This is a genomic window from Pseudomonas gebzensis, assembly GCF_034427815.1.
In the GTDB taxonomy this organism is placed as follows: Bacteria; Pseudomonadota; Gammaproteobacteria; order Pseudomonadales; family Pseudomonadaceae; genus Aquipseudomonas.
On record NZ_JAXQNS010000012.1, the window covers coordinates 112427 to 169384 of the forward strand.

Genomic DNA, 56958 nt, shown 5'->3' on the forward strand with positions numbered 1-56958 from the left:
GAGGGTTCCTTTAATGCGTGTTTTTCTGCTGCTTCTACTGATTTTCCCGGTGCTTGAGTTGTTCGTCTTCGTCAAGGTGGCCGGGGCCATCGGATTTCTGCCGGCGCTGCTACTGATCCTGGCAGGCTCCGGCCTGGGCCTGTTGGTCATGCGCGTGGCCGGGCTCGCCACGGCATTGCGCGCCCGCGAAAGCCTGCAGCGTGGCGAACTGCCCGCTCAGGAGATGTTCCAGGGCCTGACCTTGGCCATCGGCGGCGGTCTGTTGCTGATCCCAGGCTTCATCAGTGACGTACTGGGCCTGATTTGCCTGCTGCCGGTCACCCGTCATTTCGCTGCGCGCAAACTGCGCGCCCGTGCCGAAGCCCAGGCCGCGCGCCAGCGTGCGTTTCGCGATGATCCGGCCAGCGCGCAGCCCCGCGAAGGGCTGCAACGTCCCAACGTGATCGAAGGCGAATACCAGCGCCGCGACCAGTAAAGATCACCCCACTTGCAACGGCCCCATGACGGGGCCGTTCGCGTTTATATGCCGCGCAGAAGAAAAAATATTTTCCTACAGCCTTGTAATTGTTTCTGGCGACCTCATGTATGGGTCACCGCAAGGTTTCTGGCTTGTAACGCCAGACATGACAACGATGGTTCGCCCGCTGCGGGCCATCTCCGGCCACGCCGGAATGCCTCAACATGCCGGTGTCGACACCGGCCGATGAAAACCACAATTTGGGAGAGATCGACAATGAAGCTTCGTCCTCTGCATGACCGCGTAGTCATTCGTCGCAGCGAAGAAGAATCGAAAACCGCTGGCGGTATCGTTCTGCCAGGCTCGGCGGCTGAAAAGCCTAACCGTGGTGAAATTGTTGCCGTCGGCACCGGTCGCGTCCTGGACAGCGGTGAAGTGCGTGCACTGGCCGTCAAAGTGGGTGACAAAGTGGTGTTTGGCCCTTACTCGGGTAGCAACACCGTGAAAGTCGATGGCGAAGATCTGCTGGTGATGAGCGAGAACGAGATTCTCGCCGTTGTCGAAGGCTGATATCCCCGGTTTCAGTTACCCCAAAGCATTTCCAAGGATTAAACGAACATGGCTGCTAAAGACGTAAAATTCGGCGACTCCGCCCGTAAGAAAATGCTCGTTGGTGTCAACGTTCTGGCTGACGCCGTCAAAGCGACCCTCGGCCCGAAAGGCCGTAACGTGGTCCTGGCCAAGAGCTTCGGCGCACCGACCATCACCAAAGACGGCGTTTCCGTCGCCAAAGAAATCGAGCTGAAGTGCGCGTTCGAAAACATGGGCGCTCAGCTGGTCAAGGAAGTCGCTTCCAAGGCCAACGACGCTGCCGGTGACGGCACCACCACCGCCACCGTGCTGGCTCAGGCCATCGTCAACGAAGGCCTGAAAGCCGTCGCTGCCGGCATGAACCCAATGGACCTCAAGCGCGGCATCGACAAGGCCACCATCGCCGTTGTCGCCGAGCTGAAGAACCTGTCCAAGCCGTGCTCCGATTCCAAGGCGATCGCTCAGGTCGGCACCATCTCGGCCAACTCCGACGCCTCCATCGGCCAGATCATCGCTGAAGCGATGGAAAAGGTCGGTAAAGAAGGCGTGATCACCGTCGAGGAAGGTTCGGGTCTGGAAAACGAGCTGTCGGTCGTTGAAGGCATGCAGTTCGACCGTGGCTACCTGTCCCCGTACTTCGTCAACAAGCCGGACACCATGGTCGCCGAGCTGGAAGGCCCGCTGCTGCTGCTGGTCGACAAGAAAATCTCCAACATCCGTGAACTGCTGCCAGTTCTGGAAGCCGTTGCCAAAGCCGGCCGTCCGCTGCTGATCGTGGCTGAAGACGTCGAAGGCGAAGCGCTGGCGACCCTGGTCGTCAACAACATGCGCGGCATCGTCAAGGTTGCAGCGGTCAAGGCCCCTGGCTTCGGCGACCGTCGCAAGGCCATGCTGCAGGACATCGCTGTCCTGACCGGCGCTACCGTGATCTCCGAAGAAATCGGTCTGTCCCTGGAAACCGCCACCCTGGAACACCTGGGCAACGCCAAGCGCGTAGTGCTCACCAAGGAAAACACCACCATCATCGACGGTTCCGGCGTTGAAGGCGACATCCAGGCGCGCGTGACCCAGATCCGCGCCCAGGTTGCCGATACCTCGTCCGACTACGACCGTGAGAAGCTGCAAGAGCGTCTGGCCAAGCTGTCCGGCGGTGTTGCTCTGATCAAGGTCGGTGCTGGCACCGAAGTTGAGATGAAAGAGAAGAAAGCCCGCGTTGAAGACGCCCTGCACGCCACCCGTGCAGCCGTTGAAGAAGGCGTGGTGCCTGGCGGCGGTGTTGCCCTGGTACGTGCCCTGACTGCACTGGCCGACCTCAAAGGCGACAACGAAGACCAGAACGTCGGTATCGCACTGCTGCGCCGTGCTGTCGAAGCGCCACTGCGTCAGATCACTGCCAACGCCGGCGACGAGCCAAGCGTTGTGGCCGACAAGGTCAAGCAGGGTTCGGGCAACTACGGCTACAACGCTGCTACCGGCGAATACGGCGACATGATCGAGATGGGCATCCTGGACCCAGCCAAGGTCACCCGTTCGGCGCTGCAAGCTGCTGCTTCGATCGGTGGTCTGATGATCACCACCGAAGCCATGGTCGCAGAGCTGCCGGAAGAGAAAGGCGCTGGCGGCATGCCTGATATGGGCGGCATGGGTGGCATGGGCGGCATGATGTAACCCAGCCTTACCCGTAGTCGAAAGTTGTAGGAAAAGCCCCGCCTTGTGCGGGGTTTTTTCGTTGTGGCTGGACATCCGTTTAGCTGCAGGCGTAGCGCTAAATACCCGCAACGCTGGCGCCACCATGGCCGAAGGCCTTAAGCTGCGCCAGCCGCGCAGCCCCCCAGCCCCGCACAGGAGACCTTGATGCGCATTCTTTTGGTGGAAGACAACCGCGATATTCTCGCCAACCTTGCCGATTACCTCGGGATGAAAGGCTATACCGTGGACTGCGCCCAGGATGGGCTGTCCGGGCTGCACCTCGCGGCGACCGAACATTACGACCTGATCGTTCTCGACATCATGCTGCCTGGCATCGATGGCTATACCCTGTGCAAGCGTCTGCGCGAAGACGCGCGCCGCGACACGCCGGTGATCATGCTCACCGCCCGCGATCAGTTGGATGACCGTTTGCAAGGTTTCCGCTCCGGGGCCGATGACTACCTGCTCAAACCTTTCGCGTTGTCAGAGCTGGCCGCGCGCATCGAGGCGATCCTGCGCCGCGCTCAGGGCGGGGGGCGCCGTGCGTTGCAGGTGGCGGACCTCAACTATGACCTCGATACGCTGGAGGTCACCCGCCAGGGTCGCCTGCTCAAGCTCAACCCGGTCGGCCTCAAGCTGCTGGCCGTGCTGATGCAGAAAAGCCCCCACGTGCTGCGCCGCGAGGTCCTCGAAGAGGCGTTGTGGGGCGATGACTGCCCTGACAGCGACAGCTTGCGCAGCCACGTCCATCAGTTGCGCCAAGTGATCGACAAACCCTTCGACAAACCGTTGTTGCATACCGTGCATGGCGTGGGCTATCGCCTCGCCGAGGGTCGTGATGGAGTTTAAGCAGAGCCTCGCTCAACGCATCATCATCGCTTTCGCCGTGATGAGCGCGCTGGTTGCCGGCGCGTTCGGCGTCGGCATCGTGTCTACCGTGCACCTGGTGGAAGAGCGTCTGATTTCCTCCGTGCTCGGCGGTGACCTGCAGCGCCTGTTGCGCATGGACAGCGTCAGCGACTGGAGCCACAGGCCTCGCCCGGACCAGCTGTTCTACTTCAGCGGCGGCCGGGATGATTTCGAAATGCCCAAGGACCTGCGCCACCTCGAAGCGGGCTTTCATGAAGTGTTTCGTGACCAGCTGTCGTACCACGCAATGGTCGAAGTGGTGGACGGCCGGCACTACGTGCTGCTGCAGGATCAGAGCGATTTCGAAGAGCGCGAACGGCTGCTCTTTGCCGTGGTGCTGGTGGGCTTTGTGCTCAGCCTTGCGCTGGCCGGGGTGCTGGGCTGGCTGCTGGCCCGACGCGTGATGGCGCCGGTCATCCGCCTGGCGCGGCAGGTGCGCCACCGTGATCAGTTGCTGGGACTGGCGCCGCCGCTGGCGCCAGACTACGCCGCCGATGAGGTTGGGCAGCTTGCAGTGGCCTTCGACGACACCCTCGGACGCTTGCGCGATGCCCTGACTCGCGAGCGGCTGTTCACCAGCGATGTCAGCCACGAACTGCGCACGCCGCTCATGGTGCTGGCCACTTCCTGCGAACTGCTGATGGTCAACCCCAATCTCGACACCCGTGCGCGTAGCCAGGTAGAGCGCATCGCGCGGGCTACCGAGGAAATGCGCGAGCTGGTCAAGACCTTCCTCATGCTCGCTCGCGCCCAGCACGACGAAGGCGCGATCGCGTCCAGAGCAACCGTGCGGGAAGTGGCGGACGACCTGATCGGTGTCTGGCGCGACACCATCGAGCAGAAGGGCCTGACGCTCTATTACGACGGCCGCGTCAGCGCCAGCCCGGTGCAGTACAACGCCACCTTCCTGCAGTCGGTGATGGGCAACCTGTTGCGCAATGCGGCGCATTACACCGACAGCGGCTACATCCGCCTGAGCCTGAATCCCGAGGGTTTCAGCGTGGAGGACAGTGGCGTGGGAATTCCCGAGGAGCAGCGTGAAGCCATGTTCCGTCCGTTCGTGCGGGGTGATGAGCGTCGTGGAGAGGGCCTGGGTCTGGGGCTGTCGCTGGTGCAGCGCATCTGTGATGACCAGGGCTGGCACGTCAAGCTGACGGCCACCTTGCCTCACGGCTGCTGCTTCCAGGTGGACCTGAGTGGTTTGCGGGGTGGTTCCACGGTTGAAATCCAGGTGCAAAGCGCTTCGCCATCAGGCGAACAGGCGTAGGAAAACTTGGTTTTTCCGACAGGATTTTCACAGTGGCGTGACGTTGCGAGCACATCTGCGCCCCTACAGTGTGCGGCCTGAAGCTGCTGGCAAGCATGCCCGCTGCGCGAGGCGAGCGCCTCCTGTGCAGCGCCGATGGCATTTGCCCAGGCAGCGCACGGCGGCGTTGGTCCGCGACAGAGCGGGTGGCCGAGCGCAGGCGGTTATTCGGTACGCCCTTTGCAAACCTTGGGTCGCGGCGCCAGGTTGCAGTGGCTGTCCATTCAGCGGCCGCTGCGCACGCATTGCTCGGATGGCTTACCGTTGATCAGGCAATGTCGGAAAACGTACCTGATTCAATAGCTTGGCGGCACATCTCGGATTTCCTGTTGTCAGTTGCGAGCCTTTGAGTGGGCTCGCTGGCCAAGGTGCCCGTGCACCGATCACTGGCAAGAGGGCAGCAACTGTGTAGTTTTGTGTTACCTGCGGCCACAGCCGTAGCACAATTCGTTTCAACCGGTTTCGGAATTCAACAGCATCTGAGGGTGTTGCCGAGCTACGCCACGTGGCGAATTACCCTAATGACGCAAGAGGTCGGTAACGATGGCAGTCGCCTTGAACCAAGAGTCGGAGTTCGACTTTTACTGGCAGCAACAAGGGGAATGGGTCGAGGAGCCCAACCACCGGCGCGGTGGCGAGAGTGGCGTGCAGCGCCTGGACGATGGTCGTGGGCACGTGTTGTACGCCAAGCGTCAGGTTGGCCATCTGTATCGCGGCTGGCTGCATCCCTTTGGCCGGCCCACGGTACTGCGAGAGCAGGATGCCTTGAGCAACTGCGCCCGGCTGGGTGTGCGCGTGCCACGCATTGTCTTCTGCGGCGCGCAGCGCGACGCCGATCACCAGTGGCGGGCGTTGTTGGTCAGTGAAGCGCTCGAGGGCTTCGTCGACCTGGAAAGCTGGTACGCCGCAGGCGCCTTGACCCGCTACCCCGAGGCGCTGCATCAACGCATGCTCAAGGAACTGGCCGAAAACATGGCGCGCATGCACCGCGGTCACTGGCAGCACAGCTGCCTGTATGGCAAGCACGTGTTCGTCAAGGTCACCGGCGAGGGCGAGGCAGCCGAGGTCGAGGTGGCGCTGCTGGATCTGGAGAAAGCCCGTCGACGGCTGAGCTGCCAGAACGCAGCGCGTAAGGACCTCAGCCAACTTCAGCGCCACTCGTCCATTCACGACGCGCATTTCCGCTCATTGCTCTACTTTTACCAAACAGCGTTTGGCAGCGCAGTCAAAGGGTTAGGGTAATGAAACTAGAAATAGCACGAGCTTTGTTCCTTATCGCTGCGCTGGCTGTCACCACAGCCGCGGCAGCCGCCTGGGAGCAACCGCGGCCAGTGGTGTTCAGCAAGGCTGAGCTGGCAGGCCAGTGCCCGTTGCCCAGGGCGGGCAAGCCGCTCGCACAGGCGCAGAGCAAGCCTGACCAGGACCTGCTGCTGTTCCTGTTTGGCATGCGCCAGGGCCTCAAGCCTTTCGGCTGAGAGCGAGGCGTGTCGCAGGTGGCCTGCCTGACCCGGGCAGGTCAGGCCGGGCAGGAGTGGCTCAGTCTGCCGCGTTCAGCAGCCGGTCCATGCGCGCCGCCAGGCGACGCTTGATTTCCGTTTCGATGTGCGGGGTAAAGTCGTTGATCACGTCTTGCATGATCGATTGCGCCGCAGCACGCAATTCACTGTCCAGGTGCAACAGGGTGTCCTGACGACGCGCTTGCGCATCACTGCCATCAGTAGCCACTGCATCCGACGAGTCAACGGCATTCAGCGCAGGCGTTGGCGCGACGGGTGCGTGCTCGACGGTTTCGGTCAGCAGCGGCGGTTGCAGGTTGGCATCGCCCAGCAACTCACGAATCGATTCGAGGTCATCGAGCAGGTGCGTGGAGTGGTTGAGGGTGTTGATCGGCTTGTCCATGGTCATCAAAGTCGCTGTAAGCGGTGATCGGTAAGAGCATAGCCCCGTTCCCGATAGAAACGGAACCGCTCGCGTGCGGCTTGGCGTATAGCGGGCGCTTCGACCACGATTTCGGCGACCCGCTGAAACTGGCCGACGAAAGCTGGCACATCAGCGGCCAGATTGATCAACAAGTCGGCATGATCGTACGCCGATGCGCCGATGCCCAGCACCACTTGGCCCGCCGGGTCGGTTTCCGTCAGGTCGTGGGGCACGAATGCCTCGCCCTTGAACTGCCACAGGCACAGGTTCAATTCGCTGCGCTGGGCGTCGTCCTGACAATGCAGGTAAACCCGGTGCCCCAGGCGCCAGGCTTTCTCGCACAGCTTGCAGGCGAAATCCAGACGCGCGCGCAGCGAGTCGGTGGGCAGAATATAGAAGTCGACTTTATTCATGCGCGGTAGGCCGGCCAGTGACGCGCAGGCGCCCCTGGCCAATCGGCATCAGGCCCCGGCGCGGTCGAGCAGGTATTGGGTGAGCAGCGGAACGGGCCGGCCGGTCGCGCCTTTTTCCTTGCCGCCACTGATCCAGGCGGTGCCGGCGATGTCCATGTGCGCCCAGTGGTACTGCTTGGCGAAGCGCGACAGGAAGCATGCGGCGGTGATGGTGCCGGCCTTGGGCCCGCCGATGTTGGCGATGTCGGCGAACGGGCTGTCGAGCTGCTCCTGATACTCCTCGAACAGCGGCAACTGCCAGGCGCGGTCGTCGGCGCGCTTGCCGGCGTCGAGCAACTGGCTCAGCAGCGCATCGTCGTTGCCCAGCAGGCCGGTGGTGTGGCTGCCCAGAGCAACGATGCAGGCGCCGGTCAGGGTGGCGATGTCGATGACCGCCTGCGGCTTGAAACGCTCGGCGTAGGTGAGGGTGTCGCACAGCACCAGCCGACCTTCGGCGTCGGTGTTGAGGATTTCCACGGTCTGCCCGCTCATGGTGGTGACGATGTCGCCCGGACGGGTGGCGCCGCCGCTGGGCATGTTCTCGGCGCAGGCCAGCAGGCATACCAGGTTGATCGGCAGTTGCAATGCCAGTACGGCCTGCAAGGTGCCGAACACGCTGGCTGCGCCGCACATGTCGTATTTCATTTCATCCATGCCGGCACCGGGCTTGAGACTGATACCGCCGGTGTCGAAGGTGATGCCCTTGCCCACCAGTACATAGGGCTTTTCGCTTTTCTTCGCACCTTGGTAGTTCATCACGATCAGCCGTGGCGGCTGGTCGCTGCCCTGGCCGACCGCGTAGAACGCGCCCATGCCCAGATCTTTGATTTTCTTCTCGTCCAGCACCTCGACCTTGAGGTTCTTGTGCGCCTTGCCCATGTCCTTGGCCTGCTCGGCGAGGAAGCTTGGGTGGCACAGGTTCGGCGGCAGGTTGCCGAGGTCGCGGGTCAGGGCCATGCCGGCGCTGATCGCGGTGGCGTGTTTGACACCGCGCTCGACCTCGGCCTGGCCAGCCTGGCTGGTCAGCAGGGTGATTTTCTTCAGGGCGCGTGGCTCGGCCTTCTGGCTCTTGAAACGGTCAAAGACATAAGCGCCCGACAGCAGGGTTTCGGCCAGCAGGCGGTACTTGCCGTAGTGGCCGTCGCGGCCTTCGACGGCGATGTCCTCAAGCACCAGGGTCGCGTCGGTGCCGCCCAGGCCCTTCAGCACACCGGCGACGCCATTGACCACCTTGCGCCAGTTACGGTCGTTGAGGGCTTGGTCGTTGCCGGTGCCGACCAACAGCACGCGTTCGGCCTTGAGGCCGGGCAATGCCTGCAGCAGCAGGGTCTGGCCCGGCTTGCCGGCCAGGTCACCGCGCTTGAGCACGGCACTGATGGCGCCATTGCTGGCTTCGTCGATGGCCTTGGCCTGGGCGCCCAACAGGCGACCTTCGCCCACGCCGAGCACCAGCGTGGCGGTTTTGACGGATACAGCGGCAACGCTTTTTACAACCAGATCCATGTCAGGGTCTCCAGTGGGTCGTTTGAGTGGCGCGTTGGGTGCAGGCCCGTGCAATGCCTGGCGGCCTGCTCGCATGCCAGTGGAAAAGCGGCCAGTTTGAGCCTCTGCCGACCCTACTGACAACCCCGGGCTGTTGCAGTGCGCAGCGCCAAGTGACAGGGAAGTGCAATCACAGGATAATGCGCGCACTTTTGCAGTCGGTTGGCCTCGGGCGAACCGGCTATGATCCTGATTGTCCGATTTCCTTGTCCGGCACTTCGCCCCAGACAACCCAGGAGTTTCTGGTTTGATCGTCTTCCGTTATCTGTCTCGCGAGGTCCTGGTGACCTTGAGCGCCGTCAGCGCCGTGCTGCTGGTGATCATCATGAGTGGGCGCTTCATCAAGTACCTGGCTCAGGCTGCGCAGGGCGTACTCGACCCCAGCGTGCTGTTCCTGATCATGGGCTTCCGCCTGCCGGGGTTCCTGCAACTGATCCTGCCACTGGGCTTGTTCCTCGGTATCTTGCTGGCCTATGGCCGGCTGTACCTGGAAAGTGAAATGACCGTGCTCTCGGCCACCGGCATGAGCCAGCAGCGTCTGCTGGCCATGACCCTGGCGCCTGCCACCCTGGTCGCCCTGCTGGTGGCCTGGCTGAGCCTGAGCCTGGCGCCGCAAGGCGTCGCCCAGGTGCAGCAGATCATCAATCAGCAAGACGCTCTGACCGAGTTCGACACCCTGGTCCCGGGCCGCTTCCAGACCCTGCGAGATGGCACCCGGGTGACCTACACCGAGCAGCTGTCCGATGACCGGGTCAAGCTGGAAGGCGTGTTCATTTCCGAGAAGCGCTTCAACCAGGACAAGACCAAGGACCGCGCCCCGACGGTACTGGTGGCCGAACGTGGTCACCAGGAAGTGCAGGGCGACGGCAACCGCTACCTGGTGCTGGAAAACGGCTACCGCTACGACGGCAACCCGGGCGAGGCCAGCTACCGCGCGATCAAGTACGACACCTATGGCGTGCTGCTGCCCAAGCCTGAGGTGAGCGAGGAAGTGACCGACCGTGAGGCCATCCCGACGCTGCAACTGTTCGGCAAAGAAGACCTGCGCGAGCGCGCCGAACTGCAATGGCGGCTGTCGCTACCTGTGCTGGTGTTCATCGTGACCCTGATGGCGGTGCCGCTGTCCCGGGTCAACCCTCGCCAAGGCCGCTTCCTCAAGCTGCTGCCGGCCATCCTTCTGTACATGGCGTACCTCACCATGCTGATTTCCGTTCGTGGTGCCCTCGAGAAAGGCAAGCTGCCGATCGCCCTGGGCATGTGGTGGGTGCATGGTCTGTTCCTGCTCATCGGCCTGGGCCTGATGTACTGGGAGCCGCTGCGCCTCAAACGTGCTGCCCGTCGTGCGGAGGTGGCCCGTGGGTAAGCTCGATCGCTACATCGGCACCAGCGTGCTGATGGCCATTCTCGCAGTGCTGGGCATCATCCTCGGTCTGGCCTCGCTGTTCGCGTTCATCGACGAGATGGGCGACCTGAGCGACACCTACAGCGTGCTCGACGCAGGTCTGTACGTACTGCTGACTGCGCCGCGCCGCCTCTACGACATGCTGCCGATGGCCGCCCTGATCGGCTGCCTGATCGGCCTGGGCAGCCTGGCCAGCAACAGCGAACTGACCATCATGCGTGCCGCCGGCGTGTCCATCGGGCGCATCGTCTGGGCGGTGATGAAGCCCATGCTGGTGCTGATGCTGGCCGGCGTGCTGATCGGCGAATACGTGGCCCCGGCGACCGAGAGCAAGGCCCAGGCCGATCGCTCGCTGGCCCAGGGCGGTGGTGAGGCGCTCAGTTCCAAACGCGGCATGTGGCACCGCCAGGGCAATGAGTTCGTGCACATCAACTCGGTGCAGCCCAACGGCCTGTTGCTGGGCGTGACCCGCTACCAGTTCAACGAGCAACGCCAGATCGTCACCTCCAGCTTCGCCCGTCGCGCGACCTACACCGACGAGCAGTGGACGCTCAACGACGTCAGCACCACGTTCTTCCGCGGTGACCACACCGAGGTGGTGAACACTCCGCAAGAACGCTGGGACGTTTCGGTCACCCCGCAGTTGCTCAACACCGTGGTGTTGGCGCCGGAGTCACTGTCCATCACCGGGCTGTGGGACTATATCCACTACCTCGCTGACCAGGGTCTGAACAACTCGCGCTACTGGCTGGCGTTCTGGACCAAGGTCCTGCAGCCGGTCATCACCGCCGCGCTGGTGGTGATGGCGATCTCCTTCATCTTCGGCCCGCTGCGCTCGGTGACACTGGGCCAGCGCGTGTTCACCGGCGTGTTGGTGGGCTTCGTGTTCCGCATTGCCGGGGAGCTGCTGGGGCCGTCCAGCCAGGTGTTCGGCTTCCCACCGTTGCTGGCCGTGGTATTGCCGGCGGTGGTGTGCATGGTGGCGGGGCTGTGGCTGTTGCGCCGAGCCGGATAGCGCTGCAAGGGCGGGCCGCCAGCAGCGGCCCGCCCTGTTACCGCCTGCACACCTTACCGCTTGCCTTTGGGCACCCTGACCAGCTGGCTGTCCGAGTACAGGTCATGCCAGGTGCGCTGGCGCTTGTCGAACACGGCCCAGAAGAAGCCCAGCCCCAGGCATAGCCACGACGCGATTGCCACGACGAAACGCAACAGCGCCTGCCACAGGCTGATGGCACTGCCGTCTGCGTTCTGCACCCGGATGCCCCACACTTGCATGCCCAGGGTCTGCCCGCCATGGGTCCAGAACTTGGCGAAGAATCCGAACAGCGCAAACAGCAGAATCGTCGAGAGCAGCGGGTCGCCGTCGAGTGCGCCGGCTTCGGTCAGTTCGCGCATGCGCGCCTGGCCGATGATCGCCATCTGGACCATTTTGTAGGCGCCGGCGGTCACGATCAGCAGGGCAGTACACAGCAGGAAATCATAGAACAGGGCTGCCAGGCGCCGGGCGAAGCCGACGGGCGGGAAATCACCCTGAGGTTGCAACGTGGGGGTGGGCTTGGACATGCACGGGCTCCGATCAGCGAAGCGCGTATTCTACGGGCAAACAAAAGCCCCTGCACTTGGCAGGGGCTTTTGGCGAGGCCTGGATCAGGCTTCTGGCTGCACTTCGTCCGCCTGCAGGCCTTTCTGACCTTGGACGGCAACGAAGGTCACCTTCTGGCCCTCTTTCAGGCTCTTGAAGCCGTTGCCCTGAATTGCACGGAAGTGCACAAACAGGTCAGCGCCGGATTCCGGGGTAATGAAGCCGTAACCTTTCTCGTCATTGAACCACTTGACGGTACCGCTCTGACGCTCAGCCATTGTCTTGCTTCCTATGAAACTTGAGAGGTGATGACAGTGGTATCCACGGGGGGGGGGGGAAGTGAATACCGACTGGGCTGGTTGCAGGAAGTCTGGCGTCGAACGGGTGGTAGCGAACAGTGGCTACTGGCCCGGGTCACGCTCCGCTGGGGCGACCCATGCAAACACAGTGAAACGCAATCTACGCCAACTCTCTCGGGGAAAACAAGCCTTCTCAAACGCGTGTTGCACAGGCCATGCACGTGAGCGACATCCGTGTCGGAAACAGCATGCTGCCGGGCCTGACGGCTTTTCCAGATAGCGCTGAAGAAGTTCGATAACGAACGCTGCGCGCACCTGAGCGGCCACTTGCACTAGCGGTGGTAACGCTGCGCGACAAAAGGCATTTTGCTAACCAGCAGCGGCACCGGCTTGCCACGCACCATCGCATGAAGCTCGGTACCGATCGCCGTGTGTTCGTTATCGACATAGCCCATCGCCAGGGGCGCAGCCAACGTCGGGCCAAAGCCGCCGCTGGTCACCGTGCCGATTACCTGACCAGCGGCATCGACGATCTCGGCCCCCTCCCGAACCGGCGTGCGCGTCTGCCCCAGCAAGCCGACCCGCTTGCGCGCCACCCCCTCGCGCTGCTGCGCAAAGACCGTGTCCGCGCCAGGGAATCCACCCGCGCGTGGGCCGTCGCTGCGCCGTGCCTTGGAGATGGCCCACAGCAGGTTGGCTTGCACCGGTGTGCTGTCGCTGTCCATGTCGTGTCCGTACAGGCACAAGCCGGCTTCCAGGCGCAGCGAGTCGCGCGCACCCAGGCCAATGGCTTCAACTTCCGGCTCGCTCAGAAGACGTCGCGCCAGGGCCTCGGCGTCGGCGACCGGCACGGAGATCTCGAAACCGTCTTCGCCGGTATAGCCTGAACGGCTGACCACGCAAGGCGTGCCAAGCAGGGTCAGCTCACGCACCTGCATGAAGGTCATCCCAGCCACCTCCGGTGCCAGCCGTGCCAGCACGCCAGCGGCTGCAGGGCCTTGCAGGGCCAGCAGGGCGCGTTCGTCGAACAACGCCTGCACCTCGCACTGCCCGGCCAGGTGCCGCTGCAGGTGATCAAGGTCCTGGTGCTTGCAGGCGGCATTGACCACCAGGAACAGCTGGTCATCCGCCATTCGGGCGACCATGAGGTCATCGAGAATGCCGCCTTGCCCATCGGTGAACATCGCATAGCGCTGCATGCCCACCGGCAGATCGATGATGTCGACCGGCACCAGGCGCTCCAGGGCCTGCGCAGCACCTGCGCCGCGCACGACGATCTGGCCCATGTGCGAGACGTCGAACAACCCGGCCTGTTCACGGGTGTGCAAGTGTTCCTTGAGTACGCCCAGCGGGTAGTGCACCGGCATGTCGTAGCCGGCGAAGGGCACCATGCGCGCGCCCAGTTCCAGATGCAGCGCATGAAGAGGGGTCTGTAACAGTGTGTCGGACATCGAATGCTCCTGAGAATCTTCTATAGGTCGGGCAGCACCGCAGTCGAGGGGCCAGGCGCACTGGCCTGGCGCTCGACCCACCTGCCGGCATCAGCCTTCCTGATACTGCTCGATCGGCGGACAGGCGCAGACCAGGTTGCGGTCGCCATAGACGTTGTCGACGCGCCCTACCGGCGGCCAGTACTTGCTCTCCACCAAGCTGGGCAGCGGGTACACCGCCTGCTCGCGGCTGTACCGGTGATGCCACTCGCCCACCAGTTCGGCGGCGGTGTGCGGAGCGTTCTTCAGCGGGTTGTCGTCCTTGTCCAGACGCCCGTCTTCCACCGCACGAATCTCTTCGCGAATCTGCACCATGGCCTCACAGAAACGGTCCAGTTCCTGCCTGGACTCGCTCTCGGTCGGTTCGATCATCAGCGTGCCCGCCACCGGGAACGACATGGTCGGCGCATGGAAGCCGAAGTCGATCAGGCGCTTGGCCACGTCATCGACGCTGATGCCGCTGCTGTCCTTGAGCGGGCGCAGGTCGAGGATGCACTCATGGGCCACCAGACCGTTGCTGCCGGTGTAGAGCACCGGGTAATGATCTTCCAGGCGCCGGGCGATGTAGTTGGCATTGAGGATGGCCATCTGCGACGCACGCTTGAGGCCGGCGCCGCCCATCATGCGGATGTACATCCAGGTGATCGGCAGGATGCTGGCGCTGCCGAACGGCGCGGCGCACACCGCGCCTTCCTGGCGTTCGAGCGCTGCGTGACCGGGCAGGAACGGCGCCAGGTGCGCCTTGACGCCAATCGGCCCGACGCCTGGGCCGCCGCCGCCGTGGGGAATGCAGAAGGTCTTGTGCAGGTTCAGGTGCGACACGTCGCCGCCGAACTTGCCCGGCGCGCACAGGCCGACCATGGCGTTCATGTTGGCGCCGTCGATGTACACCTGGCCGCCGTGGTCATGGATGATCGCGCAGATCTCGCCGATGGCTTCCTCGAACACGCCGTGAGTAGAAGGGTAAGTGATCATCAGCGCCGCCAGCTGCTCGCGGTGCTGCTCGGCCTTGGCGCGCAAGTCGTCGACATCGACATTACCCCGCGCATCGCAAGCGGTGACCACCACGCGCATGCCGGCCATGTGCGCGGTCGCCGGGTTGGTGCCGTGGGCCGAGGCCGGAATCAGGCAGACGTTGCGATGGCTGTCACCGCGGCTGCGGTGGTAAGCGCGAATGGCCAGCAGGCCCGCGTACTCGCCCTGGGAGCCGGCGTTGGGCTGCAGCGACACAGCGTCGTAGCCGGTGGCGGCGCAGAGCATGGCTTCAAGCTCGCGGGTCATCTGCAGGTAGCCCTGGCTCTGCGCGGCAGGGGCAAAGGGGTGCAGGTTGCCGAACTCGGCCCAGGTCACCGGGATCATCTCGCTGGCGGCGTTGAGCTTCATGGTGCACGAGCCCAGCGGAATCATGCTGCGGTCCAGCGCCAGGTCCTTGTCGGCCAGGCGGCGCAGGTAGCGCATCAGCTCGGTCTCGCTGTGGTAACGGTTGAACACCGGGTGTTCGAGGAACGCCGACTGGCGGCGCAGCGCGCTGGGCAGTCGCGAGTCGGCACGTTCGGCCAGCGCAGTGAAGTCCGGTGCGGGCTGACCGGCGCCCAGCACCGCCCACAGCGCCTCGACGTCAGCCTGGGCGGTGGTTTCATCCAGTGACAGGCCCAGTTGGCTGGCGCTGATCTGGCGCAGGTTGATGCCCTGGGCGCGGGCCTGTTCGTGCAGCTGCGCTGTCGCAGTGCCGGTCTCCAGGGTGAGGGTATCGAAGGCGCTCTCGCCTAGTACTTTCACGCCCAGGTCCGTCAGGCCCTGGGCCAGGATCGAGGTCAATCCATGCACGCGCTCGGCGATGCGGGTCAGGCCTGCCGGGCCGTGGTAGACCGCGTACATGCTGGCGATGTTGGCCAGCAGTACCTGCGCGGTGCAGATGTTCGAGGTGGCCTTCTCGCGGCGGATATGCTGCTCGCGGGTCTGCATGGCCAGGCGCAGCGCCGTGTTGCCGAAGCGGTCGATGGAAACGCCGACCAAGCGCCCCGGCATGTCGCGCTTGAAGCCGTCACGGGTAGCGAAGTACGCCGCGTGCGGGCCGCCGAAACCGAGCGGTACGCCAAAGCGCTGGGCAGTACCGATGGCCACGTCAGCGTCGAATTCACCGGGCGGGGTCAGCAGGGTCAGCGCCAGCAGGTCAGCGGCCACGGCCACCAGGGCGTTGGCCTCGTGCAAGCGCTGCACCAGCGCGCGGTAGTCGAACACCTCGCCATGGCTGGCCGGGTATTGCAGCAGCGCACCGAAGAACGCGGACACATCGGTCAGGTCGCGTTCGTCGCCCACCACCACTTCGATACCCAATGGCTCGGCACGGGTGCGCAGCACGTCGAGGGTTTGCGGGTGACAGTGGACCGAGGCGAAGAACACCTGGCTGGCCTTGTTCTTCGACAGGCGCTTGCAGAAGGTCATGGCCTCGGCCGCAGCCGTGGCTTCATCGAGCAAGGAGGCGTTGCTGATGGGCAGGCCGGTGAGGTCGCTGATCAGGGTCTGGAAGTTCAGCAGCGCTTCCAGGCGACCTTGCGAAATCTCTGGCTGGTAAGGGGTGTAGGCGGTGTACCACGCCGGGTTTTCCAGCAGATTGCGCAGGATTGGCGCGGGGGTGTGGCAGTTGTAATAGCCCTGGCCGATGTAAGTCTTGAACAGCTGGTTGCTGCTGGCGATGGCCTTGAGCGCGGCCAGTGCGTCGGTCTCGCTCTGGCCGTCGGCATCGCCCAGCACGCTGGTGCCCTTGATGGTGCCGGGGATCACGGCATCGCTCATGGCGTCGAGCGAGTCGAAGCCCAGGCTGTCGAGCATGGCCTGCTCATCGGCGGCGCGTGGGCCGATGTGGCGAGCGATGAATTCGTTGGCGGTACTGAGGTTCAGGATCATGGGAGCGGTCTCAGGCATCGGCGGTGGCGGTGAGCAAGCGGTCGTAGGCGTGCTGGTCGAGCAGGGCGGCGACGGCGTCAGGCTGGTCGGGCACGAAGCGGAAGAACCAGCCCTCGCCAAGCGGCTGTTCGTTGATCAGCTCCGGTTGCTCGGCCAACTGTTCGTTCACGGCCACCACCTCACCGGCCAGCGGCATGTACACGCCACTGGCGGCCTTTACCGATTCGACCGTGGAGGCTTCTGCACCGGCCTCGTAGTGCTGCAGTTCAGGCAGTTGAACATAGACCACATCGCCCAGGGCGCGCTGGGCGTAGGCAGTGATGCCTACCGTGACGCTGCCATCGGCCTCGGTGCGCAGCCATTCGTGATCCTCGGTAAAACGCAACTCGCTCATGAAAAGTCCTCGGGATGCAGGAGGTCAGGCGCAGTGTAGCCCTGCGCTCTGGGTCAGGGTTTACCTAGCAAGAAGGCGGCCAGTTGAAGGCTCAGCCCCGTGGATCAAGGGTTTGACCGCAAACCAGGCGCAGCCCTGAACAGGCTATCTGGAATGGATTCGATACAGTTATCCCAGCTGGAAAAACCACGCTCGATCAAACCCTTGCCGGGTAAGCGTCTGCTTGCGCCGTATTGATATCGTTACACTGGAATGAAACCGTGATAGCGCCGCTGGGGCGGGGTGCGCTGCAGAGCCGCTAAACGCTCAAAGTCAGTTTCAGATAAATGCCCCCTTATCCACAGTGGGCCTGCGCCATACCCTGACGCTCATCCGAAACGACCCACAGGAACGTAAGGCCAGCCAGTTAAGTGATCGGGGCCGCTGTATGCCCCATCGCGGCTGAACGGAACGCCGGACCGGCCCCTGCGCCACCCCTTGCACACCCTGTGCAAGCGGCCGGTCCGGCGCTCCGATTGGCCGCGCCGGGCTGCAAGGCAGGCCGAATGATTGCTACACCATTTATTACCCACAAAAGGGCCTCTGCTGATGACATCCGCCACGTTCGTTGCCATGACCCTGTTCGCTTTGGGCATGTCCCTCTCGCCGGGCCCGGTGAACCTGTTGATCCTTGCCTGCGGTGTTCAGCATGGGTTTGGCCCAAGCCTGTCGCTGGTGTTCGGCGCCACGGTGGGTTTTACCCTGCTGTTGATCCTGACCGGGGCTGGGCTGAGCAGCGTGCTGGCGTGTCACCCCCTGCTGCTGCAGGTGCTGGCACTGGCCGGTGCGGGTTTCATTGGCTATCTCGGCTACACGCTGGCGACGTGCGCACCCACCCAGGCGACGCCCAGCCAAGCCCGGCCGCGTTTCATGCAGGGGTTCTGGCTGCAATGGCTCAACCCCAAGGCCTGGATTGCCTGTGCCTCGGGCGTGGCGCTGTTCGCCAGCCCCGAGGCAGCACCTGACAGCCTGCTGGCTTTTGTGGTCATCTACTTTGTGGTCTGTTACCTGTCGCTGGCGGCCTGGGCGCTGCTCGGGGCGCAGGCGGCCGGTGTGCTCGACAGCGAACGCCGCCAGCGCCTGTTCAACCTCACGCTGGCCGCGCTGTTGATCGGCACGGCGGCCTACATGCTGTATCTGCAGCTACGCGACTTCATGCCAGCGCTTGGCCGTTGAAAGCGTTGTACAGCGTATTGATGAGGCGATAGGCAAGGCTGCTGGTGGCGATGTTCGGTGGCCACACGGCATACACCTTGAGCGGCTCCAGAGCCCAGTCCGGCAGTACGGCCACCAGCTCGCCAGCGGCCAGCGCCCCGGCGCAGAGGAAGTCGGGTGGGGCGGCCAGCCCAACGCCCAGCAGGGCCATCCGGTGCGAGGCTTCGACACTGTCCACCCGGACTCGCGAGGTGTAGCTGAGCGAGGCCTGTTCGCCCGTGTGCCGGTGGTGGAACTGGCGGGCGTCGGGGCGCATGCTCAAACCGATCCAGTCTAGGCTGGCAAGGTCGCCGGGGTGCTGCAGTGGCCCGTGTTGGGCCAGGTAACCTGGGCTGGCGACCACGCGGCGCGGCAGCAGGCACAGGTGGCGCGCTTTCAGGCTGCTGTCGGGCAGCTCACCGATGCGAAAGGCCACGTCGATGCCGTCGGCGATGATGTCGTGGCGGCTGTCGTCGCAGCTGATGCTCATGCGCAGGTCTGGGTGGTCCTGGATGAACGTTGCCAGATGCTGGCTGAACGCGCTGTTGATGAACAGCGCGGGCATGGAGATCCGCAGGCTCTGCTGGGTCGACACCGCGCGCTGCTTGAACTCGATCACACCCTTTTCGTACAGCGCCAGCATGGCCTGGGCGGTGTCCAGCAGTTCGGCGCCGGCCGGGCTCAGCGACAGCTTGCGGGTGTTGCGGTAGAGCAGGGCAGTGTCGAGGTTGTGCTCAAGCCGGGTCAGGTGCTGGCTGGCAGTAGCGGTGCTGATGCCGAGCGCTTTGGCCCCCCCGGAGATCGAACCGACCTCGGCGATCTTGGCAAACACGATCAGGTAGCGAATGTCATCGATCATCGTGAGCGCCGCTCGTCTCGCCTGAAAGGGGGCGCAAGCCTAGCAGCAAATACGCCAGGCCCTCGCCCTCATCGACATCGCAAGCCGATTGCCTCAGCGCTCAGCCACGAAGGCGCCCGTTACTGCTGGCTGGCGCCGGCGCATCACGAAATAGGCCGCCACCACCAGCAAGGAGGTGCCCAGGGTGAACCAGAACTGGAAGCGCGACGTAGGCTCGAAGGCCTGGGTGGCGATGACCCCGACCAGCGCCAGCAGCGCAAGGATGTTGGCGTAGGGGAACAGCCAGGCGCGGAAGGCCGTGGGGTCGACGGGCTCGAAGCGGGTTTGCCAGCGCATCGCCAGGTGGGCAAGGATGATGAAGATCCACACGATCATCACGAAGGTGCCACTGCTTTTGGCCAGGGTCATGAACAGGTCGCCGCCGCTGGCGAAGTGCACGCTGAGGATCCCCAGGCAGATGCACAGGCTCAGCAGCAGGGCATTGAGCGGTACCCCCTTGGTGGTGGTGCGCGAGAACAGTTTCGGTGCATGGCCACGTTCGCTCAGCGAGAACAGCATGCGCGAGTTGGAGAACATGAACGAGTTCATCACCGACATGAAGGAGACGAACAGCACGATCTTCATCGCCACCGCGGCACCCGTGAAGCCCGCCAGGTTGAACAGCGAGACGTAGGGCGAGGCCAGGTTGGCCTTGTCGGTCCACGGCAGGCAGAGGATCAGGATCGAAACCGAACCGACGTAGAACAGCATCACCCGCACGATCACGCTCTTGATGGCGCGGATCACGTTCTGCCGCGGGTTTTCCGATTCGCCTGCGGCCACGGCGGCAATTTCGCTGCCGCCGAGGGAGAAGATCACCACCACCACCCCGGCCATCACCGGCGACAGGCCGTTGGGCATGAAACCGTCGTGGGCGGTCAGGTTGACCAGGCCGGGCGAGGGGATGTCGCTGTGCAGACCCATCAGGATGGAGATGCCCAGCGCCATGAAGATCAGGATGGTCGCGACCTTCATCGCTGCCAGCCAGTACTCGACTTCGGCGAACGAGCGTACCGAATAGGCGTTGCTGGCCATCAGCGTCACCAGCATGAACACCGCGCCGGCCCAGATCGGCAGCCACGGCAGGAAGTCATGCAGGATGGCGCCGAGCAGCACTGCCTCCAGGGTGATGGTCATCATCGACTTGAACCAGTACAGCCAGCCCACGGTAAAGCCGGCCCATTCACCCAGGTAGCTGTTGGCGTAGGTCGAGAACGAACCGGCATCGGGGTTACGGCAGGCCATTTCGCCGAGCATGAACATCACCAGCGTCACTACCAGGCCGCCGATGAAGTACGCCAGGATCGCGGCCGGGCCGGCCGAGGCGATCAGCGAACCAGACCCCATGAACAGCCCCGCGCCGATGACGCCGCCCAGGGCGATCATGGTGACGTGACGTTGCTTCAGGCTCTGCTTGAGACCATTGGATTGCATTTGCGTGTCCTCTCTTATTATTGGGAAGAACCGGCACTGCCTGGCTGAAGCGGTGTCACGCGTCAGTCGAGTCGGTTCCCACACAGGCATCGTGGTGCGCTGCGTCAATGCATCCAGCGTGACTGGGCATTGGCCATCAGGCCTGCAACCTTGGACAAGCGGGCCGTATTGCTCAAACGAATTCTGCGCACAACATCCTGCGTTTTTTTCCTGAGGCGCCTGAGTTAGAGCGTATGGCGCGGTGGCAGTGGCGTGCGCGGAATGAATCGGCCGGCGGTTGCGCCGGCCGGCGGATCATTTTTCCTTGCTGATGCCGTATTTGCGCAGGCGCTGAGCGATGGCGGTGTGCGAGGTCTGCAGGCGTGCGGCGAGCAAGCGGGTGGAGGGGTAGCTGGCGTACAGGCGTTGCAGCAACTCACGCTCGAAGTCGCCCACGGCACGCTCCAGGCTGGCGACGCCGCCGACCTGGCCGCTGGCCACCGATGTGCCGGCGATGTCCAGGTCGTCGATCTCGACCACCTGGCGCTCGCAGATGGCGGCGGCGCGGAAGATCACGTTGTGCAACTGGCGCACGTTACCTGGCCAAGGGTTGGCCAGCAGCGCGGCGTGGGTGGCAGGGCTCAAGCGGCAGGGCGGGCGCTGAATCTGCGTGCAGGCCTGGGCCATGAAGCCGTGCGCCAGCAGCAGAATGTCTTCGCCGCGCTCGCGCAGCGGCGGCACTTGCAGGTTGAGCACGTTGAGCCGGTAGAAGAGGTCTTCGCGGAAGGTGCCGGCTGCGACCATGCGTTCCAGGTCGCGGTGGGTGGCGCTGATGATGCGCACATCGACCTTCACTTCACGGTCGCCGCCCACCCGGCGGAAGCTGCCGTCGCTGAGAAAGCGCAGCAGCTTGGCTTGCAAGTACGGCGACATCTCGCCGATTTCATCCAGAAACACCGTGCCCTGGTTGGCCAGCTCCATCAGGCCCGGTTTGCCGCCGCGTTGCGCGCCGGTGAAGGCGCCCGGGGCATAGCCGAACAGCTCGCTCTCGGCCAGGCTTTCGGGCAGCGCGGCGCAGTTGAGCGCCAGGAAGGGCGCGGCGCGGCGGCTGCTCAGGGCATGGCAGCCGCGTGCCACCAGTTCCTTGCCGGTGCCGGTTTCACCATGCACCAGCAACGGCGCATCGAGCACCGCCACGCGCAGCGCGCGGGCTTTGAGGGTGCGAATCGCCGGGGACTCACCGAGCAGGGCGTCCAGCCCGTCGGCGTGGTCATGGCGCAGCGCCGACAGGCGTTCACCCATGCGCGTGGGCGGGTACAGGGTGAGCAGGCCACCGGCATTGGTGATGGGGTTGGCGTCGAGCAGCAGGCTCTGGCCATTCAACTGCATTTCGCGCATCGGCAGGCGGAAGTTGTTCTCCAGCAAGGTCTGGAGCAGGCCAGGATCCCCGAACAACTCGCCCACAGAGCGCCCGGCTGACTCGCGGCCGCACAAGGCAATCAATGCCGGATTGGCCAGCAGCACCTTGCCGGCGCTGTCGACCGCCAGCACCGGATCGCTCATGGCGGCCAGCAGGGCGTCGAGCTGCAGATGGCGGCGTTGCCCGGGCAGAATGTCGACCACCGCCACCGACTGCACGCCGTGCACGTCGAGCAAGGCGTCGTGCAGCTCCTCCAGTACCGCCGGGCTCAGGGTCGGGGCGTCGATGTAGACGTTGGGCGGGACCATCTCCACCGCATCCAGGTTGAGGTGGCGGGCACCCAGCAAGGCGAGGACTTCCTGGGTGATGCCGACGCGGTCGATGAAGCTGACATGGATACGCATGGGGTGCTGGGGCCATGGCCGGAGGGGCGCACAGTATGCCTTGGCCCGTCCGGCAACCCCAGCGCGTCAGGTCAGGTGTTCGGGCTTGACCGGGTCGCCGGATTTCACATCGAGCTGGGCGCGGACATCCTCGAACATGAGGTCGTAGAACGTGTGGGAGGACGCCAGGCTGGTCGCATCTTTGGGCAGGCCGTGCTTTTCCGCCAACTTGGTGATGTGCCGGGCGAAGTCGAAGGCCTGATCTTTGGGCAGGAAAAAACTATCGTCCATGGGCGTGCCGTCGATCGTCCCGTGCAGACGAAACGTCATGCCGGTACCTTCCTTGGGGTCTTGGAACACCTCGTAATCGATACACAGGTTGTAGCTGTGGTCGGTTTTGCTCAGCGCATGGCGCTCGATGTGCAGGTGGCCGGGGTTGAAGATGGCCATGGGATTACCTCCGATTGATCAATGAAGAGCATCGTCGCAACGGACGGGCTGGTGTCAACGGTAGCTGATACCTGGGTCGCCGTGCTGCGCCAGATGGCTGCCTGACCGCAGGCCGGGATGCCTCATTGCCCAACGTCATTGACCAACGTTGCACGGCGGCGTCGGGCGTTCGGGGCGAGACCAGATCCACAGGTTTCCGAGGGTCATGCCGGCGATGGCGAGAAACACTGGCCAGCGATGTTCCAGCACGACCAGCATCAAGACCGCACACAGCAGCATGCTGACCGTTGCGCTGACCTTGGCCCGCCGCTGGATGACCTTGCCGTTGCGCCAGTTGTACAGAATCGGCCCGAACAAGCGATGGCTTTCCAGCCAGGCGCTCAGGCGCGGTGAGCTGCGCGTGGCGGCCCAGGCGGCCAGGAGGATGAATTCGGTGGTCGGCAGGCCGGGAATGACGATGGCGATCAGGCCGATGCCCAGGCTCGTATAGGCCAGCAGCGCGTACAGCAGGCGGGTCAGGCGGGAGCGGGCAAGTCGGGTCATGATCTCACTGCAGTGAATCCGGCCACACGGGGGTGGCCGAGCGGGCATGTCAGGCCAGGGCGGCGTCGGTCGCGTAGGCGTGCTTGAGCAATTCGGTAAAGCGTTGGAACGCAGCCACGGCGGCGCGTTCGGCGGCAGTATCTTCTTCTGGCGACAACGCCAGGGCATCGAGCGTGCGGGTGAACTGCTTCCAGCCCTCGGCACGACCGCCTGCCGGTTCTCCGAGGTGACGCGCGCCGAAGGTATCGGACAGTTGCAGCGCCTGGGCCCGCTTGATGAGAAAGGCCGCGCCCAGTTTGGAGCCTTCGGAAACGAATATCCAGCCTAGCGCCTCGGCCTGGCTGGGGCCGTGCAGCGCGCCGGGCAGCGGCGCGGGCACATTGCAGCCGAGGTCGGCGAGGTCAAGTTTGGCCTGCTCGGCGCGGCAACGCTCTGCCAGGTCCGGAAACAGCGCGATCAGTGCCGGATCGCGGTACAGCGGCTGCAGCTCGGCCTGGAACAGGTATTGGGCGACCACAAAACGAGCAAAGCGCTCGCGGCTGGAGAACGGTGCGTGCGCCTTGACCAGTGCATCCAGTTCGCTGTGCGGCGCGTGGGTGACCTGGTTCAGGCGTTGCGAGCGCAGGCTGGCGCGCTCGGGGGCGGTGGCGGTGGTCATGGGCAGTCCTTGGAAGTGGGGGCGTCTGTGTATGAAGACGAAACAGCCGAACAAAAGCGGTAAAAAATTCTGCCGAACGCGGCGCATGCAGCGGCGCGCTCGGCGAGTGAGGTCAGATGTCCCAGATCAGGTTGATTGCCACGTTGCGGCCCGGCAGGGTCAGACGGTCGAGGTTGGCGGGCTGGGTCACGCCGGCTTCACCCAGGCCGTCGTAGCCGCGGATCGAATCCCATTGCCAGTATTTCTTGTCGGTGAGGTTGTAGAGGCCGGCGTTGACGGTCAGGTCGCGGGTGATCTTGTAGAAGCCGGTGAGGTCGAGCACGCCGTAGCCGGGGGTGCGGAACTGGCTGCTGGTGCCGTCGGGGGCGAAGAAGGTGGTGTCATCGACGCGGTTCTGGCGCTTGACCAGGGTCCAGCTCAGCAGGCCGCCGTAGTGGGGTTGCTCGTAGCCCAGGCCCCAGACCGAGGTCAGTGGGTTGACGCTGTTGAGCGGCTGGCCGTTGTCGTCATTGCGCCCGTGGGCGTAGGCGATCGAGCCCTGTGCATACAGCCCGGACGCTGCGCCGAAGTGGTCGAGGTCGAGTCGGCCCTTCACTTCAGCACCCTTGATGGTGGCGCGCTTGACGTTGTTGGCCTGGAAGGTGGTGCCCAAGGCGGCTGACTGCACGGCATCTTCGTTGATGAAGTCGCGGTACGTGTTGTAGAACACCGCAACGTCGAAGTTACCGGCCTCGAAGCTGCCGCGCAGGCCCGTTTCCAGGCTCTTGCTGATTTCCGGCTCCAGGTCTCGATTGCCTTCGACGCGGTAGCCCTCGGTTGGGTTGTCGAAGCGGCCGTACATCGATTTGGCGGTCGGCGTGCGGAAGCCTTCGGCGTACTGGCCGTAACCGGTGTAGTGCTCATCGAAGGTGTAGGTCACGCCCAGCTTGGGCGAGACCCGGTGCCAGCGCTTGCTGGAGGTGTCGATGGCTGCCGGCCCGGTGCCGGCATTGCCCTGCAGGCCGAGGAGGAATTCGTCGGTGGCCTTGGGCTTCATGCGCGTGTAGTCGTAACGGGCGCCGGGCAGGAACGTCCAGTCGTTCCAGCGGATCTCATCCTGGGCGAACAGGCTGTAGGTGGTGACGGTTGGATCGGGAAAATCGCTCACCTTCACCTGGCCGTCGCCGGGCCGCACGAAGCCCACGCTGGGGCAGCCCGCACCGATGGCCAGGCAGGTGCCGGTGCCGCTGCGCGCGCCGGTGACCTTGTTCTGCTTGAAGGTGGTGCCGTAGGTCAGCAGGTGCTCGGTATCGCCCAGGGCGAAGGCCTTGTCGAATTGCGCATCGAGCGTCCATTGGCGGTCTTTGTAGGTGGTGTCGCGGGTACGCAGCACGGTGCGGCTGAAGGGGAAATACACTTCCTCGGTGTGCTGGTCGGTCTTGGCGATCTGGTAGTTCAGGCTCCACTTGGCATGGTCGGCCAGGGCGCTGTCCAGGCGCAGCTCATGTTCCAGCCCGAAGCGCTCGCGGGTAACGGTGTCTTCGGCCTGGCGGCTGCGGTAAAAGCCAAAGCCAGCACCGTTGTTGAACGGGCCGCCGACCGCGCTGCGCACGTTCTGCTCGCGGTCGTTCTTGAAGCGCTCATAGACCACGCCGATGCGGTCGTCGTCGGTGTAGTTCCAGTTCGCTTTGGCCAGCACGTTGCTGGTGCGCGCATCTTCGGGGTTGGCCGAGGTGCGTTCGAGGCCGTCGCCGCCCTGGCTGCCATAGGACCGGGTTTCGTGCCCATCGCGCCGGCTCAGGTGCAGCAGGCCATCCACGTCCCCGCTGCGGCCGGCGACCGTGGCCGACTTCAGCCAGCTGTCGTCGGCCGAGCTGTAACCGGTCTTGAGGCGGGCGCCGACGTCTTTGCCGGGCTTGATAATGTCGTCGGGGTCGAGGGTGAAGTAGCTGACCGCGCCGCCGATGGCATTGCTGCCATAGAGCACCGAAGCCGGGCCGCGCAGAATTTCGACGCGCTTGATGATTTCCGGGTCGACGTAGTTGCGCTGGGTTTGCGCGTAGGGGCCGAAGAAGAAGCTGTCGGGAATGGCCACACCATCGATCTGGGTGAGAATGCGCTCGCCGTCGATGCCGCGGATGTTGTAGCCGTTCAGGCCACTGCGCTGGCCGATGCCGCCGACCGACACACCCGGCTCGGAGCGCACCAGCTCGGCAATGGTGTTGACGTTCTGGCGGTCGAGTTGCTCGCGGGCCTGCACGCTGACGGTGCTGGGCACCTGCGTGACGTCCTGTTCGCTGCGGGTGGCGCTGATGGTGGTTGCCTGCAGGGCGACGGTGCGGCCCTGGGCCACGGGTGGCCGCTCGATCACCACATTGCCCGCACCAAGGGTGCGATAGGCCAGCCCGGTGCCGTGCAGCAGGCGTTTGAGCGCAGCGTCGGGCGAGAGTGCGCCGCGTACGCCGGCGGACGAAACGCCGTGGCCCAGTTCGGCGGAGTAGCCCACTTGCCAACCCGTGACCTGGGTGAAGGCATTGAGGGCTGCGCCCAGTGGTTGCTGGTCGATGGCGAAGCGGTAGTCACCCGAACGCGGGCTGCTGGCCTGGGCGGGCTCTGCCGCCAGCGCCGGCAGGCTGCAGACGCCGCCGGCAAGCATGGCCAGGGTCAGCAGTGACAGCTGCCCGACACGGCGGGATGGAGTAGACGGGCGGTTGAAACCTGTGGACATCGAAAGCGCTCCCTGTCGCGCGAACGTTATAAGTGCTGATTCGTTGTTCGTGAAGAACAAGAATCAGTCGCATTGGCTATAACGAGACGCAAGAGGGTGGGCAAGCGCGTAAAAATAAATGCCTGAGCGTGAAAGACAGGGGCCAGCGGCTGTCGTGATCGCCGCTGAAACCGTGTGGATGCGTAGCTAGTTCAGGATCACCAGCGCCGGGTATTCCTGCAACTGGGCCGAGGTGATGTGAGCCAGGGCGCGCAGGGTTTCCAGTGGCTGGTCAAGGCGGTAGTTGCCGGTCACCGCCAGGTTATTCAGGCGCGCGTTGCGGTTGATGATCCAGCCCGGGTAATAGCGCTGCACCTCGGCCAGAACCTGGCTCAGCGGGCAATTTTCAAACACCAGGCGGCCGTCGATCCAGGCCAGCGCCTGACCCATGTCGGCTTGTTGCGGCTGGCTGAAGCCTGTCGGGCCAACGTTGATGCTGTCGCCTGCGCGCAGGCGGATGCGCTGGTCGCTGGATGATTGCAGGTCAACATCACCGCGCTGCACCCGCACCTGGGCCTGGCCATCGAGGTAGCGCACGGCGAAATCGGTATCGCCAGCACGCGCGCGCAAGGGCCCGGCCTGGACTTCCAGGGGGGGGTGTGCGCCGGCAGGCACCTGGAAATACGCCTCGCCTTGCAGCAGCCGGGCAATGTGCTGGCCCTCGCGGCGGTCGTTGGCCAAGGCGCTGTTGGTGTTGAGCAGAACCTGTGCGCCGCCGTCCAGTTGCAGACGCTGGCGTTCGCCGACCGTGGTCAGGTGGTCGGCCTGCAAACGCACTGGCAGGTTACCGAAGCTGAGCACGCCGACCACCAGCAATGCGGCGGTGGACAGCGGTTTCCAGTGGCGGCGCAGGCGCGCTGTCCAGGCACTGCGCTGACGTCGATTCAATTGCCCGGCCGCCTGCTGCACCGCGGCGCCGTTCCACAGTGCTTCGGCATGCAGGTAGGCTTCGGCATTTTCGTCGGCTTCCCCCAGCCACGCGGCAAAGGCGCGTTCGTCATCAGCGCTCGCGCATTGCAGCCGTACCAGCCACGCCAGCGCCTGCTCGCGCGCACGGGCGCGGGCATCGACGGGGCTGTCAGCAGGGCGGGCAGGGGAGGGATCGGTCACGAAGAGTCCTTGCAGGGCGCGTGGGGCACGAGATGATCAGGGCTGGTGCTCAGGCTGGCAAGCCGTTCACCCTGCAGCCGGTCACTCAGCCCAGGCGATCGGCGACACCCATGCAGATGGCCATGATCAGCTTGAGTTCCTTTTGCACGGTGCTGGCCGACACCTTGAGCTGCTCGGCGATTTCCACGTAGCTGGCGCCGTGCACCCGGCTGAGGACGAAGATGCGCTGCTGGCGTGGGCTGAGCTGGCCGAGCTGGCTGCTCAGATGGCGCAGCAACTGTTCGGCGTGGGCGGCGTCTTCGCTGCTGCCCAGCGGCGCGGCAACGTTATGCAAGACCTGCTCGGGCACATCGTCGACCAAGGTTCGCGCCTGCGCACGGCGGGCACGCAAATGGTCCAGGGCGAGGTTGCGCGCGGTCTGGAACACGAAGGGTTCAAGGTGGGTGACTGGCCGCTCGCCGAGCGCGCGGGTGACGCGCAGGTAGGTTTCCTGCAGCAGGTCTTCAGCAGTGCTGGGGTTGCCGACCATGCGCTGCAAGGTGCGCAGCAGGGGAAGACGCTGATGGACAAAGAGCGCGTTGAACCGGGACTGACTCACGGGGGAACCTGACCAAAGGAAAGTTATTGATAATGCGTATCATCTTCCGCTGGGGTCAAGGTCCGAACTCACAAGATTGGTTAAGTCATGCGTCGGCTTCACTCAGGTGCGCACCGGCCCCGAGGCTGCAAGGCAGCGCTGGGAGCCCGCAGGCCTGAAGCACACGAGGCGACAGCCCTGTTCAGCACACGCTGATCGATGCCGATCAGCGTGTGCTGAGGGCCTCGGTTCAGCGTGCGCTGAACAGGGCTCGGCAGTTGTCCAGCATGCGGTTGGAGAAGCCCCATTCGTTGTCGTACCAGGCCAGTACCTTGAGCATGCGACCACTGACTTTGGTGTGGTTGGCGTCAAAGATCGATGACAGCGGGTTGTGGTTGAAGTCGCACGACACCAGCGGCAGCGTGTTGTAGCCCAGCACCGGCGACTGACGGCTGGCCTCGGCAAGCACCTGGTTGACCTCCTCGCGGCTGACCTCACGCTGCAGGTTCACCGTCAGGTCCACCAGCGACACGTTGATCACCGGCACACGCACGGCCATGCCGGTCAGCTTGCCGGCCAGTTCCGGCAGCACCAGCCCGACCGCTTCGGCGGCACCGGTCTTGCTCGGGATCATCGATTGGGTAGCCGAACGCGCCCGGTACGGGTCGCTGTGGTACATGTCGGTCAGCACCTGGTCATTGGTGTAGGCATGGATGGTGGTCATCAGCCCCTGCTCGATGCCGAACTCGCGGTGCAGCACCTGGGCCACCGGGGCCAGGCAGTTGGTGGTGCAGGAGGCGTTGGAAATGACCTGGTGCGAGGCACGCAGCACATCGTGGTTGACGCCATAGACCACCGTGGCATCGGCGCCCTTGGCCGGCGCCGAGATGATCACCTTGCCGGCGCCCGCACTGAGGTGCGCAGCGGCTTTCTCGCGATCGGTGAACAGGCCGGTGCATTCGAACACTACGTCCACCGCTTCAGCTTTCCAGGGCAGGTCCGCCGGGTTGCGGATGGCGCTGACGGCAATGCGGTCGCCATTGACGGTAATGCTCTCGTGATCGACTTCCACCTGCGCATCGAAGGCGCCATGCACGCTGTCGAACTTGAGCAGGTGGGCGTTCATGGCGCTGTCGCCCAGGTCGTTGATGGCGACGACCTGGAGGTCATCTCGATAGCCTTGGGTATAGAGTGCGCGGAGCACGTTACGCCCAATGCGGCCGAATCCGTTGATGGCGATGCGAATGGTCATGGCAATACCTCTGGCAGTCTGGGGAAGCCTGTGGCAAAAAGAGTGGCTTCGCTGAAACGGTTTTGTTGTTGGAATTACAAGATTATTCCCTCACAGATAGAAAACAACCCTTTTTGGTGGCAATATTTTGTTTAGAACATACAACGAGTGGTCGGGTTCAACCGGATGATGTGGTGAAACAAGCCTGGGCATGAGCCTAGGCTTCAATCGCTGCGACGGGAAATGCCCAGCAAGACCGCCCTTACCGCAAGCCTGGAGTCCTGTACATGCATTCGCGCATCCTTGAGGTCACCCAGCGGCTGATCGAACGCAGCCGTGCCACCCGTGAACGCTACCTGGCGCTCATCCACGGCGCGGCCAGCGCCGGCCCCATGCGCGCCAGCCTGCAATGCGCCAACTTCGCCCACGGTGTGGCCGCCTGCGGCACGGATGACAAACAGACCCTGCGCCTGATGAACGCGGCCAACGTTGCCATCGTCTCGGCCTACAACGACATGCTCTCGGCGCACCAGCCGTACCTGCACTTCCCCGAACAGATCAAACAGGCGCTGCGTGACATCGGTTCGGTCGGCCAGTTCGCCGGCGGTGTGCCGGCGATGTGCGACGGCGTCACCCAGGGCGAGCCGGGCATGGAACTGGCCATCGCCAGCCGTGAAGTGATCGCCATGTCCACGGCCATTGCGCTGTCGCACAACATGTTCGACGCCGCGCTGATGCTCGGCATCTGCGACAAGATCGTGCCGGGCCTGATGATGGGTGCCTTGCGTTTTGGCCACCTGCCGACCGTGTTCGTGCCAGGCGGGCCGATGGTCTCGGGCCTTTCCAACAAGGAAAAGGCCGACGTGCGCCAGCGTTATGCCGAAGGCAAGGCCAGCCGGGAAGAACTGCTCGAGTCGGAGATGAAGTCCTACCACGGTCCAGGCACCTGCACCTTCTACGGCACGGCCAACACCAATCAGTTGGTGATGGAAGTGATGGGCCTGCACTTGCCGGGCGCCTCGTTCGTCAATCCCTACACGCCGCTGCGCGAGGCGCTGACGGCCGAAGCGGCGCGGCAAGTGACGCGCATGACCAAGGCCAGCGGGCAGTTCATGCCCATTGGCGAGATCGTCGATGAAAAATCCCTGGTCAACTCCATCGTTGCCCTGCACGCCACCGGCGGCTCGACCAACCACACCCTGCACATGCCGGCCATTGCCCAGGCCGCCGGCATCCAGCTGACCTGGCAAGACATGGCCGACCTGTCCGAGGTGGTGCCGACGCTGTCGCACGTCTACCCCAATGGCAAGGCCGACATCAACCATTTCCAGGCCTCTGGCGGCATGGCCTTCCTCATTCGCGAGCTGCTCGACGCCGGGCTGCTGCACGAGGACGTCAACACGGTTGCCGGGCCTGGCCTGCGCCGCTACACGCAAGAGCCGTTCCTCGAAGACGGCCAACTGGTCTGGCGTGAAGGGCCGACAGCAAGCCTCGACGAATCGATCCTGCGCCCCGTGGCGCGGCCGTTCTCGCCTGAAGGTGGGCTGCGGGTCATGAACGGCAACCTCGGCCGCGGCGTGATGAAAGTGTCGGCGGTGGCGCGCGAGCATCAAGTGGTCCAAGCCCCGGCGCGGATTTTCCAGGACCAGCAGTCGCTGGCCGACGCCTTCAAGGCCGGTGAGCTGGAGTGCGATTTCGTGGCGGTGGTGCGCTTCCAGGGCCCGCGCTGCAACGGCATGCCCGAGCTGCACAAGCTGACGCCCTTCCTCGGCGTGCTGCAGGACCGCGGCTTCAAAGTGGCGCTGGTGACCGACGGGCGGATGTCCGGCGCCTCGGGCAAGATCCCAGCGGCCATCCACGTGTGCCCCGAGGCCTTCGATGGCGGCCCGCTGGCACGGCTGCGCGATGGTGATATGGTGCGCGTCGACGGCGTCGAAGGCACGCTGCAGGTCATGCTCTCGGCCGAGGAACTGGCCAGCCGTGATCTGCCCCCCGCACCTCAAGGCAATGACCTGGGCTGCGGGCGCGAGCTGTTCGGCTTCATGCGCGTCGCCTTCAGCTCTGCCGAGCAAGGCGCCAGCGCCTTTACCGCAGATTTGGAGAAGCTTGGATGACGGACTTGCTGGTCGGCGACATCGGTGGCACCAACGCGCGCTTTGCGCTGTGGCGGAACAACCAGTTGGAGGCCGTGGAGGTGTTTGCCACCGCCGACTACAGCGGCCCGGAACAGGCCATCGAGCACTACCTGGCCGACCAGGGCGTGGCGCCCGGTGGCGTGCGCGCTGCCTGTCTGGCTGTGGCCGGGCCCGTGCAGGGCGATGAATTCCACTTCACCAACAACCAATGGCGCTTGAGCCAGCGGGCGTTCTGCGAGCACTTGCAGATCGAGCGTCTGCTGCTGGTCAACGACTTCACCGCGATGGCGCTGGGCATGACCCGGCTCAAACCCGACGAATCCCTTGAGGTGTGTGCCGGCACCCCGGACCCGATGCGTCCGGCATTGGTCATCGGCCCAGGCACCGGCCTTGGCGTCGGCTGCCTGCTGCGCCAGGGCGAGCAGCGCTGGTTGGCCCTGCCAGGGGAGGGCGGGCATGTCGACCTGCCTGTGGGCAATGCTCGCGAGGCGGCGATCCGTCAGTACCTGCAAAGCCAGCTCGGCCACGTCAGCGCCGAAAGCGTGCTCAGTGGCGGCGGCCTGGTGCGTCTGTACCAAGCCCTGTGCGCCATCGACGGCGACGTGCCGCAGCACAAGACCCCGGCACAGATCACCGATGCCGCGTTGGGCGGTGAGCCTCGGGCCATGGCGGTGATCGAGCAATTCTGCCGCTTCCTTGGCCGGGTGGCGGGCAACAACGTGCTGACGCTCGGTGCTCGCGGTGGCGTGTACATCGCCGGGGGCGTGATCCCGCGCTTCGCTGAGCTGTTCCTGCGCAGTGGCTTCACCGCCAGCTTCACCGACAAGGGCCTGATGAGTGACTACTTCGCCGGTATTCCGGTCTGGCTGGTCACCGCTGAGCTGTCGGGCCTGCTCGGCGCCGGCGTCGCGCTGGAGCAGTCACTGCACGCATGATCCTCGGCATGGCAGGCCCGCGGCCTGCCAGCTACACTGCCGGCCGCACGTACCCCACACCTACCAGACACATCGGCGGCTGCACCTGTCAGCCGGATAAAGGATCGACCGTGAGCACCTCCGGTAAATCGATACTGATGGTCGACGACGACCACGACATCTGCGAACTGCTGCAAACCTACCTCAGCCGCGCCGGCTTCGACGTGCGCGCCGAAGCCAGCGGCCAGGGCTTTCGCCAGGCGCTGGAAGGCGGCGACTTCGACCTGGCCATTCTCGATGTGATGCTGCCCGACGAGGACGGCTTCAGCCTGTGCCGCTGGGTGCGTCAGCATCCGCGCCACGCGCGGGTGCCGATCATCATGCTCACCGCCAGTTCCGACGAGACCGACCGGGTCATCGGCCTGGAACTGGGCGCCGACGATTACATCGGCAAGCCCTTCGGCCCGCGTGAGCTGCTGGCGCGCATCAAGGCGCTGCTGCGGCGCACCGAGTTCGCCCAGGTCGCGCCTGCCAGCAGCGTGCTCAGTTTCGCCGACTGGCGCCTGGATACCACGCGCCATCGTCTGTATCACCGAGACGGCGAAGAGGTGATCCTGACCGGCGCCGACTTTGCCTTGCTCAAACTGTTTCTCGACCACCCGCAGCAGATTCTCGACCGCGACACCATCGGCAACGCCACCCGCGGGCGCGAGCCGATGCCGCTCGATCGCATCGTCGACATGGCCGTGAGCCGCCTGCGCCAGCGCCTGCGTGACACGGAAAAACCCCCACGCCTGATCCGTACCGTGCGCGGCAGCGGCTACGTACTGGCCGCCGATGTTCGCCCGAGTGCCTGAGGCACGCTCGGGGTTGGGTCGGTGGCTGCCGCGCTCGTTGCTGGGGCGCATGCTGCTGCTCACCTTGCTGGTAGTGCTGCTGGCGCAGAGCCTGTCGAGCCTGATCTGGGTCGCCCAGCTTCGTGCCAGCCAGTTGCAGGGGCTGCAAGCCAGCGCCCGCAGCTTGGCCCATTCGATGACCGCCAGCGTCAGCTATTTCCGATCCCTGCCGGTGGCCTATCGGCCGATGGTGCTCGACCAGTTGCGCAGCATGGGCGGCACACGCTTCTTCGTCTCGCTCAATGATCGGCCGCTGGACATGCCGCACCTGCCGCTGACCACACGCAAGCAGACCGTCGTGGACGTGTTCGATGAGGTCCTGCGCGAGCGCCTGGGCCAGCAGATGGACTTCACCGTCGAATTCGTCAAACCCCAGGACCTGCGCATTTTCAACAGCGGCCTGAAGCTGGACGAGCTGCCGCGCTCCTGGGCGCACTACGCACTGACCCTGGAGCCACTCAATCCGCCGGTGCTGGTGATCCAGATTCGCCTGGCCGAGCACGAATGGCTGTACATCGCCTCGTTGCTTCCCGAGCCCTACACCGGCCTTGAAGAACAAGGCCTGCCGCGCCAGCAGATCGGTTTCATCGTGCTCACCACGGCCTTGCTGTTGCTGTTCATCGGCTTGCTGGTGCACTGGCAGACCCGTCCGCTCAAGCGCCTGGCGCGCGCGGCGCGCGACTTGTCGCTGGGCGCCGATGTGCCGCCGTTGGCCGGAGGTGGCGGCAGCGAAGTGGTAGAGGTGACACGTGCCTTCAACAGCATGCGCGAGCGTATCAGCCGCTATCTGACCGAACGCAGCCAGTTGTTCAGCGCCATTTCCCATGACCTGCGCACGCCCATCACGCGCCTGCGCCTGCGCGTCGAACTGCTCGAGGACGAGCAGGCCCAGCGCACCTTCAACCGTGACCTCGATGAGCTGGAATTGCTGGTCAAGGGCGCGCTGCAGTGCGTCAAGGACACCGACATCCACGAGAACATCGAGCCTGTGGATCTCAACCAAGTGCTGGAAATGCTCACCGAACCGTACCTGCGCGACGGTCGCATCACCCTCGAAGGCCGCGCGCTGGCGCCGTACCCGGGCAAGTCGCTGGCGCTGCGCCGGTGCATCGGCAATCTGATCGACAACGCCATCAAATACGGCGAACGCGCCCACCTGCGGATTCTCGACAGCGCCACCGGCTTCGTGCTGCAGGTCGATGACCAAGGCCCTGGCGTGCCGCAGCAGCGGCTGGAGCAGGTGTTCGAGCCGCACGTGCGCTTGTCTGCCCAGCAGCAGGGCTACGGCCTGGGCCTGGGCATCGCGCGCAACATCGCTCACAGCCATGGCGGCGAAGTGAGCCTGCTGAACCTGCGCCAGGGCGGTCTGCGCGTGACCTTGAGCTTGCCGCGCAGCGCAGAGTGACCGTCACGGCCGGCCCGTGGTGAAGGCTCGCATGGCCAGGCAAGCGTGGGCCGACCCTGGGTGTCCGCCAACGGTGCTGGAGCGTCCAAGCCCCGCGGGCAGTCATTCATCACCAATGTCACCGCCCGGTGACAATTACACAGCGCTTTGTTACCTGACGCTGCCACCCGCCTGTTTAGACTCCGATGCAAGCGCAAGCACTCGACTTGCCTGGCATAACAACAAGAAAGGTTTCCTTCATGAATGCATTCACCCGCCTGGCTACTGCCGTATCCCTCGCTTGCGCCCTGCCACTGAGCGCCGTTGCTGCTGACAACGGCACCGTCGAAGTCCTGCACTGGTGGACCTCCGGCGGCGAAGCGGCGGCCGTGAGTACCCTCAAGCAGCAGATCGAAAAAGACGGTTTCACCTGGAAAGACAACGCCGTGGCGGGGGGTGGTGGCGCCGCTGCCATGACCGTGCTGAAGACCCGTGCCGTGGCTGGCAACCCGCCCGCTGCCGCGCAGATCAAGGGCCCCGACATCCAGGACTGGGGCGCGCTGGGCCTGCTCACCGACCTCAGCGACGTGGCCAACGCCAACCATTGGGACCAACTGCTGCCCGCCAAACTCACCCCGATCTGGAAGTACGACGGCCATTACGTGGCCGTACCGGTGAACATTCACCGGGTCAACTGGCTGTGGATCAACCCACAGGTCTTCGAGAAGGCCGGGGCCAAGGTGCCGGAAACCCTCGACGAGCTGTTCGCCGCCGCCGACAAGCTCAAGGCCGCCGGCTTCCAGCCCCTGGCCCACGGCGGACAGCCCTGGCAGGACAGCACCGTGTTCGAGAACCTGGTGCTGAGCATTCTTGGCCCGCAGGGCTATCACAAAGCGTTCGTCGATCTGGATGAAAGCACCCTGACCGGCCCGCAGATGGTCGAGTCGTTCAAGACCCTGCAGCGTCTGGCCGGTTACATGGACCCTAACCGCGCAGGCCGTGACTGGAACATTGCCGCGGCGGAAGTCATCAACGGCAAGGCCGGCATGCAGATCATGGGCGACTGGGCCAAGAGCGAATGGACCGCGGCCAAGAAGGTCGCCGGTACCGACTACGTGTGCGTGCCTTTCCCCGGCACCCAAGGCAGCTTCACTTACAACATCGACTCCATGGCGATGTTCAAGCTGACCAAGGAAAACGACATCAAGGCGCAGAACGACCTGGCCAAGGTGGCCCTGGAGAAACCCTTCCAGACGGCCTTCAACCAGAACAAAGGCTCGCTGCCGGTCCGCCAGGACATGGACATGAGCCAGTTCGACGCCTGCACCCAGCGCTCGGCCAAGGACTTCAAGCAGGCCAGCGAGGGTCAAGGGCTGCAGCCGAGCATGGCGCACAACATGGCCTCGACCCTGGCCGTGCAGGGCGCCATCTTCGATGTCGTGACCAACTTCCTCAACGACGCCAAGGCCGATCCGGCCAAGGCGGCCAAGCAGCTCAACGCGGCCATCAACGCCGCACGCTGATGGCTGATCGACCCAGCCGCGGCGGGTAGAAAACCCGCCCGGCCGGGCCACTTCACGCCCGTCTTTCCCTTTCTGGAAAACTCGCCATGAACACTGCGACCACGCCTCGCCGTGCATCCCCGTTGGACGCTTTGCAGCGCTGGCTCCCCAAGCTGGTGCTGGCCCCGAGCATGCTCATCGTGCTGGTGGGCTTCTACGGCTACATCCTCTGGACCCTGGTGCTGTCCTTCACCCAGTCGAGCTTCATGCCCAGCTACAAATGGGCGGGCCTGACCCAGTACGCCAAGCTCATGGCCAACGACCGCTGGTGGGTGGCAAGCAAGAACCTCATGGTCTTCGGCGGCATGTTCATCGGCATCAGCCTGGTGGTCGGCGTGGTGCTGGCGGTGTTGCTGGACCAGCGCATCCGCCGCGAAGGTTTCATTCGCACCGTGTACCTGTACCCCATGGCGCTGTCGATGATCGTCACCGGCACCGCCTGGAAGTGGTTGCTCAACCCGGGCCTGGGCCTGGACAAACTGCTGCGTGACTGGGGCTGGGAGGGCTTTCGCTTCGACTGGCTGGTCGATTCGGAGCGGGTCGTCTACTGCCTGGTGATCGCGGCCGTGTGGCAGGCCTCGGGGTTCGTCATGGCGCTGTTTCTGGCCGGTCTGCGCGGGGTCGACCCGTCGATCATCCGCGCCGCCCAGGTCGATGGCGCCAGCCTGCCGCGCATCTACCTGCGCATCGTGCTGCCGAGCCTGCGTCCGGTGTTCTTCAGTGCGGTGATGATTCTGGCGCACATCGCCATCAAGAGCTTCGACCTGGTCGCCGCCATGACTGCCGGCGGGCCGGGTTATGCGTCCGACCTGCCGGCCATGTTCATGTACAACTTCACCTTCAGTCGCGGGCAGATGGGCATGGGTTCGGCCAGCGCCATCCTCATGCTGGGCGCCATCCTGGCGATCCTGGTGCCGTACCTCTACTCGGAACTGCGGAGCAAACGCCATGACTAGCCGCCGCTTCTCTGCAAGCCGCCTGGCCATCTACAGCACCTTGCTGGTGGCCTGCGCGGTGTACCTGATTCCGCTGATCGTGATGCTGCTGACCAGCTTCAAGTCGCCCGAGGACATCCGCACCGGCAACCTGCTCAGCTGGCCTGACGTGGTCACCGGCATCGGCTGGTTCAAGGCCTGGGACAGCGTCGGCGGCTATTTCTGGAACTCGGTGAAGATCACCGTGCCGGCGGTGCTGATCTCGACCCTGATCGGTGCGCTCAACGGCTATGTGCTGTCGATGTGGCGCTTTCGCGGTTCGCAGCTGTTCTTCGGGCTGCTGTTGTTCGGCTGCTTCCTGCCGTTCCAGACGGTGCTGCTGCCGGCCTCGTTCACCCTCGGCAAGCTGGGCTTGGCCAGTACCACCACGGGCCTGGTGCTGGTGCATATCGTTTATGGCCTGGCCTTTACCACGTTGTTCTTTCGCAACTACTTCGCCAGCGTGCCGCAGGCGCTGGTGCAGGCAGCGCGGCTCGATGGCGCAGGCTTTTTCACCATCTTCACGCGCATCCTGCTGCCGATGTCGGTACCGATCATCATGGTCTGCCTGATCTGGCAGTTCACCCAGATCTGGAACGACTTCCTCTTTGGCGTGGTGTTCGCCAGTGGCGATGCGCAGCCCATCACCGTGGCCCTGAACAACCTGGTGAACACCAGCACCGGGGTCAAGGAATACAACGTCGACATGGCGGCAGCGATGATCGCGGGGCTTCCGACCCTGCTGGTCTACGTGGTCGCTGGCAAATATTTCCTGCGCGGCCTTACGGCCGGCGCGGTCAAGGGGTGACACATGGCACGCTTGCAACTTCGTAACGTCAACAAACGCTATGGCAGCGGTCTGCCAGACACCCTCAAAGCCATCGACCTGGCGATCGATTCCGGCGAGTTCCTGATCCTGGTGGGCCCCTCGGGCTGCGGCAAATCCACGCTGATGAACTGCATCGCCGGGCTCGAAGAAATCAGTGGCGGCGAGATTCTGGTCGAAGGCGTCGACATCAGTGGCATGAGCCCGAAGGACCGTGACATCGCCATGGTGTTTCAGTCTTACGCGCTGTACCCGACCATGACCGTGCGCGAAAACATCGCCTTCGGCCTGAAGATCCGCAAGATGCCCAAGGCGGCCATCGACGAGGAGGTGGGCCGTGTCGCCCGCCTGTTGCAGATCGAACACCTGCTGCAGCGCAAGCCCGGCCAGCTGTCCGGTGGCCAGCAACAGCGCGTGGCCATGGGCCGGGCGCTGGCACGGCGGCCGCAGATCTACCTGTTCGACGAGCCGCTGTCGAACCTCGACGCCAAGTTGCGCGTGGAGATGCGTACCGAGATCAAGCTGATGCACCAGCGCCTGAAAACCACCACCGTGTACGTCACCCACGACCAGATCGAAGCCATGACCCTGGGCGACAAGGTGGCTGTGATGAAGGACGGCATCATCCAGCAGTTCGGCACCCCGCAGCAGATCTACAACGACCCGGCCAACCAGTTCGTGGCGAGCTTCATCGGCTCGCCGCCGATGAATTTCATTGCGGCCACGCTGATCGTTCAGGACGGCCGCGTGCTGGCCGAGCTCGACAGCGGCCGGCAGCGCTGCGAGCTGCCGGTCGCAGCGCCCGTGGAAGCGGCGGGGCAGGCGGTGATCCTCGGCATTCGCCCCGAGCAGATCGCGCTGGGCCCGGAGCAGGGCAACGGTTTGCCAGGGCTGAGCGCGCAGGTCGACGTGATCGAACCGACTGGGCCTGACCTGCTGGTGTTCGTCACGCTCAATGGCAGCAAGGTCTGCTGCCGCCTGGCGCCGGATGTGGCATGCCGGGTCGGCGACAGCCTGCGTCTGCAATTCGATCCCGCCCGGGTGCTGCTGTTCGACGCGCAGAGTGGCGCGCGCGTGGACCGCCCGGCCAGCCTGTCCCAGCCCGCCAGCGCCGCAGCCTTGAACGCCGTCGGCGCACCGGAATAACAACAACAGAAGGACGTACCGCAATGGAGCATCGCAATCGCATCACCACCCTGGGCTCGCTGGCCCTGCTGGCTGCCGTCGGCAGCGGCGCGGCGCAGGCGGCCGAGGCGTTTTCCAGCGACTCGAAATGGATGACCGGAGACTGGGGCGGCACCCGCACCGAGCTGCTGGACAAGGGCTATGACTTCACCCTCGACTACGTCGGCGAAGTGGCCGGCAATCTGCGCGGTGGCTACAACCATGACCGCACCGCGCGCTACAGCGACCAGTTCGCCCTTGGCGCGCACCTGGACCTGGAAAAGATCCTCGGCTGGCATGACGCCGAGTTCAAGCTGGCGATTACCGAGCGCAGTGGCCGCAACCTGTCCAACGACCGCATCAGTGACCCGCGTGCCGGGCAGTTCAGTTCGGTGCAGGAGGTCTGGGGGCGCGGCCAGACCTGGCGACTGACACAGATGTGGGTCAAGCAGAAGTACTTCGATGGAGCACTGGACGTGAAATTCGGCCAGTTCGGCCCGGGCGAGGAATTCAACAGCTTCCCCTGCGACTTCCAGAACCTGGCGTTCTGCGGTTCGCAGGTGGGCAACTGGGTCGGTGGCATCTGGTACAACTGGCCGGTCAGCCAGTGGGCGCTGCGGGTCAAGTACAACATCGCGCCGGACTTCTTCGTGCAGGTCGGCGCCTTCGAGCAGAACCCCTCGAATCTGGAGACCGGCAACGGCTTCAAGCTTAGCGGCAGCGGCACCAAGGGCGTCATCCTGCCGGTCGAGGCGGTGTGGCAGCCGCAGGTCAACGGGCTGCCGGGCGAGTACCGCCTGGGCTACTACTACAGCACGGCCTCGGCCACGGATGTGTACCGCGACGTCAATGACAACGCCCAGGGCATCAGCGGCGACGGCTTCCGTTCGCATTCGAGCAAGCACGGCTGGTGGGTGGTGGCGCAGCAGCAGGTCACCGCACACAACGGCGATGCCAGCCGCGGCCTGAACCTGTTCGCCAACTTCACCGTGCACGACAAGGCCACCAACGTGGTGGACAACTACCAGCAGGTTGGCCTGGTCTACAAAGGCGCGTTCGATGCTCGGCCCAAGGACGACATCGGCTTTGGTGTCGCGCGCATCCACGTCAACGACGACGTGCGCAAGCGCGCAGAACAGCTCAATGCCCAGCTCGGGGTGGACGATTACGACAACCCGCGCTTCACGCCGCTGCAGCGCACCGAGTACAACGCCGAGCTGTATTACGGCTTTCACGTCACCAACTGGCTGACCGTGCGGCCCAACCTGCAATACATCAAGAGCCCCGGTGCGGTGGATGAAGTGGACAACGCGCTGGTGGCCGGCCTGAAGATTCAGTCGTCATTCTGAGGTGATTTGTTGTAACTTTACGCACTTTTCTTGTGGCCGCTTTGGCGGTTGATTTCTACCAGCCACGGCTTGAGTCGTGGCTGGTAGAGGTCGCGAATTCCATTACAACAAGAGCTTCAAACCCATGCCCGAACATCCACTCCACTGCCTCTTCAGCCCCGACCGGCCCAGGCCGACCTTTGAGTGGACGCGTCATCAGCAGCGTGATGTCCTGGTGATCGATCACCCTCGCTGCCAGGCGGTGTTCAGCCGTCAAGGGGGGCAACTGCTGCATTTTCAGCCGACTGGCGAACTGCCGTGGCTGTGGTGCGCGGCGCAATGGCCGCATGTGGGCGCCATTCGCGGTGGCGTGCCGGTGTGCTGGCCGTGGTACGGGCGCCATCCCAGTGAAGACCTGTGGCCGACTCACGGTTGGGCGCGGCTGCTCGATTGGGAGTTGCTGAGCAGCGAGCAAGACGAGGCGGGCGTCAGCCTCACCTGGCAGTTGCGCCTGTGCGATTGGCAGGTCGAGCTGCGTGCGCGGCTCTCCAGCACCATGGAGCTGGTGCTCACCACCGAACATCAAGACAGTGAAACCTGTCAGCTGAGCCACGCCCTGCTGGCCTACTGGCGTATCAGTCACGTGTCGAAGATAGCGCTGTCCGGGCTCGAAAACGTTGAAGGCTACGACCACATGAACCGCAGCGCCTGTCGCCAGACCGGGGCGTTGAAAGTGCACGGCGGCTGTCAGCGGGTGTACCCCGGCATGGCCGAGGTCCAGGTGCAGGATGCGGATTGGCAGCGGGCGTTGTGCATTGACACCAGCGACGGCGACGACACGGTGGTCTGGCACCCGGGCAGTCGTCCGCTGGTAGGGGTGACGGGACGCGAGGCGCGCGGCTTTGTCTGCGTCGAAGCAGCCAGTGGCTGCAACGAGGGCCTGAGCCTGGCGCCGGGCGAACAGGCGCAGTTGCGCCTGCAGGCGCACCGGCTCAGTTGAGCGGCTCGTCCTCGATGGGGTAGCGGCTGGCGTTGAGGCTTTCCTTGATCTTGCGCAGGTGCGGCTGGAAATCCACGCCGCGGCGCAAGGTCATGCCGGTGGCGAGCACGTCCAGCACGGTGAGCTGGATGATCCGCGAGGTCATGGGCATGTAGATGTCGGTGTCTTCAGGCAGCGGAATGCACAAGCTCAGGCTACTGGCCTCGGCCAACGGGGACCCGGCAGCGGTCAGGCTCAGCACCGAGGCGCCGTTTTCCCGCGCGGTGCGCGCCACTTCCACCAGCTCGCGGGTGCGCCCGGTGTAGGAAATCATCACGAACAGGTCGCCGGTGTGGGCCACCGAGGCGAGCATGCGTTGCATCAGCACGTCGGCATGGGCCGAGACGGCCAGGTTGAAGCGGAAGAACTTGTGCTGGGCATCCACCGCGACAGGCGCCGAGGCGCCAAGGCCGCAGAAGTGGATCTGCCGGGCCTGGATCATCATGTCGACGGCGCGGCTGATCTGCTGCGGGTCGATCTGCTGGCAGGCGCTGTCGAGGGAGGCAATGGCGCTGCCGAAGATTTTCTGGGTGTAGGCGGCCGGGTCATCGTCCGGCTCCACCGCACGGCTCACGTAGGCCGCGCCGCTGGCCAGGCTCTGCGCCAGCTGCAGCTTGAGTTCGGGGTAGCCGCTGACCTCGAACGAGCGGCAGAAGCGGTTGACGGTCGGTTCGCTGACCTTGGCGGCCTGGGCCAGTGCGGCGATGCTGAAACGGGTGGCCTGTTGCGGGTTGAGCAGGATGACTTCGGCGACTTTGCGTTCAGCCTTGTTGAGGTCGTCGAGGCGTCCCTGGATCTGTTCCAGAAGGTTTCGCACGCGGTCCATGGGGGGTCCTTGGGTCGATGAGGCGGCCAACGCCCGGGGCGATTGGCTTTTTACAGTGGCGTCTATCCTACTGTCGGTCAGCGGCGTGTACCACTTGTGAAAGGGAAAACTGCCATATGTTGTTAGATTTACTACATCGATGGTTGAAAATCAGGTTTGAAACCGGTATCTCTACCCTAACTCTATAAAAGAACCACATTTATGGCGCTTATCAGTGTTGAACCTTGCACCCTCGCGGTGTTTGGGGCCTTGGGCGACCTGGCCCTGCGCAAGCTGTTCCCTGCGCTGTACCAGCTCGACCGTGCACAGTTGCTGCACGCCGACACCCGCGTGCTGGCGCTGGCGCGCGAAGTCGGTACGGTCGATGCGCACCTGCACAGCATCGAATCCCACCTGCGCCGCTACGTGCCAGCGGACGATCTTGAGCCTGAGGCGCTGTCGCGCTTCCTGGGCCGGCTGGGCTACCAGCACCTGGATTTCCTCGAGCCCGGCGGCTATCTCGCCCTGGCCGAGCAGGCCCCGGCCGAGCGGCCGCTGATTGCCTACTTCGCCACGGCGGCTGCGGTATACGGCGCGATCTGCGAAAACCTGCACGAGGCTGGTCTGGCCAGCCACACCCGCGTGGTGCTGGAAAAGCCCATCGGCCATGACCTGGAATCCTCGCGCCGGGTGAATGACGCCGTCGCACGGTTCTTCCCGGAAAATCGCGTGTACCGCATCGACCATTACTTGGGCAAGGAAACGGTACAGAACCTTATCGCGCTGCGCTTTGCCAACAGCCTGTTCGAGACCCAGTGGAATCAGAATTCCATCTCCCACGTGGAAATCACCGTGGCCGAGAAGGTGGGTATCGAAGGGCGCTGGGGCTATTTCGACAAGGCCGGCCAGCTGCGCGACATGATCCAGAACCACCTGCTGCAGTTGCTCTGCCTGATCGCCATGGACCCGCCCAGCGACCTCTCGGCCGACAGCATCCGCGACGAGAAGGTCAAGGTGCTCAAGGCGTTGGCGCCGATCACCGGCGAAAGCCTGGCCAGCCGCGTGGTGCGTGGCCAGTACATCGCCGGCTACAGCGACGGCAAACCCGTGCCGGGCTACCTCGAAGAAGACAACTGCAATGCCCATAGCGATACCGAAACCTTCGTCGCCCTGCGCGCCGACATCCGCAACTGGCGCTGGTCGGGCGTGCCGTTTTACCTGCGCACCGGCAAGCGTATGCCGCAGAAGCTGTCGCAGATCGTTATCCACTTCAAGGAAACCCCGCACTACATCTTTGCCCCCGAGCAGCGCCAGGAAGTCGGCAACAAGCTGGTCATCCGCCTGCAACCGGACGAAGGCATTTCCCTGCGGGTCATGACCAAAGAGCAAGGCTTGGACAAGGGCATGCACCTGCGCAGTGGCCCGCTGCAACTGAATTTTTCCGATACCTGGCGCAGTGCGCGGATTCCGGATGCCTACGAACGCCTGCTGCTTGAGGTGATGCGCGGCAACCAGAACCTGTTCGTGCGCAAGGACGAGATCGAGCACGCCTGGTCGTGGTGCGACCAGTTGATCGCTGGCTGGCAACGCAGCGGCGATGCGCCCAAACCCTATGCCGCGGGTTCCTGGGGGCCGATGAGCTCGATTGCATTGATCACCCGAGATGGGAGGGCGTGGTATGGCGATATCTGACCTGCAATTGCCAGAGGGCGTGCAGACGCATCAACTGGCGGACTCGAGCGTACTGGCCTCGACCTTGGCCAATGACGTGGCCCAACGCTTGCGCTCGGCCATCGAGCACAAGGGCCACGCCTGCGTGGTGCTGTCGGGCGGGCGCAGCCCGGTACCGTTTCTTGAGCAACTGGCGCAGCAGCCGCTGGACTGGTCGAAAGTTACCGTGAGCCTGGCGGATGAACGCTGGGTGCCGGTGGAGCACGAAGACAGCAACGCCGGCTTGCTGGCCCGTCACCTGTTGCAGGGCGCGGCGGCCCAGGCCACCTTCTTCGGTCTGTACCAGCCTGCAGCTGACCTCGAGCGTGCCGCGCAACTGACCGACGCCGCCCTGGCCGAGCTGCCGCCGATCGATGTGCTGGTGCTGGGCATGGGCGACGATGGCCACACGGCCTCACTGTTCCCCGGCAGCCCGCACCTGAGCGAAGGGCTCGACCCGCACAGCCCGCGCCGCTGCCTGCCGATGCTGGCCCCCAGCGTGCCGCACCAGCGCCTGAGCATGACCCGCGCTCTGCTGGCCAGCGCCGCGTTCACCGCATTGTCGGTGCAAGGCCCAGGCAAGCTCGCCGCGCTGCGCGCCGCGCTCGCGACCGATGCGCAGCGCATGCCGATTCACGCGTTTCTTCACGACCCCCTGGACATCTACTGGTGCCCATGAGCCAAGGATCATCAGACATGACCACCCTCGAACGCCCACAACCGTTGCTGAGCATGAGCGAGAAGACCGCGCGCATCGACGCGATCTGCGCCCAGGCGCGCATCCTGCCGGTCATCACCATCGCCCGCGAACAGGACATCCTGCCGCTGGCCGATGCGCTGGCCGCCGGGGGCATCCGCACCCTGGAAGTCACCTTGCGCTCGGCCCATGGCATCAAGGCGATCCAAGTACTGCGTGAACAGCGCCCAGAGCTGTGCGTGGGCGCCGGCACGGTGCTGGACGGCAGCATGTTCCACGCCGTCGCAGCCGCCGGTGCGCAGTTCGTGGTCACCCCGGGCATCACCGCGGCGCTGCTTGAAGCCGGCGTGCACAGCGACATCCCGTTGTTGCCCGGCATCAGCACGGCGTCGGAAATCATGAGCGGCTACGCCTTGGGCTATCGCCGCTTCAAGCTGTTCCCGGCCGAAATCAGCGGCGGCGCGGCAGCGATCAAGGCCTTCGCCGGGCCGTTCGGTGACATCCGCTTCTGCCCCACTGGCGGCGTCAATCCGGCCAATGCACGCAGCTACATGGCGTTGCCCAATGTGATGTGCGTTGGCGGCACGTGGATGCTGGACGCAGCCTGGATCAAGAATGGCGACTGGGCACGGATCGAGGCAAGCAGCGCCGAGGCGATGGCGTTGCTGGAGGAGTAGGGCGTCTGCCGCCTGCCTGCAAAGCGCGGGGCTTGCTGGGTGCGACTGGCCCAGCGGCTGGCGCCAGCGCACGAGGCGCTGGCCAGCGCTGATAAAAAAACCCGCATCGTTTGATGCGGGTTTTTTTATTGTGCGAGACCGAGGGCGGTCAGGCTGAGGCCAGCCCGTCAAGCGGTCGAGCGAGTGGCCTCTGGCTTGAACCGGTCACAAGGCCCAGTAAAAAGCGGCGCCTTTTCGGTTCGCGCAGGCACCGCTTTTCACTGACTGACGGGCACTGAGGCGATCAGGCCGCCTTGGCTTCCTGCTGGCTCAGCGAGCGGTTCAGCGCGCTGAACAGCGCCTTGAAGCTGGCGGTGGTGATGTTTTCATCGATGCCCACACCATGCACTGCACGGCCGCCAGCAACGCGCAGCTCGATGTACGCGGCGGCCTTGGCATGGGTACCAGCGCCAATGGCATGCTCGTTGTAGTCCATGATTTCCACCGCGACCGGCAGGCCGGCGACCAGCGCTTCCAGGGCGCCATTGCCCTTGCCGCGCCAGTGCAGCGTGGTTTCACCTTCACCGGCGACTTCCACTTCCACGGCGCTGTGGCCGTTTTCTTCCTGCAGGCGATGGCTGACCAGCGCATACGGGGTGTTGGCCTGCAGGTATTCCTTGTGCAGCAGGCTGTAGATCTGCTTGGCAGTCATCTCCAGGCCCAAACGGTCGGTTTCACCCTGAACCACCTGGCTGAATTCGATCTGCATGCGCCGCGGCAGGCTGATGCCGTATTCCTGTTCCAGCAGGTAGGTGATGCCGCCCTTGCCCGACTGGCTGTTGACGCGGATCACCGCCTCGTAGCTGCGGCCGATGTCGGCCGGATCGATCGGCAGGTACGGCACTTCCCACCGTTCGCCGTCCTGTTGTTTGGTCAGCCCCTTGCGAATGGCGTCCTGGTGCGAGCCGGAGAACGCGGTGTGAACCAGGTCGCCGACATACGGATGACGTGGGTGCACGGGCAGCTGGTTGCACTCTTCGACCACTTTGCGCACGCCATCGATGTCGGAGAAGTCCAGTTGCGGGTCGATACCCTGGGTGTAGAGGTTCAGGGCCAGGGTCACCAGGTCAACGTTGCCGGTACGCTCGCCGTTGCCGAACAGACAGCCTTCAGCACGGTCGGCGCCGGCCATCAGGCCCAGCTCGGTGGCAGCGATGCCGGTACCACGGTCGTTGTGGGTGTGCAGGCTGATGATCACGCTGTCACGGCGGTTGATGTGGCGGCAGAACCACTCGATCTGGTCGGCGTAGACGTTGGGCGTGGCCACTTCGACGGTGGCGGGCAGGTTGAGGATGATCTTGTGCTCAGGGGTCGGGTTCCACACCTCGATCACCGCGTCGCACACCTCTTTAGCGAACTCCAGCTCGGTGGCGCTGAAGGTTTCGGGGGAATACTGGAACGTCCACTCGGTGTCGGGTTGCTGGGCGGCGTACTTGACGAACAGCTTGGCGGCATCCACAGCGATCTTCTTCACGCCTTCCTTGTCGGTGTTGAACACGATGCGGCGGAAGGACGGGCAGGTGGCGTTGTACAGGTGGACGATGGCTTTCTTGGCCCCGCGCAGCGACTCGAAGGTACGCGCGATGAGGTCTTCACGGCCTTGGGTGAGCACCTGAATGGTGGTGTCTTCAGGGATATGGCCGTCTTCGATCAGGCTGCGCACGAAGTCGAAATCGGTTTGCGATGCAGCAGGGAAGGACGCTTCGATTTCCTTCACGCCCACTTGTACCAAGGTCTTCCAGAACCGCAGCTTTTTCTCGGCGTCCATGGGTTCGATCAGCGACTGGTTACCATCGCGCAGGTCGGAACTGCACCAGATCGGCGCCGCCGTGATGGCCTTGGACGGCCAGGTGCGGTCGGGAAGGTCGATGGTGGGGAACGCGTGGTACTTTTTCGACGGGTCTTTGAGCATGGACATGGAAGCAATCCTTGAGTGTGCGGCCTGATCGGGCCTGCCGGCAGAAACGAGGTAAACGGACGAGGCGACGCGATTCACCCAGGTAGTCGTGCACTGACCAGGCAAAGGCTGCGGTGTTGGCGGAGCAGAATGAGGGTTTTGGCGCTTTTCATAGCTTGAACCCTAACCAGTGGCATCAGGGTTGGCAAGTGTTCGAAAAAAATTGGGATAAATGCTGGGTAAAAGTAATTTTTTGAGATTTTGTAGCGGATTGATAACTGTTTTCTAAATTTTATTGTTCAATGTTTTCCTAACGCGCAACCTGGTCTGGGTGTTGTCTGCGGGCAGCGCCGTTGCGCCTTGAGCGGGTTTGGCAAGCGTGCCCCAAGCACCCCTGCAGGCGCGCGGTGGGCTTGGTTTTGCGGGTGATGGGCTGCAGAGCGGCCCTTGATAGCTACGACCACGGTCTGTCCGTGATTCTGCGTTTTTGCAGGAGGGCTGCCAGGCAGCCCATCGTGAGCAAGCTTGCACCTAAACAGGTTGCGTGCGCCCTGCACTGTGCAGGCGCGAGCTTGCTCGCGAAGCCTTTCACCCAGGACGTTAATGGGCGGGTGAACGCGTTGTCTGGAAGGGCTTCGCGCACGCTCGCTCACACAGGGGGGCGATCAGGGCTGGAATGCGCCAATGAAAATCGCCGGGTCCACCCGTGCATCGTTGAGGCTCACGTTCCAGTGCATGTGCGGGCCGGTCGCTCGGCCTGTGGAGCCCACCCGGCCAACCACCTCGCCACGGCGCAGCGTCTGCCCCGGCTTCACATCGATCTTCGACATATGACAGAACATGCTGATGAAGCCCTGCCCATGGTCGACGAACACCGTCTGGCCATTGAAGAAGTAGTTGCCGATCAGAATCACCGTGCCATTGGCCGGGGTCTTGATGGGCGTACCCGCGGGGACGGCGAAGTCCAGGCCAGCGTGGGGGTTGCGCTCTTCGCCGTTGAAGAAACGGCGCACGCCAAACTTGCTCGACAGCGGACCGTTGACCGGCTTGTCGAGGATGAGGTTGCTCGGCAGGGCAGGGCTGAAACTGCGGTACGCCTTGATCTGCTCGGCCAGTTCACGGTCGATGCGATTGAGGTCGGCCGGGTTCGGGTTGACCTGGCGGGTGTTCTTCAAGGTGATGCGCTGTTCGGGATACTTCTTGCTGCCCACGGTGAAGGGCAGGCTGCGGCTGCCCTGGGTCAGCGTCGCGGCGCCAGGCTTCTGGGTCAGCGGCAGACCGACGATGGCCAGCCAGTTGTCCTGTTCCTTGACCACCAGCACCGGCTTGCCGTCGAAGCGCGCGCTGGGGGCCTGCGCGCCGGGGCCCAGGTCGACCACGGCCACGCCGCCAGGCACGGGCTTGTTCAAGGTGCGGGTGATGTAGCTGGCGTGCGCCAGCGGGGTGAGTAGCGCGAGGCACAGCGCGAGCAACGGGGCGAGCGAGCGGGGCATGTGTCAGTCCAATAGGGAAAGCGTGACCGGAGTCTGGTGATTGTCTTCGACCCGCACCTTCAGCTCGCCTTCGTTGAGGCGGGCGGTCAGGCGCTGACCGTTGTGGGTCTGGGCGGCGCTGCGCACGGCGTTGCCGTGCTCATCGAGCAGGATGCTGTAGCCGCGCGCCAAGGTTGCCAGGGGGCTGACGACCTGCAGCGTCTGCACCTGTGCCTGCAAACGCTGGCGGCGGTGCTTGAGCAGCTCGCGCATGGCCCGTGGCAGGCGCTCGGCGAGGCTTTGCAGGCGCTGATCGAGCAGTTTCAGCGCGCGGCCTGGATGCTGCGCGCTCAGGCGCATCTCCAGGCGATTGAGCCGCTGCTGACGCTGGCTGCTGTTTTGCGCGAAGGCGCGGCGCAGGCGCATGTCCAGGTCGTCCAGGCGCTGCGCCTGCTGGCGCAGACGCTCCCCGGGATGGCGCAGGCGGCGGCTCTGGCCTTCAACGCGCAGGCGGTCATGCGCCAGGCGATTGCGCATGCGCATCAGCAAGCGCCGCTGCAGGCTCTCGAGGCGCTGTTGCAAGCCGCTGCTGTCCGGGGCAAGCAGTTCGGCAGCGGCCGAGGGGGTGGGCGCGCGAACGTCGGCCACGAAGTCACTGATCGATACGTCGGTTTCATGGCCCACGGCGCTGACGATGGGCGTCACGCACGCCGCCACGGCACGCGCCACGGCTTCTTCGTTGAAGCACCAGAGGTCTTCCAGCGAACCGCCGCCGCGGGCCAGGATCAGCGCGTCGAAGCCCTGGCTGTCGGCCAATTGCAGCGCCCGGACGATTTGCGCTATCGCCTCACGGCCCTGCACTGGCGTGGGAATCAGGTTCAGCTCCACCTGCGGGGCGCGGCGGCCGAACACGCTGATGATGTCGCGAATCACCGCACCCGTCGGCGAGGTGATGATGCCGATGCGCTGAGGATGCGTGGGGAGTGGCCGTTTGCGCTCGGCGCTGAACAGGCCTTCGGCGCTGAGCTTTTCCTTCAGCGCCTCGAAGGCCAAGCGCAGCGCGCCGTCGCCTGCGGCCTCGACGGTGTCGACAATCAGCTGATAGTCACCGCGCCCCTCGAACAACGACACCCGCCCCCGCACCCGTACCGCCAGGCCGTCACGCAGGGCCTGACGCACCCGCGTGGCGTTCTGCCGGAACAGCGCGCAGCGCACCTGCGCGCCGCTGTCTTTGAGGGTGAAGTACAGATGCCCCGACGCCGGGCGGGCAAGGTTGGAGATTTCGCCTTCCACCCACACGCTGCGGAATACATCTTCCAGCAGCACGCGAGCGCGGCCGTTGAGTTGGCTGACGGTGAGAACTTCGCGGTCCAGGCCGAGCCGGTCGAAAGGGTCTTTGATCATGCCGGCATCATAAAGGACATGACGCTCTGATGCACCGGCTGCGCGGTGGCGCAGTTTTCCTACCATTGGCGTCGAATTTCCAGGCTTACCGAGCCAGCTGCGCCGCCGTAGGTTGCGTGCACCGACCACGCTGGAGGCGCTATGTACGACCTCGATGACACAACCTATCGTTCAACAGCGTTTGACACGCGTGAACGACCCATCTGCTTTCTAGTGATCCATTACACCGCCGCGCATTTCAACGCCTCGGTCAACGCACTGGCCAAGGGCCGCGACGTCAGTGCCCACTACCTGGTGCCCACGCCTGACGATCCCACGTATCGACGCGCAGGTTTCGATCAGGTGCGGATTTTCAATCTTGTCGATGAACATCAGCGCGCTTGGCATGCCGGCGTCAGCGCCTGGGCGAATGAACGCGGGTTGAACCATTCGGCCATTGGCATCGAGTTGGTCAATCACGCTTCGGCAAGCGACGGGCGATTCGACTTCCCGGCCTATCCTCCCGAGCAGGTCGCCGCCTTGATCCAGCTGTGCCAGGACATCATGGCGCGTTATCCAGCCATCACGCCTTGCCACGTACTTGGCCATAGCGACATTTCCATCGGGCGCAAGAGTGATCCCGGTGCGGCCTTTCCTTGGCTGCAACTGCATCGAGCAGGCATCGGTGCCTGGTACGACGAGGGTCTGAAAACCGACTACCAGGCCCAATTCACGCGGCAACTACCCGACCACAGCGCCATTTTCGACAAGCTGCGCCAGTATGGCTACAGTGTTCCGGCGCAGCCGGAGGCTGCCTATCGGCAACGCCTGCTCAGAGCGTTTCAGCTGCATTTTCGCCCCGACGACCACCAGGGCGTCCTGGATGCGGAAACGGCTGCGATTCTCCATGCGTTAGTGGACCGCTACAGGACGTGAGCAACCACACAGGCATGGTTTGTTACGGATTAACCAGGACTTGGCATGATGCTAGCCCAGCTGTCGTTCACCCCCCTTGAATGGCTGCCCATTTTGTTTGGCATCGCCGCCGCCTATGTCGTGTTCGGCATCGCCGGCTTCGGTACTGCCCTGGTGGCGGGCCCTGTGCTGATTCACTTCATGCCGCTGTCGCAGATCATTCCCTTGCTGGTGTTGCTGGATTTTGTCGCGGCATTTGGCAACCTGCTGCCTTCGCGCCGGGATGTGGTGCGCGGCGAGCTGCTGCGGCTGCTGCCGTTCATGGCCCTGGGCTGCACCTTGGGTGTGGTGTTCCTGTTGCAGTTGAAATCCGACCTGTTGCTGCTGCTGATGGGGCTGTTCGTCACGGCCTATGCCATCTACGGCCTGGCGGTGAAGGTGCGCCCGGCCCACCTGTCGGGCTGGTGGGCGGCGCCGATGGGCACGGTGGGCGGGTTGTTCGGCGCGCTGTTCGGCAGTGGTGGCTTTCTTTATGTGCTGTACCTGAGCGCGCGGCTGCAGGCCAACGAACAGGTGCGCGCCACCCAGAGCGCGCTGATCAGTTGCAGCACCTTGGTGCGGTTGTCGCTGTTCCTGATTGCCGGGGTGTATGCCGATGCGGGCCTGCTGATGCTCGCGCTGTGTCTGTTGCCGGTGATGTTCGCGGGCCTGTGGGCGGGGCGTCGGTTGAGTGATCGGTTGTCCCGCGAGGCCTTCGTGCGGCTGGTGACCTGGCTGGTGCTGGCCAGTGGCCTGGCGCTGATCGGTCGCTACCTGAGCACTTGATCAGCGGTTAGAATTGCCAGCTCTCACGCAGTCCGCAGGCCCGTCATGAATTCCCAGCGCATCATCGTCCCGAAAATGTCCAGCGTCATCGCCCATGAAGCCCGCGCCCGGGCAATCCTGCGCTGGCTGGTGCGCGAGCGGGTGATCGAGGAGCAGCCCAGCACCTGCGGCAGTACCGGCAACCGCATGGGCTACGCCTTGACCGACGGTGCGCGCAACGTTGCGCTGCAGCCTGAGCGACTACCGTTCGGCGAGCCGGTCAACGGCCTGGAAGTGGTGCTCGACCGCTGCATCTACACGCCCACCCAGGGTTTTCTCGAAGAAGCCGGCTGCGCAGAGTGTCGGCGTGAGGTGGGCGAGCCGTTGTTCGACAGCCTGGAAGAGTGGATGCCGGGGCTCACCGACAACTTCACCTGCCCGCTGTGCGGGCATGAAGACGACATCAATGGCTTCCTGTTCCTGCAGCCCTGTGCGTTTTCCAATCTGGGCTTCATCTTCAACGGCTGGGGCGAGGCGGGGTTTAGCGCCACGTTTCTCGACGCGTTCGCCGATTGGCTGGACCAGCCGATCGCCGTGGTTCAGGTGGATCGCCCGTCGCCTGCGGTGAAGGCCTGACGGTAGGCCGCTGGTAAGTCGGCGCTGAATTTGCATTGAGCGGCGGGGCGTAAATCGGTATGATGTCGCGCTTCCATTTTCCCGCCCGGGAGCCGCCCGCGATGCTGCGTATCAGCCAAGAAGCCCTGACCTTCGACGATATCCTCCTTGTACCTGGCTACTCCGAGGTACTGCCCAACGAAGTCAATCTCAAGACCCGTTTGACTCGTGGCATCGAGCTGAACATCCCTCTGGTTTCCGCCGCCATGGACACCGTCACCGAAGCCCGTCTGGCCATCGCCATGGCGCAGGAAGGTGGCATCGGTATCGTCCACAAGAACATGACCATCGAGCAGCAGGCCAGCGAAGTGCGCAAGGTCAAGAAGTTCGAAGCGGGCGTGGTCAAGGACCCGATCACCATCGAAGCTGACGCCACCGTGCGCGACCTTTTCGAGCTGACCCGGATGAACAACATTTCCGGCGTTCCGGTTCTCGAAAACGGCGACCTGGTCGGCATCGTCACCTCCCGTGACGTGCGTTTCGAAACCCGCCTCGAAGCCCTTGTGCGCGAAGTGATGACGCCCAAAGAGCGTCTGGTCACCGTGCGCGAAGGCGCTGACAAGAACGAAGTCCGCGAGCTGCTGCACAAGCACCGTCTGGAAAAAGTCCTGATCGTCGATGCCGCGTTCAGCCTCAAGGGCATGATGACCGTCAAGGACATCGAAAAAGCCAAGGCCTACCCTCTGGCCAGCAAGGACGACCAAGGTCGTCTGCGTGTCGGCGCTGCGGTGGGCACCGGTAAAGACACCGCCGAGCGCGTGGCCGCGCTGGTCGCCGCAGGCGTCGACGTGGTGGTGGTCGACACCGCCCACGGCCACTCCAAGGGTGTGATCGAGCGCGTGCGCTGGGTCAAGGAAACCTACCCGCAGGTGCAGGTCATCGGTGGCAACATCGCCACCGGCGCTGCGGCCAAGGCCCTGGCTGACGCCGGTGCAGACGCGGTCAAGGTCGGTATCGGCCCAGGCTCGATCTGCACCACCCGTATCGTCGCAGGTGTCGGTGTGCCGCAGATCAGCGCCATCGCCAACGTCGCCGCCGCCCTCGAAGGCACCGGCGTACCCCTGATCGCCGACGGCGGCATCCGTTTCTCCGGTGACCTGTCCAAGGCCATCGTGGCCGGTGCTTCGTGCGTGATGATGGGCTCGATGTTCGCCGGTACCGAAGAAGCCCCGGGCGAGGTCGAACTGTTCCAGGGCCGCTCCTACAAGGCCTACCGCGGCATGGGCTCGCTGGGTGCAATGGCCCAGTCGCAAGGCTCTTCGGACCGCTACTTCCAGGATTCCTCGGCCGGTGCCGAGAAGCTCGTTCCGGAAGGCATCGAAGGCCGTGTGCCGTATAAAGGCGCCCTGGCCGCGATCATCCATCAGTTGATGGGCGGCCTGCGCTCCTCGATGGGTTACACCGGCAGCGCGACCATCGATGAGATGCGCACCAAGCCCGAGTTCGTCCGCATCACCGGTGCCGGCATGGCCGAGTCCCACGTGCATGACGTGCAGATCACCAAAGAAGCCCCGAACTACCGCGTAGGCTGAGGCTTTCAACCGCATCCTCAAGCGGGGCTGTCACGAACAGCCCCGCGTCGTTTCCGATTTCCACTGACGAGATTGAGTCATGGCCCTCGATATTCACGCCCACCGCATCCTGATCCTGGATTTCGGCTCCCAGTACACCCAGCTGATCGCCCGCCGCGTGCGCGAGATCGGCGTTTACTGCGAGCTGCACCCGTTCGACATGGACGACGAAGCGATCCGCGCCTTCAACCCGCGTGGCATCATTCTCGCTGGCGGCCCTGAGTCGGTGCACGAAGCCAACAGCCCACGCGCGCCACAGGCCGTGTTCGACCTCAACGTACCGCTGCTGGGCATCTGCTACGGCATGCAGACCATGGCCGAGCAACTGGGCGGCAAGGTCACCGGTTCCGAGCTGCGCGAATTCGGCTACGCCCGCGTCGACGTGGTCGGCAAGAGCCGCCTGCTCGACGGCATCGAAGACCACATCGACGCCGATGGCGTACTGGGCCTGGATGTCTGGATGAGCCACGGTGACAAAGTCACCTCGATGCCCGCCGACTTCCACGTCCTGGCCAGCACCCCAAGCTGCCCGATCGCCGGCATGTTCGACGACGCCCGCGGCTACTACGGCGTGCAGTTCCACCCGGAAGTGACCCACACCAAGCAGGGCGGTCGCATCCTTTCGCGCTTCATCCAGGACATCTGCGGCTGCGAAGCCTTGTGGACTCCGTCCAACATCGTCGAAGACGCCATCGCTCAGGTGCGTGAGCAAGTGGGTTCGGCCAACGTGCTGCTCGGCCTGTCTGGCGGTGTCGATTCTTCCGTGGTCGCCGCGTTGCTGCACCGCGCCATCGGTGACCAGCTGACCTGCGTGTTCGTCGACAACGGCCTGCTGCGCCTGCACGAAGGCGATCAGGTGATGGCCATGTTCAAGGAGAACATGGGCGTCAAGGTTATCCGCGCCGACGCCGAGGCCCAGTTCCTCGACAACCTGGCCGGCGAAGCCGACCCTGAGAAGAAGCGCAAGATCATCGGCCGCACCTTCATCGACATCTTCGATGCCCACGCCAGCCAGCTCGAGAACATCCAGTTCCTCGCCCAAGGCACCATCTACCCCGACGTGATCGAGTCGGCCGGCGCCAAGAGCGGCAAGGCCCACGTGATCAAGTCGCACCACAACGTGGGCGGCCTGCCGGAAGAGATGAACCTGAAGCTGGTCGAGCCACTGCGTGAACTGTTCAAGGACGAGGTGCGCAAGATCGGCCTGGAACTCGGCCTGCCGTACGACATGGTCTATCGCCACCCATTCCCCGGCCCAGGCCTGGGCGTGCGCATCCTCGGCGAAGTGAAGAAGGAATACGCCGACATCCTGCGCCGCGCCGACCACATCTTCATCGAAGAACTGCGCAAAGCCGACTGGTACCACAAGACCAGCCAGGCCTTCGTGGTGTTCCAGCCGGTGAAATCGGTGGGCGTGGTGGGCGATGGTCGTCGTTATGCGTGGGTCGTTGCGCTGCGGGCAGTTGAAACCGTGGACTTCATGACCGCACGCTGGGCGCACTTGCCGTACGAGCTGCTGGAAACGGTGAGCGGCCGCATCATCAACGAGATCGAAGGGATTTCGCGGGTGACGTACGACGTGTCGAGCAAGCCGCCGGCGACGATTGAGTGGGAGTGACTCCACAGCGCTGCATGTGAAAACCGGCTATTGCCGGTTTTTTCATGTCCGAGCTAATGGCCTATTCTCGCTATTGAAAGAGCTGCATTTTGTTAGGCTCTGTACGAAATTCTGAGAAACCCAATCACTGCCCCGCAGCCCTAAGGATTTTGTAGATTCCTGGGCCATCAACGGAAAGGAATTCTGTGATGGCGAAGCGGTACGAAATCTCGGACGAGGCGTGGGATCTTCTCTCCGACCTTTTCATCGAAATACGTAGGCGTGGCCGACCTCGGGTGAGTGACCGGCTGATGCTCGACGGCGTGCTGTGGGTGCTTTACTCCGGTGCTGCGTGACGTGGTGTGCCGGAGCGGTTCAGCCCTTGGTGAAGCGTGTATCAATGTTTCCAGGACTGGCGGAACAACGGCGCATTCGATCAGATGCTGAAGCGCTTGCACCTAAGACTGAATGAGCAAGGCTTGATCGATTTACAGACTTGGATGATTGACTTAACCGCAGTGCGCGCTACCTAAGCATCATCAGGTGCTCGGAAAAAGGGGACCTGCCGAGCCTGCCGATCATGCTCCAGGCCGCAGTCGCGGTGGCCTGACGACCAAAATCCGCATGCTTTGCGATGTCAACGCGGTACCGCTGCGGTTCCACCTTTCTGGTGGTCAAGCCAGTGATATCAGCTATGCGAAGCCGCTGCTCAAGGGCGTCAAGATCCCTTCAGCGCAGCGCGGGCGACCTCGCAAGCGTTGCAAATGGCTGTTCGCTGACAAGGGCCATGACTCAGAGGCCCTGCGTTAGTACTGCGACCTCGCTCGTATGCAGCCCGTCATTCCGATGCGCTCAATGAAACGCAAGCCCAAACTAGGCTTAGCAAGGTTGT

Annotated in this window: 50 protein-coding genes and 1 pseudogene (1 of these 51 running past the window's edge); 29 read left to right on the plus strand and 22 right to left on the minus strand. The window is 64.1% G+C overall.

From position 1 onward, the window contains the following. Nucleotides 1-13 precede the first annotated feature (13 nt). The 7 genes from SJI00_RS20350 (at nucleotide 14) to SJI00_RS20380 (ending at nucleotide 6427) form a co-directional block, all read left to right on the plus strand. Nucleotides 14-475: an FxsA family protein gene (locus SJI00_RS20350; protein ID WP_322463469.1), complete on the plus strand. Its 462-nt coding sequence runs from the start codon at nucleotides 14-16 to the stop codon at nucleotides 473-475. 258 nt (nucleotides 476-733) lie between these two features. Next, nucleotides 734-1027: a co-chaperone GroES gene (locus SJI00_RS20355; RefSeq protein WP_028696642.1), complete on the plus strand. Its 294-nt coding sequence runs from the start codon at nucleotides 734-736 to the stop codon at nucleotides 1025-1027. Between the two features lie 48 nt (nucleotides 1028-1075). Further along, complete coding sequence (gene groL / locus SJI00_RS20360; RefSeq protein ID WP_322463470.1) at nucleotides 1076-2716, plus strand: chaperonin GroEL; 1641 nt, start codon at nucleotides 1076-1078, stop codon at nucleotides 2714-2716. Between the two features lie 186 nt (nucleotides 2717-2902). Then, nucleotides 2903-3586 (plus strand): two-component system response regulator ColR, encoded by a 684-nt coding sequence (colR, locus tag SJI00_RS20365; protein ID WP_312933025.1) that lies wholly within the window; start codon nucleotides 2903-2905, stop codon nucleotides 3584-3586. Beyond that, nucleotides 3576-4913 carry a sensor histidine kinase gene (locus SJI00_RS20370; protein WP_322463471.1) on the plus strand — a complete coding sequence of 446 codons (1338 nt, stop codon included), beginning with the start codon at nucleotides 3576-3578 and terminating at the stop codon, nucleotides 4911-4913. Before colR ends, SJI00_RS20370 begins: the two co-directional genes overlap by 11 nt. Nucleotides 4914-5495: 582 nt before the next feature. Further along, nucleotides 5496-6194, plus strand: a complete 699-nt coding sequence (locus SJI00_RS20375; protein ID WP_322463472.1) for a lipopolysaccharide kinase InaA family protein — start codon at nucleotides 5496-5498, stop codon at nucleotides 6192-6194. Beyond that, nucleotides 6194-6427, plus strand: a complete 234-nt coding sequence (locus SJI00_RS20380; RefSeq protein ID WP_322463473.1) for a hypothetical protein — start codon at nucleotides 6194-6196, stop codon at nucleotides 6425-6427. The genes SJI00_RS20375 and SJI00_RS20380 overlap by 1 nt, the downstream gene beginning before the upstream one ends. 61 nt (nucleotides 6428-6488) lie before the next feature. Here the strand turns inward: SJI00_RS20380 and SJI00_RS20385 are convergent, their stop codons facing one another. Genes SJI00_RS20385 through SJI00_RS20395 form a run of 3 tightly spaced genes read right to left on the minus strand, consistent with a single transcriptional unit; the run spans nucleotide 6489 to nucleotide 8827 of the window. Continuing rightward, nucleotides 6489-6851: a DNA polymerase III subunit chi gene (locus SJI00_RS20385; protein ID WP_322463521.1), complete on the minus strand. Its 363-nt coding sequence runs from the start codon at nucleotides 6849-6851 to the stop codon at nucleotides 6489-6491. A gap of 5 nt (nucleotides 6852-6856) precedes the next feature. Further along, nucleotides 6857-7285: a DNA polymerase III subunit chi gene (locus SJI00_RS20390; RefSeq protein WP_322463474.1), complete on the minus strand. Its 429-nt coding sequence runs from the start codon at nucleotides 7283-7285 to the stop codon at nucleotides 6857-6859. A gap of 48 nt (nucleotides 7286-7333) precedes the next feature. Beyond that, nucleotides 7334-8827, minus strand: a complete 1494-nt coding sequence (locus SJI00_RS20395) for a leucyl aminopeptidase (RefSeq protein WP_322463475.1) — start codon at nucleotides 8825-8827, stop codon at nucleotides 7334-7336. Nucleotides 8828-9113: 286 nt separating this feature from the next. Here SJI00_RS20395 and lptF point away from each other — a divergent pair, with 286 nt between their 5' ends. Both lptF and lptG read left to right on the plus strand, forming a co-directional pair. Beyond that, nucleotides 9114-10229: an LPS export ABC transporter permease LptF gene (lptF, locus tag SJI00_RS20400; RefSeq protein WP_322463476.1), complete on the plus strand. Its 1116-nt coding sequence runs from the start codon at nucleotides 9114-9116 to the stop codon at nucleotides 10227-10229. Beyond that, the gene (lptG, locus tag SJI00_RS20405) at nucleotides 10222-11283 is read left to right on the plus strand and encodes an LPS export ABC transporter permease LptG (RefSeq protein ID WP_322463477.1); all 1062 of its coding nucleotides are present in this window, start codon (nucleotides 10222-10224) and stop codon (nucleotides 11281-11283) included. The genes lptF and lptG overlap by 8 nt, the downstream gene beginning before the upstream one ends. Before the next feature lie 53 nt (nucleotides 11284-11336). Here the strand turns inward: lptG and SJI00_RS20410 are convergent, their stop codons facing one another. The 5 genes from SJI00_RS20410 to gcvH all read right to left on the minus strand — a co-directional run bounded on the left by SJI00_RS20410 (nucleotide 11337) and on the right by gcvH (nucleotide 16940). Then, entirely contained in the window at nucleotides 11337-11831 is a 495-nt protein-coding gene (locus SJI00_RS20410) for an RDD family protein (RefSeq protein ID WP_322463478.1), read from the minus strand. 84 nt (nucleotides 11832-11915) lie between these two features. Then, nucleotides 11916-12128 (minus strand): cold-shock protein, encoded by a 213-nt coding sequence (locus SJI00_RS20415; RefSeq protein ID WP_322463479.1) that lies wholly within the window; start codon nucleotides 12126-12128, stop codon nucleotides 11916-11918. A 353-nt stretch (nucleotides 12129-12481) separates the two neighbouring features. Continuing rightward, nucleotides 12482-13600: a glycine cleavage system aminomethyltransferase GcvT gene (gene gcvT, locus SJI00_RS20420; RefSeq protein WP_322463480.1), complete on the minus strand. Its 1119-nt coding sequence runs from the start codon at nucleotides 13598-13600 to the stop codon at nucleotides 12482-12484. 90 nt (nucleotides 13601-13690) lie between these two features. Further along, complete coding sequence (gene gcvP / locus SJI00_RS20425; RefSeq protein WP_322463481.1) at nucleotides 13691-16546, minus strand: aminomethyl-transferring glycine dehydrogenase; 2856 nt, start codon at nucleotides 16544-16546, stop codon at nucleotides 13691-13693. Between the two features lie 10 nt (nucleotides 16547-16556). After that, nucleotides 16557-16940 carry a glycine cleavage system protein GcvH gene (gene gcvH, locus SJI00_RS20430; protein WP_322463482.1) on the minus strand — a complete coding sequence of 128 codons (384 nt, stop codon included), beginning with the start codon at nucleotides 16938-16940 and terminating at the stop codon, nucleotides 16557-16559. A 612-nt stretch (nucleotides 16941-17552) separates the two neighbouring features. On the opposite strand from gcvH, the gene SJI00_RS20435 reads away from it, so the two are divergent. Further along, a complete protein-coding gene (locus SJI00_RS20435) occupies nucleotides 17553-18155 on the plus strand; it encodes a LysE family translocator (protein WP_322463483.1) in 603 nt (200 codons plus the stop codon). Here SJI00_RS20435 and SJI00_RS20440 read toward each other — a convergent pair. The 10 genes from SJI00_RS20440 to gap all read right to left on the minus strand — a co-directional run bounded on the left by SJI00_RS20440 (nucleotide 18133) and on the right by gap (nucleotide 29623). Further along, nucleotides 18133-19032, minus strand: a complete 900-nt coding sequence (locus SJI00_RS20440; protein WP_322463484.1) for a LysR family transcriptional regulator — start codon at nucleotides 19030-19032, stop codon at nucleotides 18133-18135. The genes SJI00_RS20435 and SJI00_RS20440 overlap by 23 nt on opposite strands. A gap of 93 nt (nucleotides 19033-19125) precedes the next feature. Further along, nucleotides 19126-20505, minus strand: coding sequence for an amino acid permease (locus tag SJI00_RS20445; RefSeq protein ID WP_322463485.1), 1380 nt, complete (start codon nucleotides 20503-20505; stop codon nucleotides 19126-19128). Between the two features lie 294 nt (nucleotides 20506-20799). Continuing rightward, the gene (gene gcsR / locus SJI00_RS20450) at nucleotides 20800-22308 is read right to left on the minus strand and encodes a transcriptional regulator GcsR (protein WP_322463486.1); all 1509 of its coding nucleotides are present in this window, start codon (nucleotides 22306-22308) and stop codon (nucleotides 20800-20802) included. A gap of 66 nt (nucleotides 22309-22374) precedes the next feature. Next, a complete protein-coding gene (locus SJI00_RS20455) occupies nucleotides 22375-22737 on the minus strand; it encodes a DUF5064 family protein (protein ID WP_322463487.1) in 363 nt (120 codons plus the stop codon). 135 nt (nucleotides 22738-22872) lie between these two features. Continuing rightward, complete coding sequence (locus SJI00_RS20460) at nucleotides 22873-23280, minus strand: YbaN family protein (RefSeq protein WP_322463488.1); 408 nt, start codon at nucleotides 23278-23280, stop codon at nucleotides 22873-22875. Nucleotides 23281-23329: 49 nt separating this feature from the next. After that, a complete protein-coding gene (locus SJI00_RS20465; RefSeq protein WP_322463489.1) occupies nucleotides 23330-23938 on the minus strand; it encodes a biliverdin-producing heme oxygenase in 609 nt (202 codons plus the stop codon). A gap of 112 nt (nucleotides 23939-24050) precedes the next feature. Then, a complete protein-coding gene (locus SJI00_RS20470; protein WP_322463490.1) occupies nucleotides 24051-26645 on the minus strand; it encodes a TonB-dependent receptor in 2595 nt (864 codons plus the stop codon). A 186-nt stretch (nucleotides 26646-26831) separates the two neighbouring features. Continuing rightward, the gene (locus tag SJI00_RS20475; RefSeq protein ID WP_322463491.1) at nucleotides 26832-27794 is read right to left on the minus strand and encodes a FecR family protein; all 963 of its coding nucleotides are present in this window, start codon (nucleotides 27792-27794) and stop codon (nucleotides 26832-26834) included. A gap of 85 nt (nucleotides 27795-27879) precedes the next feature. Further along, the gene (locus tag SJI00_RS20480) at nucleotides 27880-28392 is read right to left on the minus strand and encodes an RNA polymerase sigma factor (RefSeq protein ID WP_322463492.1); all 513 of its coding nucleotides are present in this window, start codon (nucleotides 28390-28392) and stop codon (nucleotides 27880-27882) included. Nucleotides 28393-28621: 229 nt separating this feature from the next. After that, the gene (gap, locus tag SJI00_RS20485) at nucleotides 28622-29623 is read right to left on the minus strand and encodes a type I glyceraldehyde-3-phosphate dehydrogenase (RefSeq protein ID WP_322463493.1); all 1002 of its coding nucleotides are present in this window, start codon (nucleotides 29621-29623) and stop codon (nucleotides 28622-28624) included. Nucleotides 29624-29889: 266 nt separating this feature from the next. On the opposite strand from gap, the gene edd reads away from it, so the two are divergent. The 10 genes from edd (at nucleotide 29890) to SJI00_RS20535 (ending at nucleotide 41785) form a co-directional block, all read left to right on the plus strand. After that, nucleotides 29890-31716, plus strand: coding sequence for a phosphogluconate dehydratase (gene edd / locus SJI00_RS20490; RefSeq protein WP_322463494.1), 1827 nt, complete (start codon nucleotides 29890-29892; stop codon nucleotides 31714-31716). After that, complete coding sequence (locus SJI00_RS20495) at nucleotides 31713-32672, plus strand: glucokinase (RefSeq protein ID WP_322463495.1); 960 nt, start codon at nucleotides 31713-31715, stop codon at nucleotides 32670-32672. Before edd ends, SJI00_RS20495 begins: the two co-directional genes overlap by 4 nt. A gap of 110 nt (nucleotides 32673-32782) precedes the next feature. Further along, nucleotides 32783-33508: a response regulator transcription factor gene (locus SJI00_RS20500; RefSeq protein ID WP_322463496.1), complete on the plus strand. Its 726-nt coding sequence runs from the start codon at nucleotides 32783-32785 to the stop codon at nucleotides 33506-33508. Beyond that, the gene (locus SJI00_RS20505) at nucleotides 33489-34952 is read left to right on the plus strand and encodes an ATP-binding protein (RefSeq protein WP_322463497.1); all 1464 of its coding nucleotides are present in this window, start codon (nucleotides 33489-33491) and stop codon (nucleotides 34950-34952) included. Before SJI00_RS20500 ends, SJI00_RS20505 begins: the two co-directional genes overlap by 20 nt. Before the next feature lie 239 nt (nucleotides 34953-35191). Beyond that, nucleotides 35192-36454, plus strand: a complete 1263-nt coding sequence (locus SJI00_RS20510; protein ID WP_322463498.1) for an ABC transporter substrate-binding protein — start codon at nucleotides 35192-35194, stop codon at nucleotides 36452-36454. An 86-nt stretch (nucleotides 36455-36540) separates the two neighbouring features. Then, nucleotides 36541-37449 carry a carbohydrate ABC transporter permease gene (locus SJI00_RS20515; protein WP_322463499.1) on the plus strand — a complete coding sequence of 303 codons (909 nt, stop codon included), beginning with the start codon at nucleotides 36541-36543 and terminating at the stop codon, nucleotides 37447-37449. Next, nucleotides 37442-38275 (plus strand): carbohydrate ABC transporter permease, encoded by an 834-nt coding sequence (locus SJI00_RS20520; protein WP_322463500.1) that lies wholly within the window; start codon nucleotides 37442-37444, stop codon nucleotides 38273-38275. The genes SJI00_RS20515 and SJI00_RS20520 overlap by 8 nt, the downstream gene beginning before the upstream one ends. 3 nt (nucleotides 38276-38278) lie before the next feature. Next, on the plus strand, nucleotides 38279-39439 hold the full coding sequence (locus tag SJI00_RS20525) for an ABC transporter ATP-binding protein (protein WP_322463501.1): 1161 nt from the start codon (nucleotides 38279-38281) through the stop codon (nucleotides 39437-39439). 23 nt (nucleotides 39440-39462) lie between these two features. Beyond that, entirely contained in the window at nucleotides 39463-40806 is a 1344-nt protein-coding gene (locus tag SJI00_RS20530) for a carbohydrate porin (RefSeq protein WP_322463502.1), read from the plus strand. Between the two features lie 124 nt (nucleotides 40807-40930). Then, nucleotides 40931-41785 (plus strand): D-hexose-6-phosphate mutarotase, encoded by an 855-nt coding sequence (locus SJI00_RS20535; RefSeq protein WP_322463503.1) that lies wholly within the window; start codon nucleotides 40931-40933, stop codon nucleotides 41783-41785. Here the strand turns inward: SJI00_RS20535 and hexR are convergent. Continuing rightward, a complete protein-coding gene (hexR, locus tag SJI00_RS20540; RefSeq protein ID WP_322463522.1) occupies nucleotides 41778-42641 on the minus strand; it encodes a DNA-binding transcriptional regulator HexR in 864 nt (287 codons plus the stop codon). The genes SJI00_RS20535 and hexR overlap by 8 nt on opposite strands. Before the next feature lie 210 nt (nucleotides 42642-42851). Here hexR and zwf point away from each other — a divergent pair, with 210 nt between their 5' ends. From zwf to SJI00_RS20555, 3 genes are read left to right on the plus strand one after another with little or no spacing between them, the layout of a single operon-like run. After that, nucleotides 42852-44321, plus strand: coding sequence for a glucose-6-phosphate dehydrogenase (gene zwf / locus SJI00_RS20545; protein WP_322463504.1), 1470 nt, complete (start codon nucleotides 42852-42854; stop codon nucleotides 44319-44321). Further along, a complete protein-coding gene (gene pgl, locus SJI00_RS20550) occupies nucleotides 44308-45018 on the plus strand; it encodes a 6-phosphogluconolactonase (protein WP_322463505.1) in 711 nt (236 codons plus the stop codon). The genes zwf and pgl overlap by 14 nt, the downstream gene beginning before the upstream one ends. A 17-nt stretch (nucleotides 45019-45035) precedes the next feature. Then, complete coding sequence (locus SJI00_RS20555; RefSeq protein WP_322463506.1) at nucleotides 45036-45713, plus strand: bifunctional 4-hydroxy-2-oxoglutarate aldolase/2-dehydro-3-deoxy-phosphogluconate aldolase; 678 nt, start codon at nucleotides 45036-45038, stop codon at nucleotides 45711-45713. Between the two features lie 283 nt (nucleotides 45714-45996). Here SJI00_RS20555 and leuA read toward each other — a convergent pair whose 3' ends face one another. The 3 genes from leuA to xseA form a co-directional block, all read right to left on the minus strand. Next, nucleotides 45997-47670 (minus strand): 2-isopropylmalate synthase, encoded by a 1674-nt coding sequence (leuA, locus tag SJI00_RS20560; protein ID WP_322463507.1) that lies wholly within the window; start codon nucleotides 47668-47670, stop codon nucleotides 45997-45999. Nucleotides 47671-48314: 644 nt separating this feature from the next. Beyond that, complete coding sequence (locus SJI00_RS20565) at nucleotides 48315-49142, minus strand: peptidoglycan DD-metalloendopeptidase family protein (RefSeq protein ID WP_322463508.1); 828 nt, start codon at nucleotides 49140-49142, stop codon at nucleotides 48315-48317. Nucleotides 49143-49145: 3 nt separating this feature from the next. Beyond that, on the minus strand, nucleotides 49146-50525 hold the full coding sequence (gene xseA, locus SJI00_RS20570) for an exodeoxyribonuclease VII large subunit (protein ID WP_322463509.1): 1380 nt from the start codon (nucleotides 50523-50525) through the stop codon (nucleotides 49146-49148). Nucleotides 50526-50666: 141 nt separating this feature from the next. Between xseA and SJI00_RS20575 the strand changes: the two genes are divergently transcribed. The 6 genes and pseudogenes from SJI00_RS20575 to SJI00_RS20600 form a co-directional block, all read left to right on the plus strand. Beyond that, entirely contained in the window at nucleotides 50667-51440 is a 774-nt protein-coding gene (locus SJI00_RS20575) for an N-acetylmuramoyl-L-alanine amidase (protein ID WP_322463510.1), read from the plus strand. A 48-nt stretch (nucleotides 51441-51488) separates the two neighbouring features. Beyond that, on the plus strand, nucleotides 51489-52244 hold the full coding sequence (locus tag SJI00_RS20580; protein WP_322463523.1) for a sulfite exporter TauE/SafE family protein: 756 nt from the start codon (nucleotides 51489-51491) through the stop codon (nucleotides 52242-52244). A 45-nt stretch (nucleotides 52245-52289) separates the two neighbouring features. Next, nucleotides 52290-52859, plus strand: coding sequence for a sugar ABC transporter ATPase (locus SJI00_RS20585; RefSeq protein ID WP_322463511.1), 570 nt, complete (start codon nucleotides 52290-52292; stop codon nucleotides 52857-52859). Between the two features lie 101 nt (nucleotides 52860-52960). After that, on the plus strand, nucleotides 52961-54430 hold the full coding sequence (guaB, locus tag SJI00_RS20590) for an IMP dehydrogenase (protein WP_322463512.1): 1470 nt from the start codon (nucleotides 52961-52963) through the stop codon (nucleotides 54428-54430). Nucleotides 54431-54509: 79 nt separating this feature from the next. Then, complete coding sequence (gene guaA, locus SJI00_RS20595) at nucleotides 54510-56087, plus strand: glutamine-hydrolyzing GMP synthase (protein ID WP_322463513.1); 1578 nt, start codon at nucleotides 54510-54512, stop codon at nucleotides 56085-56087. A 188-nt stretch (nucleotides 56088-56275) separates the two neighbouring features. Next, nucleotides 56276-56958, plus strand: a pseudogene (locus SJI00_RS20600) (IS5 family transposase) (it continues 173 nt past the right edge of the window).

What these genes read in the sequence shown, in the direction of transcription:
- SJI00_RS20350 (WP_322463469.1), top strand. Translation starts at nt 14, where the DNA reads ATGCGTGTTTTTCTGCTGCTTCTACTGATTTTCCCGGTGCTTGAGTTG.
- SJI00_RS20355 (WP_028696642.1), top strand. Translation starts at nt 734, where the DNA reads ATGAAGCTTCGTCCTCTGCATGACCGCGTAGTCATTCGTCGCAGCGAA.
- groL (WP_322463470.1), top strand. Translation starts at nt 1,076, where the DNA reads ATGGCTGCTAAAGACGTAAAATTCGGCGACTCCGCCCGTAAGAAAATG.
- colR (WP_312933025.1), top strand. Translation starts at nt 2,903, where the DNA reads ATGCGCATTCTTTTGGTGGAAGACAACCGCGATATTCTCGCCAACCTT.
- SJI00_RS20370 (WP_322463471.1), top strand. Translation starts at nt 3,576, where the DNA reads ATGGAGTTTAAGCAGAGCCTCGCTCAACGCATCATCATCGCTTTCGCC.
- SJI00_RS20375 (WP_322463472.1), top strand. Translation starts at nt 5,496, where the DNA reads ATGGCAGTCGCCTTGAACCAAGAGTCGGAGTTCGACTTTTACTGGCAG.
- SJI00_RS20380 (WP_322463473.1), top strand. Translation starts at nt 6,194, where the DNA reads ATGAAACTAGAAATAGCACGAGCTTTGTTCCTTATCGCTGCGCTGGCT.
- SJI00_RS20385 (WP_322463521.1), bottom strand. Translation starts at nt 6,851, where the DNA reads ATGGACAAGCCGATCAACACCCTCAACCACTCCACGCACCTGCTCGAT.
- SJI00_RS20390 (WP_322463474.1), bottom strand. Translation starts at nt 7,285, where the DNA reads ATGAATAAAGTCGACTTCTATATTCTGCCCACCGACTCGCTGCGCGCG.
- SJI00_RS20395 (WP_322463475.1), bottom strand. Translation starts at nt 8,827, where the DNA reads ATGGATCTGGTTGTAAAAAGCGTTGCCGCTGTATCCGTCAAAACCGCC.
- SJI00_RS20410 (WP_322463478.1), bottom strand. Translation starts at nt 11,831, where the DNA reads ATGTCCAAGCCCACCCCCACGTTGCAACCTCAGGGTGATTTCCCGCCC.
- SJI00_RS20415 (WP_322463479.1), bottom strand. Translation starts at nt 12,128, where the DNA reads ATGGCTGAGCGTCAGAGCGGTACCGTCAAGTGGTTCAATGACGAGAAA.
- gcvT (WP_322463480.1), bottom strand. Translation starts at nt 13,600, where the DNA reads ATGTCCGACACACTGTTACAGACCCCTCTTCATGCGCTGCATCTGGAA.
- gcvP (WP_322463481.1), bottom strand. Translation starts at nt 16,546, where the DNA reads ATGATCCTGAACCTCAGTACCGCCAACGAATTCATCGCTCGCCACATC.
- gcvH (WP_322463482.1), bottom strand. Translation starts at nt 16,940, where the DNA reads ATGAGCGAGTTGCGTTTTACCGAGGATCACGAATGGCTGCGCACCGAG.
- SJI00_RS20435 (WP_322463483.1), top strand. Translation starts at nt 17,553, where the DNA reads ATGACCCTGTTCGCTTTGGGCATGTCCCTCTCGCCGGGCCCGGTGAAC.
- SJI00_RS20440 (WP_322463484.1), bottom strand. Translation starts at nt 19,032, where the DNA reads ATGATCGATGACATTCGCTACCTGATCGTGTTTGCCAAGATCGCCGAG.
- SJI00_RS20445 (WP_322463485.1), bottom strand. Translation starts at nt 20,505, where the DNA reads ATGCAATCCAATGGTCTCAAGCAGAGCCTGAAGCAACGTCACGTCACC.
- gcsR (WP_322463486.1), bottom strand. Translation starts at nt 22,308, where the DNA reads ATGCGTATCCATGTCAGCTTCATCGACCGCGTCGGCATCACCCAGGAA.
- SJI00_RS20455 (WP_322463487.1), bottom strand. Translation starts at nt 22,737, where the DNA reads ATGGCCATCTTCAACCCCGGCCACCTGCACATCGAGCGCCATGCGCTG.
- SJI00_RS20460 (WP_322463488.1), bottom strand. Translation starts at nt 23,280, where the DNA reads ATGACCCGACTTGCCCGCTCCCGCCTGACCCGCCTGCTGTACGCGCTG.
- SJI00_RS20465 (WP_322463489.1), bottom strand. Translation starts at nt 23,938, where the DNA reads ATGACCACCGCCACCGCCCCCGAGCGCGCCAGCCTGCGCTCGCAACGC.
- SJI00_RS20470 (WP_322463490.1), bottom strand. Translation starts at nt 26,645, where the DNA reads ATGTCCACAGGTTTCAACCGCCCGTCTACTCCATCCCGCCGTGTCGGG.
- gap (WP_322463493.1), bottom strand. Translation starts at nt 29,623, where the DNA reads ATGACCATTCGCATCGCCATCAACGGATTCGGCCGCATTGGGCGTAAC.
- edd (WP_322463494.1), top strand. Translation starts at nt 29,890, where the DNA reads ATGCATTCGCGCATCCTTGAGGTCACCCAGCGGCTGATCGAACGCAGC.
- SJI00_RS20495 (WP_322463495.1), top strand. Translation starts at nt 31,713, where the DNA reads ATGACGGACTTGCTGGTCGGCGACATCGGTGGCACCAACGCGCGCTTT.
- SJI00_RS20505 (WP_322463497.1), top strand. Translation starts at nt 33,489, where the DNA reads ATGTTCGCCCGAGTGCCTGAGGCACGCTCGGGGTTGGGTCGGTGGCTG.
- SJI00_RS20510 (WP_322463498.1), top strand. Translation starts at nt 35,192, where the DNA reads ATGAATGCATTCACCCGCCTGGCTACTGCCGTATCCCTCGCTTGCGCC.
- SJI00_RS20515 (WP_322463499.1), top strand. Translation starts at nt 36,541, where the DNA reads ATGAACACTGCGACCACGCCTCGCCGTGCATCCCCGTTGGACGCTTTG.
- SJI00_RS20520 (WP_322463500.1), top strand. Translation starts at nt 37,442, where the DNA reads ATGACTAGCCGCCGCTTCTCTGCAAGCCGCCTGGCCATCTACAGCACC.
- SJI00_RS20525 (WP_322463501.1), top strand. Translation starts at nt 38,279, where the DNA reads ATGGCACGCTTGCAACTTCGTAACGTCAACAAACGCTATGGCAGCGGT.
- SJI00_RS20530 (WP_322463502.1), top strand. Translation starts at nt 39,463, where the DNA reads ATGGAGCATCGCAATCGCATCACCACCCTGGGCTCGCTGGCCCTGCTG.
- SJI00_RS20535 (WP_322463503.1), top strand. Translation starts at nt 40,931, where the DNA reads ATGCCCGAACATCCACTCCACTGCCTCTTCAGCCCCGACCGGCCCAGG.
- zwf (WP_322463504.1), top strand. Translation starts at nt 42,852, where the DNA reads ATGGCGCTTATCAGTGTTGAACCTTGCACCCTCGCGGTGTTTGGGGCC.
- pgl (WP_322463505.1), top strand. Translation starts at nt 44,308, where the DNA reads ATGGCGATATCTGACCTGCAATTGCCAGAGGGCGTGCAGACGCATCAA.
- SJI00_RS20555 (WP_322463506.1), top strand. Translation starts at nt 45,036, where the DNA reads ATGACCACCCTCGAACGCCCACAACCGTTGCTGAGCATGAGCGAGAAG.
- leuA (WP_322463507.1), bottom strand. Translation starts at nt 47,670, where the DNA reads ATGTCCATGCTCAAAGACCCGTCGAAAAAGTACCACGCGTTCCCCACC.
- SJI00_RS20565 (WP_322463508.1), bottom strand. Translation starts at nt 49,142, where the DNA reads ATGCCCCGCTCGCTCGCCCCGTTGCTCGCGCTGTGCCTCGCGCTACTC.
- xseA (WP_322463509.1), bottom strand. Translation starts at nt 50,525, where the DNA reads ATGATCAAAGACCCTTTCGACCGGCTCGGCCTGGACCGCGAAGTTCTC.
- SJI00_RS20575 (WP_322463510.1), top strand. Translation starts at nt 50,667, where the DNA reads ATGTACGACCTCGATGACACAACCTATCGTTCAACAGCGTTTGACACG.
- SJI00_RS20580 (WP_322463523.1), top strand. Translation starts at nt 51,489, where the DNA reads ATGCTAGCCCAGCTGTCGTTCACCCCCCTTGAATGGCTGCCCATTTTG.
- SJI00_RS20585 (WP_322463511.1), top strand. Translation starts at nt 52,290, where the DNA reads ATGAATTCCCAGCGCATCATCGTCCCGAAAATGTCCAGCGTCATCGCC.
- guaB (WP_322463512.1), top strand. Translation starts at nt 52,961, where the DNA reads ATGCTGCGTATCAGCCAAGAAGCCCTGACCTTCGACGATATCCTCCTT.
- guaA (WP_322463513.1), top strand. Translation starts at nt 54,510, where the DNA reads ATGGCCCTCGATATTCACGCCCACCGCATCCTGATCCTGGATTTCGGC.